Source organism: Sphingopyxis sp. JAI128 (assembly GCF_014207235.1).
Classification (GTDB): Bacteria; Pseudomonadota; Alphaproteobacteria; order Sphingomonadales; family Sphingomonadaceae; genus Sphingopyxis.
This window is the reverse complement of record NZ_JACHDA010000003.1, coordinates 506947-560877: the sequence shown is the minus strand read 5'-3', so window position 1 is coordinate 560877 and position 53931 is coordinate 506947. Positions and strand designations below refer to the sequence as shown.

Here is a 53931-nt window from a genome sequence, read left to right as displayed (position 1 = left end):
CAGGACGCCTGGAATAGCTATGTCGATGCGCAGCGCCCCGACTTCCGACCCCTAGTCAGTGTCGCAGCGCGATGATAACGCTTAGTCCATGGCGGTAACCAAGGCGGCGTCGCTGGCCGGCGATCTGGTCCAGCGCTTCGAGGAGCAGATCGAAACGGGCGAAATGCCCGTCGGATCGCGCTTCCCGACGGAAAAAGAAATCACCGAGACGTTCGGCGTCAGCCGCACCGTCGTGCGAGAGGCCTATTCGCGGCTTGCGGCGCGCGGCCTGCTCGTGTCGCGGCGCGGTTCGGGTGCCTATGTTCCCGACGGCGCCCAATATCGCGCCTTCCAGGTCACCGCCGAGGAAGTCGGCGAAATCGACGATGTGCTGAAGCTGCTAGAAATGCGCATGGGGTTCGAGGCCGAAATGGCCGACCTTGCGGCACGGCGGCGGACCGAGGCCGACCTTGCCCAATTGCGGCGCACGCTTGCCGCGATGGAGGAAAGCCGCGACGTCGATGCGTCGGTCGCTGCCGATGCGGCTTTTCATGCCGCGATCGCCAGTGCGACGGGCAATCCCTATTTTCTGCGCTTCACCCAATTTCTCGGCGTGCGGCTCGTGCCGTCGCGCCGGCTTTACCTTCAGGGCGACGACCCGGTCCGGCACCAGCGCTACGCGCACACGATCAATCGCGACCATGAGGCGATCTATGCCGCGATCGAGGCGGGTGATCCCGCCGCCGCGCGTCGCGCGTCGCGCCGTCACATCGAAAAATCAATCCTGCGCTATCGCACGCTCAAGGAAAGCGGCGACGATGTGCCCACCGGCTAAAGCCTTAGGGAGCTAAGTGTCCCTCGAATCGACGCGCCTCCCTAAAAATTTTTGCCGACTGGCAAGCATCGGCACAAAATGGTCTACAGCTTTATTCTGCAAAGATTTTTCCAGGTTCCGAAGGCGGTCCCTGTTCGCGAATCACCAGGTCCGCTGCTTGATTTCGACTCGTGATGCTCTATTCCAACGGCGTGCAAGGCGACCCCGACAATTACATGAGCCTGCTGTCGGCGGCGCAGATCGAAACGCTGCGGCATGTTTACGAGCACAAAAATTCCAAGCAGATCGCACGCCTGATGAATGTTTCCCCGCACACGGTGGATGAGCGCGTGCGACGAGTTCTAAAAAAACTCAATGTTTCCAACAGAATAGAAGCAGCCCGAATTTTGGCAATTAACGGTGTCTTCGAACATGTTACCCCTTATCAGCCTTTGACATATCAACTGATCGACCTAGGCGACCTGACCCCCGCGGACGATGTCGAGCCGGGGCGTAGTTCGTTTCGGCGACTTTTCGATATCGGTTCGCCATTCCCTACCGCGTCCCAGCCGGCCAACCGGCATGGGTTGATGGAAAGGATAATCTGGCCGATCCTGATCGCGTTTGCGACGATTTTGGCTTTTTCCGCCCTCTATTCGATCCTTGTCGGACTCGGTCGTGTGATGACCTGAATGTTCGAACCGAATGCTGCGGGGGGGAAACCGGTAGCATTCTTTTTCAAGGAAAAAGAAGATGCTGAATCAACGACTTTCTGCGGCAAAAAAAATCGCCTCCGACCTTCATCTGGCCGAAGACGCTATCGACGAGGCGATGATCCGTATCGCCCAGCTCGCTGCGACGCTGCCGACTGCCCGCCGCGAGACGAATATGTCCGCCATCGTCGGTCAGGACGCGATGGCAAAGGTCGCGCATGCGCTGGCGGCGGCGGGCGAAGTCCGCCAGCTTCTCACCGACGCGCATCTTGCGCTGACCGTCACCCAAAAGGAAGTTGGCCTCGGTACGCGGATGTTCGGTGCGGGCGTCAAGCCGGCGGCAAAGCTCGACGCAGGCAGCAACGACCATTCGGACGCCGCCGTCGCCGCCTTGCCGTTCGCGCAGGCTTCTTGATCGTCAGGAAAGGTTGACAGCCACATGTGGTCCGTGGCGATCTATTATTTCGTACTGCTCATCACGGTGGCCGTCGCGATTAAGCGCGGCGGCCCCCTGGAGCGGTGGGCGGCCTACACCGCTCTGATCGCCTCGATCCTCACCAGCGCCGTAAATCCTTTTCCGACCTGGACCGATATTGAACTGAATATCTTCGTCATCGACTTGCTGGTCCTGCTGAGCTTCTGGTTCATAGCCCTGAAGACACACAGTTTCTGGCCGTACTGGATTACCGGATGGCAGCTTATCGCCATTTTCGGCCATATCCAGAAATATATGTTCTCGGAGATTCTGGCGCGGCCCTATTCGCTCCTTTCAGTCTATATATCCTATCCGATCTTGTTGCTGATCATCTATGCGTCGGGATCGTCCAGCCGTCAGAAGGATATTGCGGCCTAGTGCGTGGCTCCCTTGGGGGCATCGTCACATGCAGCAATTTTCGAACCAAGAAATTGCCGAACTGAAATCCCGCGTGGACCAGATCCACGACCTGCTCGCCAGCCGCGGTGAGGCTGTACCGCAGGTCGCGCCACGCCCCGCCTCGGCGGGGCAGGGCGACGCATCGTCCAAGTCGGCGTTGCTCGATCAGGTGTCGTTTAGTATCCAGATACGGCGAATGCGTCGCAGCCATTTTGGCAGCGCCGAGCTGTCGGGGCCGGTGTGGGACATGATGCTCGACCTGATGCTGGCGAACACCCACGGCCGTTCGCTCAGCGCGAGCGACCTTGCGACTGGGGCTGCAGTCCCCCTATCGTCGGGACTTCGCATGATTACCGCGCTCGAACGGCTCGGCCTTGCTCAGCGGTCGATCGACGAACGCGACCGCCGCCGCACGATCGTCCGGCTCACCGAGAATGGGATCGAACGCATGGCAAGCTATTTCGAAAAGGTCGACGCCGCCTGGCAAAACAATCGGCCGCTGGCTGCTTGATCGCCGAGCGGCCTGATCGACAGCCAGACCTCACCACTTATTCGGTCATGTTCCGTATCATCCGGTCGATTTTCGCCATCGCTTCGCGCTTGATCTGACAGATACGCGCAGCGCTGACATCGAGCGTCAGTCCGATTTCGTGCAAGTTCAGCTCTTCGAAAAAATAGAGCTGTAACACCATCTGCTCGCGTTCCGAGAGGTGCGCGACGCACTGGCGTAGCGCTCCTATCAGATCATCCTGTTCGCATTTCTCGCTGGCGTCGATGCTTTCGTCCGCCGCCAGAAAGGCTCCGACGTCGGTCAGCTCGTCGAGGGACGTCGACCGGCCGTGCGTCGCGTTGCGTTCCAGCGCGAAATATTCTTCGGGCTGCATGTCCAGTGCTTCGGCCATTTCGGCCGCGGTCGGCGCGCGCAGAAGCTGCTGTTCGAGCGCTCCGCGCGTCGCTGCCAGGCGTTTCGCAGCAACCATCGCCGACCGGCCGACATCGGCTTCGCGGCGGAGCTGATCGATCATCGCGCCGCGGATGCGCGTCGTGGCATAGGTCGCAAAGGCGAACCCGCGCTCTTCATAATGACGGCTGGCCTCGATCAGAGCAATCAGCCCGGTCTGGATCAGGTCGTCGAGTTCGCTCGTCCGCGACACGCGGGAGAAGACCTGCCAGGCGATCTTGCGAACCAGCGGCGAATATTCCTCGACCAGCGCCTCGACGCTTTCGCCATAGCGATGCGGACGCGGCGCGCGGCCGGCGACCCCGGCGAATTGCTCTGCGGGCTCAATTCTCATGCGGTTGGTCCTCCATATGGGCCTCTGGCCCGTTCGCGAGGCGCGGCATTTCGGCGCCGATCGTCGCGACAATCTCGGTTTGCTTGGTGGCCGGAATTTCGAGGTAGGAAATCACGGCGACGTCGGGGAAGGTCGCCCGCACGAGCCGCGACAGCGCCGAACGGCAGATCGGTGAGGCAACCAGCGCAAAGCTGCGCGTCTGCAGAAGCAGCGGTTCGACCGCCTGACCGACCTGCTCGATAATCTTCATTGCCATGCCGTGTTCGAACGGCCAATCGGCGCCGGGGTTGGCGCGCACCGACTGGTTCAACAGCATCTCGATTTCGGGGCTGAAGGTGACGACGGGCAGTGGCATCCGGCTGGGCACGATCGTCTGAACAATCAGCGCCCCGATACGCTGGCGTACTGCTTCGATCAGGTCGATCTCGCCGAGTTGCTGGCTCGACAGCGCGACCATCGCCTCGGCGATCTTGCGGAAATCGCGCAAGGGTACGCGCTCGATAAGCAGCGATTTGCACAGGCTGGCGACGCGCGGCAACGCATAGCCCTGCGGGCTGAGATTCTGGGCGAGCTGCGGGTAATGCGTCTTGAGATTGTCGAGCAGCGCCTGCGCGTCGTCGATGCCGAACAGTTCGGCGGCAGAGGCGACGACGCTGTTGTTGAGGTGCGTCGCGACGACCGTGGCGGGATCTACGACGGTATAACCAGCCGCGATCGCGTCATTCTGCGTGGCTTTCGGAATCCACAGCGCGTCAAGACCGAAGGTCGGATCCTTGCATGCGCGGCCCGTTACCTTGGTGACCAGGTCACCCGAATCGAGCGCGAGCATTTCATTCGGAAAGACCTCGTCCTCGCCGACGATCACCCCGGCGACCGAAATGCGATAGACGTTGCCGGGCAGCGATAGGTCGTCGGTGACCTTCACCGGCGGTACCACGAAGCCGAGTTCCTTCGACAATTGACGACGGATACCCGTGATCCGCGTCATGAGCGGCGAGCCCTTGCGTTCGTCCACGAGGGCGACGAGCGCATAGCCGATTTCGAGCTGGCACGCGCTCGCATCGCTGACGTCCGACCACTGGATCAGCGACGGGTCGGGGGCGGGAGCAGCCGGTTCGGGCTTGGCGGCGACGGCGGCGGCGGCGCGGCGAAGCTGCCAGCCGATGGTAAAGGACAACGCGGCGGCGGGCAGGATCAGCATCTGCGGCATGGCTGGGACCAGGCCGAGAACGAACAGGATGCCGCTGACCGCCAGCCAGATCGCGGGCGACGAAAATTGGCTGCCGATCTGGCCGCTGAGGTCGAACGGCGAAGACACGCGGGTGACGATCGCGGCGGCGGCGATCGAGAGGAGCAGCGCGGGGATCTGCGCGACGAGCGCATCGCCGATCGCGAGCGTGACATAGGTGCTACCGGCCTCGGAGAAGCTCAGCCCATGGCTGAAGATGCCGAGGATCAGCCCGCCGACGATGTTGACGAACAGGATCAGCAGCCCGGCGACCGCGTCGCCCTTTACGAATTTCGAGGCACCGTCCATCGAACCGTAGAAATCGGCCTCGGTCCCGACTTCGACGCGGCGCGCCTTGGCTTCTTCGGGGGTCAGCAATCCGGCGTTGAGGTCGGCGTCGATCGCCATCTGCTTGCCCGGGAGCGCGTCGAGCGTGAAGCGCGCCGACACCTCGGACACGCGGCCCGCGCCCTTGGTGATGACGATCAGGTTGATGATCATAAGCACGAAAAACACGAACAGGCCGACGATATAGTCGCCGCCAATCAGCACTTGGCCGAACGCTTCGATCACATGGCCCGCCGATGCCGTACCTTCGTGTCCGTGGACGAGTACGACGCGCGTCGAAGCGACGTTCAGCGCGAGGCGGAACAAGGTGGCGAGCAACAGCACGGTCGGAAAGGCGGAGAAATCAAGCGGCTTCGACGCCTGCAGCGCCACCATCAGGATCAAGAGGCTGATCATGATGTTTGCGACGAAGCTGATGTCGAGGATCAGCGGCGATACAGGGATCACCATCAGCCCGACGAGGATCAGCATTCCTGCGGGCAGCGCCGAAGCGCCGGCAATGCGGCCGAGGTTGCCGATATGGAAGCCCCCGGTCATGCGGCGCCGCCGGAGAGCGAGGCAAGCCGACGATAGGCATCGGCGGCAAAGCCCATCGAGAGCTTTTTCGGCATAGGCTGGATATCCATCATCTGAAGCGGCGGACGACCTCCGCCGGCGCCCGCCAACCCGCTCGAACTGCTCGCCTGTGCGTGCCAGCCCGACGGGGCGAAGGGCTTCATGTTTTCGATCGTGCCGCCGTCCTCGAGTTTCAGACGGAAGCGTTCGCGAATCTCGGCAAGGCTGCGCATGCTGCCGTTGGCCGCATAGAAGACCGAGCGGTTGGCGGCCGCCGCCTCGGGCATCATCGTCGCGCCGGGCTGGTCGGGATTGGCCTCGAGCGCGGCCAGGAACTTGGCGGCACCGCCGCTCCCGAGGAAATGCGCGAGATAGAGATCGACCGGCTCGGCGCTGCGGCCGATCCGGCTTTCGAGATAGGCGCGGTTGTCGCCGGTCAGCGCCGCTGCCATGTTCGACGAGGCCGCGGGGTCGTCGCGCAGGTCGAAAATCTGCTGGCGAAGCGTGGGGTCGGCGACCGATAGCCGGCCCGATGCGTCGCGGCCGATCGCGTTGGCGGCCCAGGCGAGGCCGTGATCGGCGCCGTGCCGGTCGAGCGTCGCCAGCCAGGTCTGTTTGGTAAATTGATACAGCCCGCGCGCCGACGAGGTCGGGGCCTTGGCGGTTGGATTATAGCCGCTCTCGACGCGCGCAACATCGACCAGATAGTCGAAGTCGATCCCCGTTCGCACCGACGCCTTTTGCACCGCATCCATCACGGGTGCAGCAATGTGGGTCGAACCCCGGGGGGTGTAGATTGCGTTCATGGTTATGGTTCCGCTAGTTCAGCAGACCAGAAGCAATCATCATGCCACTTGCAGTTTATGGGACTAAATTACTCTTTTATCAGTAACTTATTGCCGCTCCGCGGCGATGTGTGCCGCGGATATCATGGTTTCTGTCAATCCTCTGACGCGTCCAGTCCTTGAGGATATTGACGCGGATCGCGGCGGCTTCGAGCTGTCCGAGCGTCTTGCCGATCAGTAGCTGCGCACGATGTTCGCTGCCCGCGGGAATCCCTGCGCCGCGAAACAGGATCACCGCGGTAGCCAGTTCCTCGGTCGCCGCGATGATGGCATCGGCGTCATGGCCGTCGAGCGCGTCGACGAGCGCGTCGAGCCGCGATTGCACTTCGTCGAGCATCATTCGGCGCCGCGGCCGTGGAAGTCGAGCATGGCGCTCGCGATGATCGCGGGGTGGACGCTATAATTGCCGCTAGCGATTGCCGAACGCAGCGACGCGACGCGGGCGACGTCGATCGGCGGCGGCTCACTGGCCAAGCTGCCCGTCAGGCGGGTAAGGCGAGCGGCTGGCACGCTGTCCTGCGCCGTATGCACCGGCGCGGCCGCGCGTGCGGCGGGGCTGCCGGCCGCGCCGCGGAGCGGATTCGCGCGGACGATGCCGCCGATTGGGCCGATCTTGCTGTCACCCGACATAATGCCTCCATCCGGCGCCGTCAGAAACGTGGCGACGCGGTTCACGAAGGCTTTAACGGACGCAAGCTGGTGCGATTAAGGCGGATCGCCGCAATAAGGAAAAAGAATGGCCTGGCGCCGCCGGAAAGCCGAGAGCACGAGGCCAATGGTGGGTAAGGTGCAGGAAAAAGCGGAGGTCGAGCCGAGCGATCAGTCGGCGATGCGGGCGCGACCCGCGCCGGTCACGACGGCGCTCAGCATCGATTTCGCGTCGCTGCCACGAAGCGCGATTGTCTCGCCGACGCGGCCATCCTCGTTCGCTACCGCCGAATAGCTGATCGCGAAGCTTTCGGTTTCGATCGTCACGCGAACATTGTCGCCGCGGCGGATCACCGGTGCGCTCGCGGCCGGACGGGCAAAGTTGGCCGCCGTGGGCACGGCGCCGGCCGGGCCGGTCATCGGCACTCGCAACCGCCAGCCGAGCGAGTCGCAGCGGACGGCGAGCGTATGCGCGTCGACGGCGGTTACCGACGCCTGTTCGGGGCAACGCGCCAGCTTGATGCGCCGGTCGATCGGGGTGGCATTGCGGCCGAGGGCGTTGGCAACCATGGCGGTCAGAACATCGATCGTCTGCCAATCCTCATTTGCCTGATGGGCGGGCGCCGGAACGGCGAGGCATGCGCCGATCGCGGCGAGGCTTGTGAGAAATTTGCGCGACAAGGTTCCATCTCCTTAGGTCCAAATGGTTGCCCGCAGGAAAGCAGGAAGCGTGCCAGTCGCGGATTGGCGCGCAGTTCAGGCGCGCTGAACGGATCCTTGTCGGTTTTTTGACGAGCGTCTTCGTATATCGCCTGTGGTGACAGTTAATATACTGAAAATAATGGAGAAATAGTGATTGGCACGCCCATTGCATATTACCTTTGTGTTTCCGCGTATCCGTGGCCGCTCGGTCCGGATCCCGGCGAAAGGCCCCGCCGCCGGATGGGGCAAGGGAAGGAATGAGACGATGGCATCCGAGAAGCTCTTTGGCCTGCACGCAACGGCGCTCCAGCTGCGCAGCCAGCGGATGATGATGCTCGCCTCGAATATAGCGAACGCCGCGACGCCGAATTACAAGGCGCGCGATCTCGACTTCGCCAGGGCGCTCGATCTTGCGCAGCAGGGCGCCTCCACCGAAGGCGCGATTTCGTATCGCGTGCCGGTGCAGGCGTCGCTCGACGGTAACACCGTTGAAATGGCGACCGAGCAGACCGCCTATGCCGAAAATGCGCTCGCCTATCGTTCGAGCCTCGCGTTCCTCAACGGCCGCGTCAACACGTTGACGCGCGCGCTGAAGGGCGAATGACGATGAACGGCAATTTCTCCGTCTTCGACATCAGCGGTCGCGCTATGTCGGCTCAACTCGTCCGCCTGAACGCGACTGCGTCGAATCTTGCCAACGCGGGAACGACTGCTGGCAGCGAGGCCGGCGCATACCGTTCGCTCAAACCCGTCTTTCGCACCCTGATGGACGGCCAGGGCCGCGCGACCGTGGCGGTCGATCAGGTGACGACATCGAAAATGGCGCCGTCGAAGCGCCACGATCCGTCGAACCCGCTCGCCGATGCCGACGGCAACGTCTGGGAGGCCGCAGTCGATAGCGCCGCCGAGATGGTCGAGATGGTCGAGACCGCGCGCCAGTATCAGAACAATGTCCAGGTCCTCGAAACCGCGAAGAGCCTGATCAACGAAACCCTGAGGATGGGACAGTAAGATGAGCGTCAACAGCATCACCAATAACAATCCCGTGATCCACCCCAAGGGCACCAGCCAGCAGATGGACCAGAGCGACTTTCTGCGCCTGATGACCGCGCAGCTGTCGCAGCAGGATCCGTTCAACCCGGTCGATAACCAGCAGATGGTGGCGCAGATGGCGCAATTTTCAAGCCTCGCCGGGATCAGCGAGACCAACACGGTACTTTCACAGATTTCGGAGCAGCTCGCGGCGCAGACCCAGCTACTTCAGGACATCAAGGCCGCACAGCCTTCGACCCCCACCACGCAGGAAGGATAAACCCATGTCATTTTACACTTCGCTTTCGGGCCTCAAGGGCGCGCAGACCGACATGTCGGTCATTTCGAACAATATCGCCAACGCGGGCGCGATCGGCTTCAAGCGCAGCAAGGCGCAGTTCGGCGATATCTTCGCCTCGTCGCCGACGCAGTCGACCAAGATGATCGCGGGGCAGGGCACGCGCCTCAACGGCATCACCCAGCAGTTCACGCAAGGGTCGTACGAAGCGAGCGAAAAGACGCTCGACATGGCGATCGTCGGCGAAGGCATGTTCATCGTGAAGGGCAATCCGCCGACCGAGGCGATCACCTATACGCGCAACGGCTCGTTCGAGCCGACGCCGGACGGCTTTGTCATCGACACGACAGGCGCGAAATTGCAGCTGCTCCCCGTCGATGCCGACGGCAATGTGACGAACAATACGCTCGCCGGCGCCTTCGACATGCAGCTTCCCACGGGCGCCCCGTCGGACCCGACCTCGTCGCTGGTCAATGTGTCGATCGGCCTCGACGGGCTCGTCACCGCGACCTTTGCCAATGGAGAAGATCAGATGCTCGGCAAGGTCGCGATGGCGACCTTCCCGACGATGTCGGGCTTACGTCCGACCGGCGATGCGCACTGGCAGTCGACGGGCGAAAGCGGCCCGCCGACGATCGACGGCCCGACGAGCGGTTCAATGGGCGCGGTCCGCTCGGGCGCGCTCGAACGCTCGAACGTCGATATCACCGAGGAACTGGTAATGCTGATGTCTGCTCAGCGCAATTTCCAGGCCAATGCCAAGGCGATCGAGGGCGCGTCGCAGCTAACCCAGACAATTATCGGCATGCGCTGACGCGGCCTTGACCGCCGCTTACGGGGAGATTTCCTGTGGACCGTCTGATCTATACCAGTCTTGCCGCGATGCGAGGCAGCATGTCGCGGCAGACGGCGATCGCCAACAATCTGGCGAACGCCCAGACGCCGGGCTTTCGCGCCGACATCGCTAACGCGCAGTCTTTGTGGCTCGACAGCGGCGGGCTCGACGCGCGCGCGATGGCATCGGAGGAAGTGCTCGGCGCCGACATGCGCGCCGGTACGGTCACCCAGACAGGCCGCGACCTCGACATCGCGATGCAGGGCGATGCCTTGCTCGTCGTGCAGGCGAAGGACGGTGAAGAGGCCTATACGCGGCGCGGCGATTTGCAGCTTTCGCCGAGCGGCCTCCTCACCACCGGCGACGGCAATCCCGTGCAGGGAACGCAGGGCCCGGTCACGATCCCGCCCGCCGACGCGATCAGCATCGACCAGGAAGGCCGCGTGTGGATCGTGCCGCAGGGCGGCGATCCCGAAAATCCGCAGGAGGTTGACCGGCTCCGCCTCGCGACCCCGACGGGGTCGGACATTGCCAAGGGGCTCGACGGCCTGTTCCGCGTGAAGGGCGGCGGCATATTGCCCGACGATCCTGAAGCGCGGCTGCTTACCCGGTCGATCGAAGGATCGAACGTCACCGCAACCGCCGCGCTCGTCGAGATGATCGAAGCGAGCCGCAGCTGGGATACGCAACTCAAGCTGGTCAGCGACGTGCGCGACATGGACAGCGCGACCGCCAACCTGATGCAGCTCCCCCGTTAAGGAGAATATGACATGAGTATCGGTGCCTTGCACGTCGCGCGGACCGGTCTGGATGCACAAGGCTTCCGGATGCAGGTGATCGCGAACAACCTCGCCAACGTCAATACCACGGGCTTCAAGCGTGACCGCGCGAGCTTCGAAACGCTGAGCTATCAGATGATGACGCAGGCGGGGGCGCCCTCGACTGCGGAAAACCGCTACGCTACCGGGCTCAACCTCGGCACTGGCGTCGCTCTCAACGGCACCGCGCGTATCGACACGCAGGGCACATTCCAGACGACGGGCAACGGGCTCGACGTCGCGATCGACGGCGCCGGCTATTTTCAGGTCGAAATGCCCGACGGGCGTATCGGCTATACCCGCGCGGGCAATTTCGGCCGCTCGCCCGACGGCACGATCGTGACCCCGGACGGCAAGCCGCTGACCCCCGCGATCCAGATTCCCGAAGACGCAAGCAATGTGACGATCGGGCTCGACGGCACCATCTCGGCGACCGCCTCCGACGGCTCCGCGCTCGAACTCGGCCGCATCGAGATTGCGCGCTTCGCGAACCCCGCGGGGCTGCAGGCGATCGGCGGCAACATGCTCGTCGAGACGCAGGCATCGGGTGCTCCGCTAGTCGGCGGCGCTGGCGAGGAAGGTCGCGGTACGCTTCGCGGCGGGATGCTCGAGGGATCGAACGTCAATGTCGTCGAGGAACTCGTCGACATGATTGAGACGCAGCGGGCTTATGAGGTCAATTCGAAGATGATCTCCGCGACCGACGAGATGATGAAAAATGCGTCGCAGACTCTCTAAGCTGGCGCTGCTGGTTTTCGCGCTTGCGCCTGTCGTGGCGCACGCGAAGGACAAGCTGCCCGCCGACGCCTTTTCGGTGTCGATGCCGATGCCGCCGGCGCCGCCGCCGGCGAACGGTTCGATCTTTCAGGGCGCCTATGTGCCGCTGACCTCGGGCGGGCGCGCGGGACAGATCGGCGACATCATCACGATCCAGCTGGTCGAACGCACCGCGGCGACCAAAAGCAACGCCGCCGGCACCCAGCGCGACGGCAGCGTCGGCCTGACGCCGCCGGCCACCGGTCCGCTGTCGCTGTTCAATCCCAGCGATATCGCGATGGGGGGCGGCCAGCAATTCGCCGGCAAGGGCAATGCGTCGCAGTCGAATGCGCTGTCGGGCGAGGTCAGCGTGACCGTCGCCGCCGTTTATCCCAATGGCACGATGCTGGTGAAGGGCGAGAAATTCCTGACGCTCAATCGCGGCGACGAGCATGTCCAGATCTCCGGCATCGTCCGCGCGATCGACATCAGCCCCGATAACCGCATCCTGTCGACCCGCGTCGCCAACGCGCACATTCGCTACGTCGGCAAGGGCGAGATCGCCCGCGCGAGCCGGCAAGGCTGGTTGCAGCGCTTCTTCTCGATCATCAGCCCCTTTTAAACCGAGGAATTTTCCGTGACCCAGCGGCCGACCCTGTTCACCCTGTTTGCGCTCCTGATTGCGAGCTTTGCCCTGGCGGCGCCGGCGCAGGCCGAACGTATCAAGGACATGGGCCAGTTCCAGGGCCTGCGCGCCAACCAGCTCACCGGTTACGGCATCGTCGTCGGCCTCGCGGGGACCGGCGACGACAGCCTCGATTATTCGACGCTCGGCATGAAGGGCGCGGTGTCGCGCTTTGGCCTGACGCTGCCGCCCGGCGTGAACCCGGCGCTCAAAAATGCCGCGGCGGTGATGATCACCGCCGAGCTGCCGCCTTTTGCCAAGCCCGGCCAGCGTCTTGACGTCACCGTGTCGGCGATGGGCAAGGCGAAATCCTTGCGCGGCGGCACGCTCGTGCTCGCGCCGCTTTATGGTGCGGACGGCCAGATTTATGCGATGGTGCAGGGGAATCTGGTCATCGGCGGGCTCGGCGTCGATGCCGCCGACGGGTCGAAGCTGACCGTCAATGTCCCGTCGAGCGGCCGGATCGCCGGCGGCGCGACGGTCGAACGCTCGGTCGATACCGGCTTTGCATCGGCGAGCTACCTGACCTTCAATCTCCATCAGTTCGACGCGACCAATGCGAAGCGCGTCACCGACGCGATCAACGCGGCGATCCCGGGCACCGCGTCGATGATCGACGGCGCCAGCATCGCGATCCGCGCGGCGGGCAATGGCGACGAGCGCATGCGGCTGATGTCGCAGATCGAAAATCTGGGCGTCCAGCGCGCCGAGCCGCCGGCCAAGGTCATCGTCAACGCGCGCACGGGCACCGTCGTCATCAACGGCGCGGTCCGCGTCGGCACGGCGGCGGTCACGCAAGGCAAGCTGAGCGTGTCGATCAAGGAATCGCCCACGGTCGTCCAGCCCGCGCCCTTCAGCCGCGGCCAGACCGCCATCGAACCGTCGAGCGATATCAGCGTCGATGAGGAATATCGCCCGGCGATGCTGGTCAAACCGACCGCTTCGCTTTCCGAACTCGTCGATGCGATCAATCGCATGGGCGTTCCTCCCGGCGACCTTGTCGCCATCCTCGAGGCGCTGAGCCAGGCCGGCGCGCTCACTGCGGAACTGGTGATCATATGACGAGTCCCATTTCTTCGATCGGTGCCTCCCCGACGCCCGCGGCCGCCGGCGGCGGCGACGGCGGGCTGCGCAAGGCCGCCGAGGCGTTCGAGGCCGTGATCCTGCGCCAGCTGATGGCGTCGATGCGGCAGGCGAAGCTTGGCGACGACATTTTCGGGTCGAGCGCGACGGACAATTTTCGCGAGATGGCCGACGCGCGGACCGCCGACAGCCTTGCCGCGATGCGCCAGTTCGGCATCGCCGACCTTGTCGAACGGCAGTTTCGCGGGCGCATCGGCGGAGGCGTGCAATGAGCGACCTGCTCGGTATCGGCTATAGCGGGCTCAAGGCCTATTCGCGCGCGCTGTCGACGATCGGCGACAATATCGCCAACGCCCAGACGCCGGGCTATGCCCGGCGGCGGCTCGAGATGATGGAAGCCGTCGGCGGCGGCAACTCGATTTTCTATCGCGGCAACACCAATCCCGGCGGCGTCGATATCCGCGGCCTCGACCGGTCGGTCGATGCGTGGCTGATCGAGGATTCGCGCATCACATCGGGCGATTCGGGGCGCGCGGCGACGAAGCTCAGCTGGCTCGACAAGGTCGAAGGCGCCTTGAGCGACGAGACGAACGGCATCAAGACGGGCCTCACCAACCTTTATACGACCGCCGACCAGCTGACCGCCGATCCGTCGAACCGGACGCTACGCGCGCAGTTCCTCCAGTCGGCCGACGATATCGCCTCGGGCTTCCGCACCGCGGCGAACCAGCTCGCCAAGATGGGCGAGGGGATCGAAGGCGCCGCCGCGAGCGAAGTCGATAGGTTCAACACCGACCTGGGCGCACTCGAACAGATCAACATCGGGCTGCGCAAGGCGCGACCGGGATCGACCAACGAGGCGAGCCTGCTCGACGAGCGCGACCGGCTGCTCGACAAATTATCGTCGCAGGCGGGCGTCAGCGCGAGTTTCGACAGCAATGGCGCGGTGACGCTGCGCGCCGCCGGATCGGGCGACCTGCTCGTCGGCGGCGGCGTGGTGAACCCGATTTCGGTGACCGCTGCCGCCGACGGACGCCTCGCGTTCAGCATTGGCGGATCGCCGCTCGCCATCTCGACCGGCTCGCTCGGGGGGCTGGCGGAAGGCGCCAACCATGTCGCCGACCAGCGCGTCGCGCTCGACACGATGGCGACCGATTTTGCGGCTCAGCTCAACGCGGCGCACCAGGCCGGGAGCGATGCCAATGGCAATCCGGGCCAGCCGCTTTTCACAGGCACCAGCGCCGCGACCCTGACCGCGACGGCGCTGACGCCCGATCAGGTCGCGGTCGCCGACGCGTCGGGCAGCAACGGCAATATGCTGGCGTTCGGCACGATGCGCGGGGCGAACGACCCCGAGGCGCGCTGGTCGGGCCACATGGCCTCGCAGGCGCAGACGGTGGCGTCGGCGCGCGCGCAGGACGCCGCCGCGGCGACGCGAGCCGACGCTTCGGCGGCCGCGCGCGACGGGGTCAGCCAAGTCGATCTCGACACCGAGGCGGCCGAATTGCTGCGATTCCAGCAAGCCTATTCGGCCGCTGCGCGCACGATCCAGGTCGCACGCGAAACGATGCAGACGCTGCTTAGCTCGCTCTAGGGAAAGGGCCGGATCATGATCAACGCTGTGGGCAACCGGATGACGCGCGAAATTGCGCGCCAACAGAAACTCGCCGACGCGCTCGAGCGGACGCAAATCCAGATCTCGGGCGGCAAGAAACTTCTCCGCATGTCCGACGATCCGGTCGCGGCGCGGCGCATCGCGACGATCGGCACCGCGCAGGCGAGCATGACCGCCTGGTCGGCGAACGTCAATTCGGCCTCGGCGCTGGTGTCGCAGGCCGATGGCGTGATGAAGTCGGCGAGCGACCTGATGGCGCGCGCGCGCGAGCTGACGCTTGCCGCAGCCAGCGATACCGCGAACCCGGCCGACCGCGCGACCATCGCCGCCGAACTGGGGACGATCGCCGACCAGCTCGACGCGCTGGCGGCCACCCGCGATTCGAACGGCGAGCCTGTATTCGCCGCGGGCCCCGCGCGCGTGATGCGCTTCGATTCGGACCTCAGCTTTGCGCCCGTCCCGTCGGCGGCCGATGTGTTCGTCGTCGGCGGCAACAGCCTGTCGACCGGCATTCGCGACGCAGCGGCGGCGGTTGCTGCGAACGACAAGGCCGGGATGAACGCATCGCTCGGCGAGCTCGATACCGCGATCAACCACGTCGCCGACGAACATGCCAAGATCGGCCTGGCGGGCGGCCGGCTCGACCGCATCGGCGACGGCCTTGCGGCGCGCGGGATCACGCTCAAGGACGAGCGCTCGGTGGTCGAAGATACCAATCTCGAAGAGGCGATCGCCCAGCTGCACGCGCAGGATCTGACGCTGCAGGCGGCGCAGGCGGCCTTTGCCAAGATCAACCGGCAGACCTTGTTCGATATTTTGAACTGACGGTCCTCAATCTTGCGGCGCCGCTGCCGTTAATCATCATGACGTCCCTGAGTTTGCGGGGGCCGGTGTCGACAGCCGGGTCCCCAATGGAGTTTCGCGCACATGTTTCCCGCTATCGGCATCGTCGTTCTGATCCTGCTGGTCTTCGGGGGCTTCGCGCTGACCGGGGGCAACCTTGGCCCTGTGATGCACGCGCTGCCGCACGAGATGCTGATCATCGGCGGCGCGGCGATCGGGTCGCTGATCATCGGCAATTCGGGCGCCGACCTGAAGGCGCTCGCCGGCGGGCTCGGCAAGGTGTTCAAGGGGCCGCAGTACAAGAAGCAGGATTATCTCGACTGCATCCTGCTCGTCTCGACGCTGATGAAGATGATGCGCACCGAGGGGCCCGTCGCGGTCGAACCGCATATCGAGGATCCGAAAAGCTCGCCGATATTCCAGCAATATCCTAGGCTGCTCAAGGACGACACGCTCGTCCACCTGATCTGCGACACGCTGCGCCTCGTCGTCGTGTCGTCGGGCACGCTCGACCCGCACGCGGTCGAAGACGTCATGGACAATGCCCTGAAAAACCACCGCCACCATTCGCTGAAACCCGCCGAGGGGCTCCAGAGCCTTGCCGACGCGCTCCCGGCGCTCGGGATCGTCGCGGCGGTGCTCGGCGTCGTCAAGACGATGGGTTCGATCGACAAGCCGCCCGAGATCCTCGGCGCGATGATCGGTTCGGCGCTCGTCGGCACCTTCCTCGGCGTGTTGCTCGCTTACGGCCTTGTCGGGCCGTTCGCGACGCGCGCCAAGACGGTGATCGAAAGCGACGCCGCCATCTATCATACGGTGAAGCAGCTGATCGTCGCCTCGCTCCACGGCCACCCGCAGCCGCTGGTGATCGAGGCCGCGCGCTCGGGTGTCGACCATCATAACCAGCCGAGCTTCGCCGAAGTATTTGATGGTATGCGAGGTCGCTGATGGCTGCGCGTCCCAACACGCCGCCGCGCCCGATCATCGTCAAGAAGATCGTCGAGGAAGCGCATGGCGGTCATCACGGCGGCGCGTGGAAGGTCGCCTATGCCGACTTCGTCACCGCGATGATGGCCTTCTTCCTCCTGATGTGGCTGCTTGGCGCCACGACCGAGAAGCAGCGCAAGGCGCTCGCCGACTATTTCGCGCCGACGATCGTGCAGACGAAAACCGACAGTGCAGGCTCGACGGGATTGTTCGGCGGCGATTCGCTGGTTGCGGCCGACCGCTACCCCCATGGTGCAGCGCAGACGGGCACGCGGGCCATGACGATCCCGCGCGATGCCGTGGGCGGGCCGCGCGAGGCGTCGGGCCGCGAACGCGATGCCGAGTCCAGGAAATTCCGTCTGCTCGCCCAGTCGCTGAAGGACCGCATCAACAGCCAGAGCGAACTCAAGCGGCTCGCGGAGAATCTGCGCTTCACCGAAACGCTGGAGGGGCTGCGCATCGACGTCGTCGACGATGCCGATTTCTCGATGTTCGTCATCGGTACCAGCCAGCTGACGCCTGCCGGCGCGCGCCTGTTCGGCGAAGTTGCGAAGCCGATTGCCGAAGTGAACAACCAGGTGATGATCCGCGGCCACACCGACGCGGCGCCCTGGTCGGCGAAATCGGGGACGAACAATTGGCGGCTGTCGGTCGACCGGGCCGAGGTGACGCGTCATTATCTTGAGTATCGCGGCGTCGCGTCGGGCCGCTTTGCGCGCATCGAGGGCGTCGCCGATCGCGAGCCCTATGTGCCGTCCGACCGATTCGATCCGCGCAACCGCCGCATCTCGATCACGCTGGGTTGGCGGAGCGCTCCCGACAATTAGTGCCAATTTGGCAGCATATCGGATGGTTGGTAACGGAGTTGCGTCCCTAATAGTTCCACTTTGGCAATAACTATTTGTTTTGAAGGGGTTACGGGGATTGGGATAATCTTTTGTTTACCAGTTTCGTCAATTTCCGGGTTCATCGAAAAGGCGCCGAACGGGGGGCGCGGTGGAGACCGAAATGACTGTGGGGCAGAATGAAAACGCGGCGCTCGAAGCGCTGATCATCGGCAGCAGCGACGCCGCGGTGCGGTTACGCGACATGATCCGCCGCGTGGCGCGGTCGAACGCTTCGGTGATGCTCTGCGGCCCGTCGGGCTCGGGCAAGGAACTGGTGGCGCGCGCAATCCACGACGAGGGCGCCCGCGCGGGCAAGGCCTTTTCGGCGATCAATTGCGGCGCGATCCCCGGCGAACTCATCGAATCCGAATTGTTCGGGCATGAAAAGGGCAGCTTCACCGGCGCCCATGCCCGCCGCATCGGTCATTTCGAAGCGAGCGAGGGCGGCACGATCTTCCTCGACGAAATCGGCGACATGCGTTTCGACATGCAGGTCAAGCTGCTCCGCGTGCTCGAGGACCGGACGATCGTCCGTGTCGGCAGTAGCGACGTAAAGGCGGTCGACGTCCGCGTCATTTCGGCCACGCACCAGGATCTGGGCGCCGCGATCGCCGACGGCAAATTCCGCGAAGACCTGTTCTTCCGGCTCGGCGTGGTTGTGCTGCAGGTCCCCAGCCTCGCCAGCCGCGTCGAGGATATCCCCGCGCTGATCCGTCACTTTCAGCGCAAGATGCCGGGCGAGACCAAATGCCGTTTCGACGATGCGGCGATGGCTCTGCTCATGCAGCATGGTTGGCCGGGCAATATTCGCGAACTCCGGAATTTCGTGGAGCGCGCCAGCGTTCTCCATGGCGGCGAAACGCTCGGCATCGACGAGGTCGCCATGCTTTTGAACCCCACCGCAGCGCTGGCGCCGCGGCGGGCTGTCCCCAGCAGCCCCGTCGCGGTGCCGGCCAGCGCGGACGATTTCGCCGCCGCTCCGGTCGCATCGGCCGCCCCGCACGGCAAGACGCCGGCGCCGGGCCGCCCGATCGACCTCAAGCGCGAGATCGAAACGATCGAACTCGAACAGATTCACGTCGCGCTCGACCTCGCCGACGGCATTATTTCGGAAGCCGCGCGCCTGCTGACGCTGAAGCGCACGACGCTGATCGAAAAGATGCGCAAATATGGCGTTCAACAGCAGGCCGCCTGACGGCCGCGCATAGCGTTTTCAGCGAGAGCTGGAAAAAGGGGGCTCTGGTCCGCCCCCGCACCGCCCGGCCGCCCGTCCCCACCCAGGGCGGCCGGGTACCCCATCAGATCGGTCCGGTTGACGGGAAAGCGGGGCTGGCATCGTCAGCCCCGCCCGTTCAGGCGAAGGCGCCGACGCTTTCGATAAATTTGATCACCGAAATCGGCTTCGACACATATGCTTCGGCGCCCGCGGCGCGGATCTGTTCCTCGTCGCCCTTCCCGGCGTAGGCGGTGACCGCCATGATCGGCACCGCGCGCAAGCCGAGGTCGTTTTTCATCTGGCCGATCAGTTCGAGCCCCGACACATGCGGCAGCTGGATGTCCATGATGATCAGGTCGGGCGTGATCTCGCGCGCCTTCGCCAGCGCGTCGCGCCCGTCGCGCACGGGATGGGCGCTATAGCCATGGGCGTTCAACAGGTCGCAGAACAGACGCAGGTTGAGTTCATTATCCTCGACGACCAGGATGGTCTTGCCCATGTGCGTTCCGTTCCCCACCTTGCGTACGCGGCCCGTTTAGGCGAATCGGCCGCACGACACAATTGTATCGCGACGAAGGACTCTCGCTTGCTTGAGGATGATGCTGCGCTGGCGCTTCACGCGCTCGGCTGGATTTTGAGCGACGAACCGCGCGCCGAGCGGTTGCTGGGGCTCACCGGGCTCGCGCCCGACGAATTGCGCGCGTCGCTTGGCGAGCGGGCGACGCTCGCGGCGATCCTCGCTTTCCTCACCGCCCACGAAAACGACCTTGTCGCCTGCGCCGACGCGTTGCAGGTGCCGCCCGCAAATATTGCCGCCGCCGCCCAGAGACTCGAAGGAACGCATGCATGAACCGCCCGCTCGTCATCACCGATTGCGACGAGGTGCTGATGCACATGGTCGTGCCCTTCGCCGAATGGGTCGACGCCGAACATGGCGTGATCTTTCGCATCGAGGACGCCAGTTTCGCCAACGCCCTGAAGCGCAAGGAATGCGGCACACCGTTGGAGGCGGCCGAGGTCTGGCCATTGCTCGACGGTTTTTTCCGCACCGAAATGACGCGGCAATATCCGATCATGGGTGCCTTGACGGCGATGGCGGCGATCGGCGCGGAAGCCGACATCGTCGTCCTGACCAACGTCGGCCCCGAACATCAGCAAGCGCGGATCGACCAGCTCGCGCTCCATGACTTCCACGCGCCGGTCATCGGCAGCCGCGGCGGCAAGGGTGAGCCGGTGCGCCGCCTGATCGACGAATATCGGCCGTCGGTCGCCGTCTTTATCGACGATCTGGCAGGCCATCACCAGTCGGTCGCGCAAGCCGCGCCCGATGTGTGGCGGCTGCACCTTGTCGGCGAGCCGGCGATCGCCGGCAAGATTGCGCCGGCGAAACATGCCCATGCGCGAATCGACGATTGGAAAGCGGCGCAGCGCTGGATATTGGCGCGCCTTGCCGAAAATATTCCCGCCCCGGCCCCCGAGCCGGCCTAGAAAAGGATTTCCCCATGGATATCGCCGCCAAGATCGCCGAACTCGGCCTTGACCTGCCCAAGCCCGCCGCGCCGGTCGCGGCCTATGTGCCCGTCGTCGAGCAGGGGGGGATGCTGTATGTGAGTGGCCAGCTGCCCTTTCGCGACGGGCAGGTCGTCACCGGCCGTCTCGGCGACGATATGGACGTTGCGGGCGGACAGGATGCGGCGCAGCGCGTCGCGCTGATGCTCGTCGCGCAGATCGGGCAGGCGCTGGGCGGCGACTGGTCGCGCGTCGAACGCGTCGTCAAACTGGGCGTGTTCGTCAACAGCGATCCCGGCTTCACCGATCAGGCAAAGGTCGCCAACGGGGCGTCGGAATTGTTCGAAACGCTGTTCGGCGAGGCCGGACGCCACGCGCGCGCGGCGGTCGGGGTCGCGGTGCTGCCGCTTGGCGCCGCTGTCGAGGCCGACGCGATCGTCGCGGTGCGCCCGGCTTAAGCCATGGCCGAGGCGGACCCGCCGGCACGCACGATATCGCTCGGTCGCGGCGTCGCTGCGATCGACGCGGCGGCCTGGGACAGGCTGCACGACGGCGGCAACCCGTTCGTGGGTCACGCCTTCCTGTCGTTGCTCGAAGATTCGGGCAGCGTCGGGCCGGGCACCGGCTGGCAGGCGGCGCCACTGATGATCGAGGATGCGGACGGGACGCTTGTCGCCGCCGCGCCCGCCTATCTCAAGTCGCACAGCCAGGGCGAATATGTCTTCGACCACGCCTGGGCCGATGCCTGGGCGCGCGCGGGCGGCGATTATTATCCGAAGCTTCAGATCGCCGTGCCCTTCACCCCGGTGCCGGGGCCGCGCCTGCTGGCGAAGGGCCGGGACGATGCGCTGTTGCTGTTGCGCGCCGCCGAAGCGGTGGTCCGTCAGAACCAGCTGTCGTCGGCGCATGCGACCTTCGTCGCGCCCGACCAGATGCCGCTGTTCGAGGAAGCGGGCTGGCTCGTCCGCCGCGACATCCAGTTTCATTTCGCGAACAAGGGTTATCGCAGTTTCGACGATTTCCTCGCGACGCTGAACTCGCAAAAGCGCAAGCAGTTGCGCAAGGAACGGCGGCGTGCGGTCGAGGGCCTGCGAGTCGAGGAACTAACGGGAGAGGCGATCCGGCCCGACCATTGGGATGCGATGTGGCTCTTTTATCAGGATACCGGCGCGCGCAAATGGGGGCATCCCTATCTGACGCGCGAAGCGTTCGACCTGATGGGCACGGCGATGGCCGATCGGATCATCCTGCTCATCGCCTATGATGGCGACGAGCGGCCGGTCGCGGGCGCGCTGCACTTCCTTGGCGCCGACACGCTCTACGGCCGCTATTGGGGCTGCCTCGCCGAAATCCCCTACCTGCATTTCGAGCTTTGCTATTATCGCGCGATCGACATCGCGATCGAACGCGGCCTGACGCGCGTCGAGGCGGGCGCGCAGGGCGGGCACAAGCTCGCGCGCGGTTACGGCCCCGTCGCGACCTGGTCGGCACATTTCATCGCCGACCCGGGCTTTCGCCGCGCGGTGGCCGATTACCTTCAGCAGGAACGGCAGGCCGAAGACGTCGAAATGGAGTGGCTCGAAGGGCATATGCCCTTCAAGCGGAAGGGCTGAGCCGCCCTTAAATTCCCATTTTTGTCGAGCCCCGCGGCTGCCCTTGGCGGGCGCCCGGGATAAACGTCCGCCCTTGGTGGAAGTCGAGACAGGTCAAACACCGGGCGTCCCAAGAGTGTCTCGACTACGCTCGACACCGACGGGACGAAGGCGCTGTATCAGGCGGCGAACCGCCTAGCGGCCGGACGGCGGGCCGTCTCGTCGAGCCAGGCGCGCGCCTGGCGCTGCGCTTCGGCGATTTCGTCGCGGGTCATTTCGTCGGACAGGTCGGCGCGGCATTGCTGGCCTTCCTTGTTGCCGCCGAGCGCCGCGAGATTGAACCATTTATGCGCCTGGATCAGGTCGACATCGACACCGCCGGTGCCGGTAGAAAATGCGATACCCAGATCGAAATAGGCATTGGCGTCGCCGCGCGCCGCATCGAGCAAACGGCTTTCGATCAGATATTGGGCAGACTTCAGACTGTTAGCCATGATAACCCCCTTTGCCTCCACCCCACATGGAGACCTCGGGACCCAAGTTTGCGGCTTATGGTCAACAAAGCGTTAACGATGATCCGATTTTTTGTGGATTTCGACCGGAACCCTCGGAAATCGTGGGTTTCTGGCGTTAACGCCCGACCGGGTAATTATCGATCAGCCGCGTTTTCCCGATCCGCGCCGCCGCCAGCAGGCGCGCGGGAGCGCGAAAATCGGCCAGCCTTTCGAGGCTGTCGGCGTCGGCGAGCGCGACATAATCGACGCTGTCGAAGCCGCCTTTGACGATCGCCCCTTCGGCCGTCGCCAGCGCGTCGCCGACATCGCCGCCCGCCGCGATCGCTTTTGCCGCCGCCTTCAAGGCGTCGGGAAAGGCGGTTGCCGCGCGGCGCTGTTGGGTCGACAGATAGGCGTTGCGCGACGAGAGCGCGAGGCCATCGCTATCGCGCGCGATCGGCGCGCCCAAGATGTCGATCGCGAAATCGAGATCGCGCGCCATCCGGCGAATGATCGCGAGCTGCTGCCAATCCTTTTCGCCAAAGATCGCTATATCGGGGCGGACCTGGTTGAACAGTTTCGCGACGACGGTCGCGACGCCGTCGAAATGACCGGGCCGCGCCGCGCCGCAATAATCGGCGCCGAGTTCGGCGACCTCGATATGCGTGCTGTGGCCGCCGGGATACATGGTCCCGACATCGGGCGCCCAGACCAGGCTGACCGCCTCCTGCGCGAGCAGCGCCGCGTCGCGCGCCTCGTCGCGCGGATAGGCGGCGAAATCCTCGTTGGGGCCGAATTGCGTCGGATTGACGAAAATCGACACGATCACCTGGTCGGCGACGCGCTTCGCCATGCGGACGAGCGAGAGGTGGCCGTCGTGCAGCGCCCCCATCGTCGGCACCAGTGCGACGCTTTTGCCCCCCTGCTTCAGTGCCGTAACGGCACGGTGCAGCATCGCGATGTCACGGATGATTTGCACGCCCGGTCGCCCTCCGATATTGGCGCGACTATATCATTTCGCGCGCCGGTCGCCCATGCCGCGCCAACAGGAAAATCGCAACGCTCATGACGACGCCCGCACCGCACCGCATCATCTTTGCCAATGAAAAGGGGGGGACGGGGAAATCGACCTGTGCTGTGCACTTCGCTGTGGCTCTGGCGAGCCAGGGATGGCGCGTTGCGGGGATCGATCTCGACCCGCGCCAGCGCACCTTTCACCGCTATCTCGAAAATCGCGAACAGACTGCGAAGCGCCGCGAGATCGCGCTGCCGACGCCGCGCTTCGAAGTGTTCGAAGGATCGACGATCGACGAACTCGACGCACAGGTCGCGCGGCTGGCCGAGGATGCCGATTATCTGATCGCCGACACGCCGGGCCGCGACGATGTCTTTGCGCGCCACCTCGCGACCAGCGCCGACACGCTGGTGACGCCGATCAACGACAGCTTCATCGATTTCGACCTGATCGGACAGGTCGACCCCGAAACCTTCCAGGTCGTCCGCCCCAGCTTCTATTCCGAACTCATCTGGGACACGCGCAAGTCGCGCGCCAAGACCGACGGCCGGACGATCGACTGGATCATCCTGCGCAACCGCCTCCAGCATGTCGACGCGCACAATATGCGCCGCGTCGGCGAAGCGCTGACCCAATTGTCGCGCCGCGTCGGCTTTCGCGTCATCCCGGGGCTCGGCGAGCGTGTCATCTATCGCGAACTTTTCCCGGCCGGCCTTACACTGCTCGACAAGGCGCATCTCGGCGGCATGGGCATCGGTCATGTTGTCGCGCGGCAGGAACTTCGCGAGGCGATGGGCGGGCTGAACCTGCCGGCGCGCGAGCGCCTCCACCCCGACGGCGACCTGTTCGCGGCTGCCTGACCTCGCTCTCTCCCCCAAGAGGATCAACAATGACGCATGATTTCCACCCGACGGTGCTTCGCGAATATGACATTCGCGGTATCGTCGGCGATACGCTGTCCGACGCCGATGCCTATGCCATCGGCCGCAGCTTCGCGACGATGATCCGCAGGGCCGGCGGCAAGTGCGTAGCGGTCGGCTATGATGGCCGCCTGTCGTCGCCGATGCTGGCCGGGGCGCTGATCCGCGGGATCAACGAGGCGGGGATCGACGCGCTGAACGTCGGGCTCGGACCGACGCCGATGCTCTATTACGCGGCGTCAACGGAGCCAGTGGATGGCGGCATACAGATAACCGGCAGCCACAACCCCCCCGACTATAATGGTTTCAAGATGGTGTTTCAGGGGCGTCCCTTCTTCGGCGCCGATATCCTGGCGATCGGCGAAATGGCCGCCGCCGGGGACTGGGATGCCGGAGAGGGCGCCGCCGAAAGCATCGACATCGTCGATGCTTATGTCGATCGCCTCGTCGATGGTTTCGCCGGCGGCGCGTTCCGCATCGGCTGGGACGCCGGCAACGGTGCCGCCGGAAGCGTCATCGAGAAACTGACCGCGCGCCTTCCCGGCGAGCATCATCTTCTTTTTACCGACATCGACGGCCATTTCCCGAACCACCATCCCGATCCCACCGACGAGAAGAACCTTGCCGATCTTCGCAAGCTGGTCGCCGAGAAGAGCCTCGATTTCGGCGTCGCTTTCGATGGAGACGGGGACCGGATCGGCGCGATCGACGGGCAGGGCCGGGTGATCTGGGGCGACCAGCTGCTGCAAATCTATGCTGCCGCGGTGTTGAAGGACATGCCCGGCGCGACGGTGATCGCCGATGTGAAGGCGAGCCAGGCGCTGTTCGACCGCGTCGCCGAGCTTGGCGGGAAGCCCTTGATGTGGAAGACCGGACACAGCCTGATCAAGGCGAAGATGAAGGAAACCGCGAGTCCGCTCGCGGGCGAGATGAGCGGGCATATCTTTTTCGCCGACCGTTATTACGGCTATGACGACGCGCCCTATGCCGCGGTGCGGTTGATCGAGGCGGCGACGAAGCTGGGGCAGAGCGTCACCGAACTGCGCGGCGGCATGGCGCCGATGGTCAACACGCCCGAACTGCGCTTCCAGGTCGAGGAGAGCCGCAAATTCGCCATTGTGGATGAGGTCCTGGAGCGGCTCGCCGCGTCGGGGGCCAAGGTCGACCGCACCGATGGCGCGCGCGTGCTGACCGACGACGGCTGGTGGCTGCTTCGCGCATCGAACACGCAGGACGTGCTTGTCGCGCGCGCCGAGGCGAAGGACGAGGCGGCGCTGGCGCGGCTGCTCGCCGCGATCGACGAACAGCTCGTGCTGTCGGGGATCGTGCGCGGCGAGAGCGTGGGGCATTAACAGGTCCTCCTCTTCGGAAGAGGGGTGGAAAGCGCCCTGCAAAAATCTTGCCAGATTGACGTTCGCTGCGTCGCTGGGGTAACGCCGCCCGACGGCTAGAAACGGAACCGACCGACCCATGACCGACGACGAATCCATCGCTGGCACGCTGGCCGAGGGCGACCATGGCGTCGCCGAGCATCGCGCGCACGTCCGCGAGGACGCCGCCGCGGGCAACGGGCTTGCGGTGATCTCGATCGCCAAAAGCTATGACAAGCGCGTCGTGTTGTCGGACGTGTCGCTGTCGGTCGGCAAGGGCGAGGTCGTCGGTCTGCTCGGCCCGAACGGGGCGGGCAAGACGACCTGTTTCTATTCGATCATGGGACTGGTGAAGCCCGACGCGGGGCGCATCATGCTCGACGGCGCCGATATCACCGCGCTGCCGATGTACCGCCGCGCGATCCTCGGGCTCGGTTATCTGCCGCAGGAAACCTCGATCTTTCGGGGCATGACCGTCGAACAGAATATCGGCGCGGTGCTCGAACTGAGCGAGCCCGACAAGGTCGCGCGCGAGCGGCGGATGGAAGAATTGCTCGACGAATTCGGGCTCACGCGCCTCCGCGATTCGGCGGCGATGGCCCTGTCGGGCGGCGAACGGCGCCGCGCCGAAATCGCGCGCGCGCTCGCGGCCAATCCCTCGATCATGCTGCTCGACGAGCCGTTCGCCGGCATCGATCCGCTGTCGATCAGCGACATCCGCGACCTCGTCGCCGATTTGAAGACGCGCGGCATCGGCGTGCTCATCACCGACCATAATGTGCGCGAGACACTCGACCTCGTCGACCGCGCCTGCATCATCTACGACGGCAAGGTGCTGCTTGCCGGCTCCCCGGCCGAACTCGTCGCCGATCCCGAGGTGCGCCGCCTCTACCTCGGCGAGGGTTTCTCCCTGTGATCGACTAGCCGCCGATGGCGCTCGGTCCGCGTCTCGATCTCCGCCAGTCGCAATCGCTGGTGATGACGCCGCAGCTCCAGCAGGCGATCAAGTTGCTGGCGCTGTCGAACCTCGAACTCGAAACCTATCTGGCAGAGGCGCTCGAAGGCAATCCGTTGCTCGATACGGCGTCGGTCGACAGCGAGGGCAGCGGCGTCAACGAACCCGCGGGCGACGCGCCCGCCGCCGAAGCCGCGTCGCTCGATGCCGATCAGGCGCTGTCCGCCGAGGGCGGGAGTGCGAACGACCTCGACGTCGACCTCGCCGCCGACAGTTTTCATCACGACAGCGCGAGCGACAATATCGGCCTGTCGGGCGGCGGCGAGGATATCGATTTCGACAGCTTCGCCGACCATGAAGGCACGCTGCACGACCATCTGCTCGCGCAGGTCGGCGAACGCTTCGGCGGGATCGAGGCGATCGTCGCGGGGCAGCTCGTCGCGCTGATCGACGAGACGGGCTATCTGCGCGCCGACCTTGCCGAACTCGCCGCACAACTCGGCGTGCCGCTGGCGCTGATCGAAACGGTGCTGGGCGTCGTCCAGACCTTCGACCCGTCGGGCGTGGGCGCGCGCGACCTCGCCGAATGTATCGCGATCCAGGCGCGCGAGGCCGACCGCTACGACCCCGCGATGGCCACGATGATCGCGCATCTCGATCTCGTCGCAAAGGGGGCTTTCCCGCAATTGAAGCGCATCTGCGGCGTCGACGACGAGGATCTCGCCGACATGATTCGCGAACTGCGCGGTTACGACCCAAAGCCGGGGCTGAAATATGGCGGCGAGGGGGCGCCGGCGGTGGTCCCAGACCTTTATATCCGCCAGACGGCAAAGGGCTGGGCGGTCGAGATCAACAACGGCACGCTGCCGCGGCTGCTCGTCAATCGCCGCTATTATACCGAACTGGCCGAGGGGGCGGCGGCGAAGAGCAGGGCGTGGCTGTCCGAACAGCTCGCCGGCGCCAACTGGCTCGTGCGCGCGCTCGACCAGCGCCAGCGCACGATCGTCAAGGTCGCGAGCGAGATCGTGAAGCAGCAGGAGGGGTTTTTCCTGAACGGCGTCGCGCATATGCGACCGCTGACGCTGCGGCAGGTCGCCGAAGCGATCGGCATGCACGAATCGACCGTCAGCCGCGTCACGAGCAACAAATATCTCAGCTGCGCGCGCGGATTGTTCGAACTCAAATATTTCTTCTCGTCGGGGATTTCGGCAACCCAGGGCGACGGCGCCGTGTCGGCCGAGGCGGTGAAGAGCCGGATCAGGGCGATGATCGAGAGCGAGGACGCCAAGGCGATCCTGTCGGACGAGACCATCGCGCAGAAGCTGTCGGCCGAAGGCCACGACATCGCGCGGCGCACAGTGGTCAAATATCGCGAGGCGATGGGCTATGGCTCGTCGGTGCAAAGGCGGCGGCAAAAGGCGCTGGCTGGGTAGATCGGCCCTCGTCATGCCGGACCTGATGCGGGGTCCACGACATGGCCGGGGCGATGGATGCCGGATCAAGTCCGGCATGACGAAATTTGGGGAGTGAACCGGTTGACTTTTCGCCCGCTTCCCCATAGTTGCGCCGCTTCGCGTTACCACGCCCAGATTTACGGAACAGACCCATGAAGATTCGCAACAGCCTGAAGTCGCTGAAGGACCGCCACCGGGATAATCGCGTTATCCGCCGCCGTGGCCGCACCTATGTGATCAACAAGACCAACCGCCGCTTCAAGGCGCGCCAGGGCTGATGGCCCTGTCGGGGCGCTTGCCGCCCCGCGCGCACAATGAAGTCAGCGTAACGCCGTCGGATGCTTCCGGCGGCGCTTTCGCGTGTCTGGAGTAGCCATGATTCGCCGGAGCGTGATCTTCGACGTCGGCCGCGTCCTCTTCGACTGGGACCTGCGCCATCTGTTCGTCAAGCTAATCGACGACAAGGATCGGCTCGAATGGTTCGTAACCCACGTCGTCACCCCCGAATGGCATTTTCAGCACGATGCCGGGCGCCCGCTCGCCGACATGCTGCCCGAACTCAAGGCCGCATTTCCGGGCCATGACGATCTGATCGACGCCTATGCGGCCCGGTTCAACGAGACGATCCCGGGGCCGATGCCGGGCAGCCTCGAACTGGTCGAGCGCCTCGATGCCGCAGGCGTGCCGCTGTTTGCGATCACCAATTTCGGACATGAATTCTGGGAAGCCTTCCGCCCGACCCAGCCCATCTTCGACCGCTTCCGCGATATTATCGTGTCGGGCACCGAAAAGCTGATGAAGCCCGATCCCGCGATCTACCTCCTTGCGATCGAGCGATTCGGTATCGATCCCGCGGGCGCGATCTTCATCGACGATGTGGCAGCGAATGTCGCGGGGGCCGAATCGGTCGGGATTGCCGCGCACCGGTTCATCGATACGCCGACGCTCGAGCGCGAGCTGGTGGCGCGGGGATATCTGGTGGATTGACCCGGATGAATGGTCGCGCCCTCGACTTCGAGCTCGACGGCGCTCGGTTATATCCGGGCGCTATGGCCGACATTATCGGTGAGTTGCGTGCACTTTTTGACGACCAGCCCCGGCATAGCGCGGGGATTCGTCTGCACGGCATCGAGGCTCTTCGGCCACTACTCGGGATCGAGGGACAGATAGGCACCGTCGCGGCGTCGATTATTGGCCCGAACAGCCGCGCGGTTCGCGCAATTCTGTTCGACAAGACCGCCGAGACCAACTGGTCGCTCGGCTGGCATCAGGATCGTACGATTTGCGTTCGCGAGCGGGTCGATATGGCAGGCTATGGACCGTGGACGGTCAAAAGCGGCATGCAGCATGTCGCGCCGCCCTTCGACCTCCTTTCGCGCATGGTAACGCTGCGCGTCCATCTCGACGATGTGTCTGAGAACAATGCCCCGCTGATGATCGTACCGGGATCGCACAAGCTCGGTCGCATCCCGGAGGTGGAGATCGACGCGGTGGTATCACGGCTCGGGCAGCAGCTATGCCTCGCCGAAACTGGCGACATATGGGCCTATGCGACCCCGATCGTCCACGGGTCGAAAGCTGCAACCCGTCCGGAACGCCGGCGCGTACTGCAGATCGATTTTTCGGGCGATGACCTGCCGGGCGACCTCGATTGGCTCGGCGTCTGACGCCGAGCTGACGTCCCTATTTCTCCACCCCCAGCTGCGTCAGCACAAAGGCGAATTCCTCGGCATCTTCGCGCAGCGCGCCCCAGCGGCCCGACTTGCCGGCGTGGCCCGCGCCCATGTTGGTGCGTAGCAGCAAGGTCGCATCGTTGGTGCGCGTCGCGCGCAGCTTCGCGACCCATTTGGCGGGCTCCCAATAGGTCACGCGCGGATCGTTGAGGCCTGCCGACACCAGCATGGGCGGATAGGCCTTCGCCGTCACATTGTCGTAGGGGCTGTAGCTCAGCATATAGTCGAACGCGGCCTTGTCGGTGATCGGATTGCCCCATTCGGGCCATTCGCCGGGGGTCAGCGGCAGCGTCTCGTCGACCATCGTGTTGATCACGTCGACGAAGGGGACGCCCGCAAGCACCGCGCCCCACAGCTCGGGCGCCTGATTATAGACCGCGCCCATCACCTGCCCGCCCGCCGAGCGGCCCTCGATCGAAATCTTGCCCGCGCTCGTATATTTCGCGGCAATCAGCCCCTTGGCGACGTCGATGAAATCGTTGAACGTATTCTTGCGCTCGGTCGTCTTGCCCGCGAGATACCAGGCGCGGCCGAGGTCGTCGCCGCCGCGGACATGTGCGATCGCATAGATCATGCCGCGATCGACGAGGCTCAAACGCGTCGTCGAAAAGCCCGGCGAGACACGGTAGCCGTAGGAACCATAGACATAGAGGTGCATCGCCGCGCTGCCGTCGCGCGGCGTGCCCTTTTTGTAGACGAGCGACACCGGGACCAGCGTGCCGTCGCGCGACGGCATGTGAACCAGTTCGGTTGCATAATCGTCATGATTATAACCGGAAGGAATCTCCTGGACCTTCAGCGTCTCGAGCTTGCCGTTCGCGAGGTCGTAATCGAACACCGTGTCGGGGGTGACCATCGATTCATAGTCGAGCCGCAGCTTGTCCTGATGATATTCGGGATTGTCGCCGAGCCCGGCGACATAAGTCGCCTCCGGGAATTTGATCCGGCCTGGGGTGAGCGGCGCGTCATATGCGCGGATATCGACCTGATCGACGCCCTTCTCGCGCGATTCGAGCACGAAATAGTCGCGAAAGATCGACAGGTCGGTGAGATAATTGTCGTCCGACCCGGGGATCAGCGTCGTCCACGTCCCCGGCGCCTTGATGTCGGCGGTTGCGACGCGGAAATTGGGATGCTCGTCGTTGGTGTGGATGTAGAGCGTGCCCTCGCGCTCGTCGACACTGTACTCGCGGCCCTTCTGGCGCGCCGAAACGAGCTGCATCGGCGCTTCGGGGTTGTCGGCGGGGAGCAGGTAAACCTCGCTCGTCTCGTTATCGCCCGTCGCGATCACGATATAATTGTCGGCAGCGGTCTTGCCGATCCCGACGCCGAAACCGATGTCGGGCTCCTTATAGAGCAATTTGTCTTGGCCGACCGGGGTGCCGAGCTTGTGCAGCCGGACATTGTCGGTGCGCCAATTCTCGTTCGCGAGGCCATAGAGGATCGCGTCGCCCGCCGACGTCCAGACGAGCGACGACAGGGTACCGGGAATCGTGTCGGGGAGCAGTTCGCCGGTTTCGAGGTTGCGGATGCGTGCCTCGAACCGTTCCGATCCATTATCGTCGAACGAATAGGCCATCAGCTTGCCGTCCGGGCTGACCGACACTTCGGCGAGGCGGAAATATTCCTTGCCCGCCGCCATCGCGACTTCGTCGAGGATCAGGACGGGCTCGCCGCCCGCGGCGGGCCGCCGATACCATTTCTTATACTCGGCGCCCTCTTCGAACTCGACCCAATAGACCCAGTCGCCGTCCTTCTGCGGCACCGACGAATCGGCTTCCTTGATCCGGCCCTTCATCTCCTGAAACAACGTTTCGACGAGCGCGGCGTGCGGCTTCATCGCGGCGTCGAAATAGGCATTTTCGGCTTTGACGTAATCGAGCACATCCTTGTCGTCGATCACCGGATAGCTCTCATCCTTCAGCCAGTGATACGGATCGGACAGCGTCTTGCCGTGCAGCGTCATCTCGTGCGGGCGCTTTTCCGCGACGGGCGCGGCGGGCAGGGCGGGGGTCGGGCTGGTCAATGCGGCGTCTTTCTCTTTGGCGAAAAGCGGGGGGGCAAGCAGGGGCGGCGATGCGACAAGCGGGGTGGCAATTGCTGCCAGAAACATCCAAATAGCGCGCATCACAAATCCCCCGCGGTGTCGCCCCCTGTGGGCGGGATCGGCCGATGTAGGAATAAGGAACGTCTGATGTCCAGCGCCATCCATGCAGAACGCCTTGCGCGCGTGCGCGCCGAACTCTCACGCCGCGGTCTCGACGGCTTTGTCGTGCCGATCAGCGACGAGCATATGAGCGAATATGTCGGCGACTATGCGCAGCGCATGGCCTGGCTGACCGGCTTCGGCGGCTCGGCGGGAACCGCCGCGGTGCTTCCCGAAAAGGCCGCAGTGTTCGTCGACGGGCGCTACACGGTGCAGGTGCGCGACCAGGTCGACGGAACTTTGTTCGACTATGTCGGCGTGCCGCAGTCGAGCGTCGCCGAATGGCTCGGCGTCAATGTGAGCGCGGGGCAGAAGGTCGGTTACGACCCGTGGCTGCACAGCATCGACTGGGCGCGGGGCCTCGCAAAGGCGCTGGCGGCGAAGGGGGCGGCCCTCGTCGCGGTGACGCCGAACCCGCTCGACGCGGCATGGGACGACCAGCCCGCGCCGAGCGATGCGGTCGTGACCGTCCACGACGCCGCGCTCGCGGGGCAAGGTGCGGTCGAAAAGCGCGAGATCATCGCCGACTGGCTGAAGGCGAACGGCCTCGACACCACGGTAATGACGGCGCTCGATTCGATCGCCTGGACCTTCAACATTCGCGGCACCGACGTCAGCCACACGCCGGTCGGGCTTTCCTTCGCGCTGCTCCACGCCGATGCGACCGCCGATCTGTTCATTGCGCCCGAAAAGCTGACCGACGCAGTGCGCGCGCATCTTGGCAACAGCGTACGGATCCACGATCGCACGGCGTTCGAAGCGGCGCTCGCGGACCTTGCGGGCAAGAAGGTGGCGGTCGATCCCGACCGCGCCGTCGCGGCGATCTTTACCGTGCTCGAAGCCGCCGGTGCGAAGATCGCCCGCCACCGCGATCCGGCGGTTCTGCCCAAGGCGATCAAGAACGACGCCGAATTGAGCGGCACGCGCGCGGCGCATGTCCGCGATGGCGCCGCGGTGTCGCGCTTCCTCAAATGGATGGAAGAGGTGGCGCCCGAGGGCGGGCTCGACGAACTGGGCGCTGCGGCGAAGCTGCGCGAGTTTCGCGAGGAGAGCGGGGTGCTGAGGGACCTGTCGTTCGACACGATTTCGGCCGCCGGTCCGAATGGCGCGCTGCCGCATTACAAGGTCGATGAGACGACCAACCGCGCCATCGAGACCGGTACGCTCTACCTCGTCGATTCGGGCGGCCAATATGCCGACGGCACGACCGACATCACGCGCACGATCGCGATCGGCACGCCGACCGCCGAAATGCGCCGCCGCTTCACGCAGGTGCTGAAAGGCCATATTGCGCTTGCGACCGCACGCTTCCCCAAGGGGACGCGCGGCAGCCAACTCGATATCCTGGCACGGCAATATCTGTGGGCCGACGGGGTCGATTATGCGCATGGCACCGGACACGGCGTCGGATCCTATCTGGCGGTGCACGAAGGGCCGCAGCGCATCGCCAAGCCCGCGGGAGGGCAGGCGGGAACCGAGGAGCCGCTGCACGCCGGCATGATCCTGTCGAACGAGCCTGGCTATTACAAAGCGGGCGCTTTCGGCATCCGCATCGAAAATCTGGTTGTCGTCACGCCGGTCCGCATCGCGGGCGCCGAAGAGGATATGCTGGGGTTCGAGACGATAACCTTTGCGCCGATCGCGCAAAACCTTGTCGATGTGTCGCTGTTGTCGGCGGCCGAGGCCGACTGGCTCGACGCCTATCATGCCGCGGTGCTGGAACAACTCGGCGCGGGAATGGCGGGCGAGGAGCGCGACTGGCTGGAAGCGGCCTGCGCACCGCTCGACCGCGCGCCTGCTGCGCTGGCCGCCTGAGCGCGCGCGCATGACCGAGCATCGCAGCGACGTCCCACTCACCGATTTCCGCGTGCAGGAGCGCGTTCGGGTGCGCTTCAACGAGATCGACGGCCAGAATATCGTCTTCAACGCCAATTATCTGGTCTATGCCGACATCGGCGTCACCGAATATTTCCGGTCATTGGGCGAGGGGCAGCCGGGACCCTATTTTCACCAATATGGTACAGACATTCGCGAGACGCATTGCGAAATCGACTATCATGCGCCCGCGCGTCTCGACGAGCTGATCACGATCGCGGCGCGAATCAGCCGTTTCGGCCGGACGAGCTTTACGGTCCATTGCGGCGTTTTCCGTGGAAATGAGCGGCTGACAGACATCGAGATCAGCTATGCGCATCTTGATACCGACAGCGGAAAGCCGACGCCGCTGCCGGGCAGTTTCATCGCCGAAGTACGGCGATTCGAAACCCGGACCCCGACGCAGGACTGAGCGGTTTCCGCTTTACGCCCAAGAAAAGGAACCGAATCCGCCCTCTCAACCAAAAAAGTCGAAAAAAAAGGGCCACCCGAGGGTGGCCCGTGAAAGTTTTGGGAGAGGATGCCTAAAAGGCAAGTGTGATATTGCACTGCACAATGAATGTTGCAACTGCGAAAAGAGCATCCGCACTTGCATTTTTTGCAATCGATAACGTTCCCAGCGATCGTCCGGCGCAATCGACCGATGTTCGCGGCCCCTCGCAAAATGGCGCGACATCGCCTAAACTGCCGCGATGAGGATGTTTCAAAAACCCGACATCGGCGGCGGCGTGTCCGATTTCTGGGCCTATATCCGCGAACCCCGGCCCCATCGATGGGCGATTTGGGGCGTCGCGCTGGCGCTGACCTGGCTCGTTTTCAATGGGGTCGAGCAATATCTGATCCCCTATGAAAAGCCGAAGGCCCAGATCATCTATTTCGAAAACTGGACCGCGAACCGCAGCGCCGCCGAGATTCGCGCCGACTGGGTCGCGCGCGCCAAGGAAACGACGCTGCAGAACGCAAAGAAGCGCGCCGAATATCAGCGCTTCGCCGACAGCCTTGGCATCGAATATGATTCGAGCGAAGCCGACAAGGTAACGCGCGAAACGCTGGGCGAGGAAGCGGCGGCGGCGGCGAAGAAAAAGCCCGAGCCGGTGCCGATCCGCTCGACGCTCGCCGAACGCGCCGCGCGCGGCGCGCAGCCCAAAACCGCCGACTGATCGCGGTGAAACGTTTGCCGACCGATGCCGACTGGATGGCGGCGGCGATCGCCCTGTCGCGGCGCGGCCGGCCGGCATCGGCGCCCAATCCCAATGTCGGTTGCCTGATCGTCAAGGACGGCAAGGTCGTTGGACGCGGCTGGACGCAGGCAGGCGGGCGTCCGCATGCCGAGGCGGCGGCGCTCGTCGCAGCGGGGGGCGCGGCATGCGGCGCGACCGCCTATGTCACGCTGGAACCCTGTGCGCACGCCAGCTCGCGCGGCCCGGCGTGCAGCGACCTGCTGATCGCCGCGGGCGTCGCGCGCGTCGTCATCGCCGCGCAGGACCCTGACCCGCGCACCGACGGCAGGGGCATCGCGAAATTGCAGGCGGCGGGGATCGAGGTGCTGTTCGATGTCCTGCCCGCCGAAGCGCGCGCCGCGATGGCGCCGTGGTGGACGCGGCAAGGCGAAGGCCGGCCGTTCGTCACGCTCAAGCTCGCGACCTCGCTCGACGGCTGCATCGCGCGCGCCGACGGGACGAGCCGCTGGATCACCGGCGAACGCGCGCGTGCGCACGGCCATCTCGAACGCGCGCGGCATCAGGCGATCCTCGTTGGGCGCGGAACGCTCGACGCCGACGCGCCACAACTCGACGTGCGCCTGCCGGGGCTCGAAGATCGCAGCCCGCAGAAATTACTTCTCACTCGCGGCACCGCCCCTAATGGCTGGACCGCCGTGGCGTCGCCCGACGCGGTGGACGATGTCGATTCGCTGCTCGTCGAGGGCGGCGCGGGTGCGGCGGCGGCCTTCCTCGCCGCCGACCGCGTCGACCGCCTGCTGCTTTATCGGGCGCCGATCCTGATCGGCGATGGCAAATCCGCGCTCGGCGATATCGGCCTCGCCGATCTGGCCGATGCGCACGGGCGCTGGCGGCTCGACGACAGCCGCATGCTTGGCAGCGACCGGCTCGACGTCTACGAGCGCATCAGGATCATTTGAGGACGCTTTATGTTCACCGGCATCATCACCGACATCGGCACCATCCGCAGCCGCGAGGATCGCGGCGACGCGCGGCTCGTCATCGGCACCGCCTACGACGTGGGGACGGTCGATCTCGGGGCTTCGATTGCCTGCTCGGGCGCATGCCTGACCGTCGTCGACAAGGGGGCCGACGGCGACGGCCACTGGTTCGCGATCGACGCGAGCGGCGAGACGATTGCGCGCACCGCGCCGGGAATGTGGGAGGCGGGCCGCCGCCTCAACCTCGAACGCGCGCTGAAGATCGGCGACGAGCTGGGGGGGCATATCGTCACGGGCCATGTCGACGATATCGGCCGCATCGTGTCGGTCGAGCCCGTCGGCGACAGCGTCACCGTCACCGTTGCGGCGCCCGCGTCGCTTGCGCCGCATATCGCGCCCAAGGGGTCGATCACCGTCGATGGGGTGTCGCTGACGGTCAATGAAGTGACCGATCTGCCGGACGGCGAGGCGCATTTCACGCTTAACATCATCCCGCACACGCAGGAGATGACGACGCTGGACGAAGCCGCGGCGGGGCGGCCGGTCAATCTGGAGATCGATATCCTCGCGCGTTACCTAGCACGGATGCAGGCGCGCCGCGCCTAGAGCTGCTACCGACCTTCGATCCAGTTAGCCGCCAGCTCGGGATCGGCGGCGAGCATCGAGCGGCGCATCGCGAGCCGCCCGATCCGCAGCAGTTCGGCTTTTCGTCGCGCGGGGGCGAGGTTGCAGTTTGCGGCTTCGCGTACGACTGCCGCACCATAGCGGTCGGCGATGATCAATCCCGAGCTTTCGGGGCGATAGTCCTCGGTTTCGAGGATCGCCGGGTCGAGACCGGAGGCGAGCGCCCAATAGAATCGGTCGCACCAGTCACAATAGTCGGGCCATTTGCCGTCGCCGTGCAGGTCGGCGCGGCTGACCTTGATCTCGACGATAGTGATATTTCCCTTGGCATCGATGGCGGTGAGGTCGGTGCGCCGCCCGTTGGGCAGCGTGACCTCCGGAATCGCGACCAGTCCCTGCTGTGCGAACAGCCGGCACACGCCGCGCGCGACATCGGCGGCGGTCAGCAGCTCGCTCATCGCTCAGCCGATCCTCAGAAGGGGACGTCGTCGTCCAGGTCGTCGTCGAACGGCGGGCGTCCGCCGGCCGCGCTGCCGCCGCCGCCCTGATTCCAGCCGCCGCCCGATCCGCCGCCGCCGGGGGAGCCGCCGCCCTGATCCCAGCCGCCGCCGCTCGACGAACCGCCGCCCCAGTCGCCGCCGCCGCGCGATCCGCCGCCGCCGCCGGGCGCGCCGTCGAGCATGGTCAGCGTGCCGCCCATGCCCGCGATCACCACCTCGGTCGTGTAGCGGTCGTTGCCGTCGCGGTCCTGCCACTTGCGGGTGCGAAGGCTGCCTTCGATATATACTTTCGAGCCTTTTTTGAGGTAACGTTCGACGACGCCGACCAGCCCTTCGCCGTTGATCACGACATTATGCCATTCGGTGCGCTCCTTGCGCTCGCCGGTCATCCGGTCCTTCCACTGTTCGCTGGTGGCGATGCGGATATTGGCGATCTTGCCGCCATTCTGGAACGATTTGATTTCCGGATCGGCGCCGAGGTTGCCGATCAAAATTACCTTGTTGACGCTGCCAGCCATCGCCGCTCCGCTCCGCTAGAAAGTTGGGAGGATCAGCCTAGGCCAAAGGCGACGGCTGTCCAGTAAGTGATTCCAGCAGCGGCATAGGCGAGCAGGAACAAATAGCCAACCATGAAGAGGGGCCATTTCCATCCATTGGTCTCGCGGCGGGTGATCGCGATCGTCGAGATGCACTGCGGCGCAAAGACGAACCAGGCCAGGAAGGCGAGCGCGGTCGCGAGACTCCACTTGCCTTGCAGCCGTTCGCCCAGCGTCTCGGCCATCGCTTCCTCGTCGCCATCGGCGTCAATCGCATTCGCGGTCGCCATCGCCGACACCGCGACCTCGCGCGCCGCCATCGCGGGGATCAGCGCGAGCGCAATGTCGTGGTTGAACCCGACCGGCGCGACGACGACTTCGAGCCCGCTCGCGATACGGCCCGCGACGCTATATTCGACCTGGCTTTCACCCTCGGGCGCTTGTGGAAAGGTGAGCAGCAGCCACAGGACGACGGTGGTCATCGCGATGATCGTGCCCGCGCGGCGCAGGAAGATCCACGCGCGCTGCCAGAGGCCGAGCGCGATGTCGCGCAGTTGCGGCATCTGGTAGCGCGGCATTTCCATCATGAAGCCCGCGCCCGCGCCCTTGGCGACCGTGCGGCGGAGAGCAAAGGCGACGACGAGTGCGCCGACGATGCCCGCGAGATAGAGGCCGAAAAGCACGAGCCCCTGTAGCCCGATGCCGGTGCCGCCGACGCCGCGGTTGGGGATGAAGGCCGCGATGATCAACGCATAGACCGGAAGCCGCGCCGAACAGGTCATCAGCGGCGCAATCAATATCGTCGTCAGCCGGTCCTTTTCGTCGGGGATTGCGCGCGTCGCCATGATGCCGGGGACCGCGCAGGCAAAGCTCGACAGGAGCGGGATGAAGCCGCGCCCCGACAGGCCGACCTTGCCCATCAGCCCGTCCATCAGGAAGGCGGCGCGTGTCATATAGCCCGACGCCTCGAGGAGCAGGATGAAGAGGAAGAGGATCAGGATCTGCGGCAGGAAGACGACGACCGCGCCGACGCCCGCGAGCAGGCCTTCGACGACGAGGTCGCGCAGGAAATTCTGCGGGATGTTGTCGACGACCCATGCCTGCATCGTCCCGACAAGGCTTTCGAGCGCGTCGGCGGGCGGCGCGGCCCAGGCATAGACCGCCTGGAACATCACGAACATCAGCGCGAGCAGGATGACCATGCCGAGGACCGGATGGAGCACGATATTGTCGACGCGCTGCGTCCAGCGGCGTACCGGCGTTTCGCTGACGATCGCGGCCTTCGCGATTGCGCGGGCGCGCTGGTGGAGCGCGGCGTCGTTGGCCGGCGGTGGCACCGCGCCGCGCGGCTGGTGCGACCGGATCGCGCCGTCGACCGCAGCAAGCAGCTCGGCGAGCCCGCGCCTCCGCACCGCGACGGTCGACACGACCGGCACGCCGAGCTCGCGCGACAGCCGCTCGGCATCGAGCGTCAACCCGTCGCGCGCGGCAAGGTCGACCATGTTGAGCGCGACGACGGTCGGCAGGCCGAGCGCGAGCAGTTCGAGCGCGAAGCAGAGATGGTTGTCGAGGTTCGCGGCGTCGAGCACGACGATCAGCGCGTCGGGGCGCGCCTCGCCTTCCTGCTTGCCGAGGATGACGTCGCGCGTCACCGCCTCGTCGAGGCTCGCGGGCGTCAGGCTGTAGGTGCCGGGCAGGTCGATCAGCGACAGCGGGCGCCCGTCGACGAAGCTCGCATGCCCCGCCTTCCGCTCGACGGTGACGCCGGGATAGTTCGCAATTTTCTGTCGCGCGCCGGTCAACGCGTTGAACAGGCTCGACTTGCCAGCATTGGGATTGCCGACGAGCGCGATCGAGGGGATGGCGCCGGTCATGCCACACCCGCCTGGTCGACGATGTCCTCGACGGTGATCGCGGCGGCCTGCCGCGCGCGGATGATCACCTTCATGCGTCCTACGGTGAGCGCGAGCGGGTCGCGCGAAAAGATGCTGCCGCGGTGGTGTGGCGTGACCTCGCACCCTTCGATCAGGCCGAATTCGCGGAGGCGCCGCCCCTCGTCATCGGACATCGCGGTCCAGTCGATACTTGCGATCCGTACCATCACGCCCAGCGGCGACTTGTCGAGAAAAGCAGTCATTTGCGAGCGATTATCAATAACAATCGACTCGCGCCAGCCCCTATCTTGGGTAATCAGCGCCCCGGATAGCGCAAGCGACCGATAAAGCGCGCGAGGCTTGGCCGTTCGCCGCTGCGCGCCGCGCGGCGATGCTTCCAGCTTTCGAAGCGCATCACCTGGCCGATCCGGCGCGCGAGGAAGGCGCGCGTGTCGGCGTGACCCTCGCTCTCGTCGTTCAGGAACACCGCCATCGTCGAGGCATAGACGGCGCCGAGAATCGCGCGTTTGCTGTAATGATTATAATCGGTCGCCGTATCGCCCGCGAGGCGCCACATATGGTCGGCGGCGCGCCAACCGAGCTTCGCGGCGTGCGGTGCGTTGGTCGGCAATGCGAGCAGCGCGAGCGCCCGGCGGAGCGATTCGCGGTGCGGGGCAAGCAGCTCGAGGCGCGTTTCGACGAGCGTTGTGATGCGGTCGCGGATCTTGAGCGCCGCAAGTTTTTCGGCGGGCCAGCGCGCGTCCATCGCCGCGTCGATATCGGCGAACCAGGCATCGACCATGTCGCGTCCGCCGCCGGGAAAGGCGAGCCGCGCAACATCGGGATCGACGCCGACGCGCGCCGCGCCGTCCGCCAGCGCGGCATCGCCGAACCCGTCGAAGGCGGCCGATGCGGCAATCAGCGGCGCGAGCGCTGCGCGAATCTCGTCGAGGGTGGGGTCGGCGGGAAGGGTCGAAGCCATGACGTTCAGATAGGCGCCGCGCGGCGGCTCGGCAACCTTATCAGCACCAGCGCCGCGCCGACCATCATGCCGCCGAAAATATCGACCGTGCCCAGCCGTTCGTCGAACATCAGCCAGCCGGCCAGCGCGGCGATCGCGGGCTGAACCAACAACGTCAGTCCGAGGACGAGCGGCGGGAAGCGCGGCAGCGACCAGATCATCAGCCCCTGGCCGACGACCTGACTGGTCAGCGCCAGCAGGATGAGGGGCGTCCAGTCGCGCGGCACGATCGTTTCGCCCAGCGCCAGCGCGGTGCCCAGCAGGACGGGGACGCAAACGACCGAGGCGACACCGAGCGCGGTCCACGGCGCGAGCGTACCGCGAACGCGCTGCATCAGGATGACGTAACAGGTGTAGAACAGGCCCGCGAGCAAGCTCAAAAGATCGCCGAGCAGATAGTCGGGCGACAGGTCATAGCTTTGCCCCATGAGCAGCGCGGACCCGGCGAAGGCAAGCAGCACGGCGACCGCCTGCCAGCCACGCGGCAGGGTGCGCGTCAGGAATATGCCCCACAGGACGAGCAGCAGGCTGGCGCAATTGCCGAACAGGGTGGCGTTGGCGACCTTGGTATGGAGGATGCCGATGTGCCAGGCCGAGAGGTCGAGCGCGAAAAAAATGCCCGCGACCGCAGCGACGAGCACCGCCGGGCGCGGCGGCGTGCGCCGGTCGCTTTCGCGCCATGCGAACAGCAGGATCAGCGGCAGCGCGATCGTCATACGCCAGAATGCCGACGCGGTCGGCCCCGTGTCGGCGAGGCGGACGAGCATCGCGCCGAGCGACAGCGCGACATTGCCGCCAAGCAGCGCGGCGAACGCCCAGCGGCCCGCCCCCTTGCCGGCGCGTTCGTCAATCCTGTCCATCTTCGCTGTCATTTAGATTTTCTTTTGCTACGTACCATTGTGCCGGCACCGCTGCGTCCATAGCTTCGCGGGCCATAGCGACGACCATCGGGGTCGCCCATGAAAAAGTGAAACGTGGAGGAAACATGGCCGTATCACTGTTCGATCCGATCAAATTGGGCGCGATCGACGCGTCGAACCGCATCATCATGGCGCCGCTGACGCGCGGCCGCGCCGGACCGGGCTTCGTCCCGAACGAACTCGCGCGCGACTATTATCGCCAGCGCGCCTCGGCGGGGCTGATCATCTCCGAAGCCACCGGCATTTCGCAGGAGGGCCTTGGCTGGCCGAACGCGCCGGGGCTGTGGACCGACGCGCAGGTCGAAGGCTGGAAACCGGTGACCGACGCCGTGCACGAAGCCGGCGGGCGGATCGTCGCCCAGCTCTGGCACATGGGCCGACTGGTCCATTCGGTGTTCAACGACGGCAAGCAGCCGGTGTCGGCGTCGGCGACGAAGGGCACCGGGCGCGCGCATACGCCGGTCGGGCGGCTCGACCTCGAAGAGGCGCGCCCGCTGCGCCTCGACGAAATTCCGCGCGTGATCGGCGATTATGTCAAGGCCGCCGAAAATGCGAAAAAGGCCGGGTTCGACGGGGTGCAGCTGCACGGCGCGAACGGCTATCTGATCGATCAGTTCCTGCGCGACGGATCGAACCTGCGCGACGACGATTATGGCGGTCCGGTCGAGAACCGCATCCGCCTGCTGCGCGAGGTGACCGAGGCGCTGATCGGCGTGTGGGGCAAGGACCGCGTCGCGGTGCGCCTGTCGCCCAATGGCGAGACGCAGGGCGTCGACGACAGCGCGCCCGAAAAGCTGTTCCCGGTCGCCGCCGCAGCGCTCGATGCGCTTGGCATCGCTTTCCTCGAGCTGCGCGAACCCGGTCCCGACGGCACCTTCGGCAAGACCGATGTGCCCAAGCAGTCGCCGGCGATCCGGCAGGCGTTCAAGGGCCCGCTGATCCTCAACAGCGACTATGACGTCGCGCTTGCCGAGGCAGCGCTGGAAAGCGGCGCGGCCGACGCGATCGCCTTCGGACGGCCCTTCATCGGCAACCCCGACCTGGTCGAACGTATCCGCAGCGGCGCCGAATGGGCCGCCGACAATCCGCAGACCTGGTATTCGCCGGGCCCCGTGGGCTACACCGATTATCCGGTGCTGGTGAACGCCTGACCCGGACGAGCCGCTCCCGGTTGTGCGGGGGCGGCGTCTAGCCCTTCTGGGTGATCGCCTTGTCGATCAGGCCGGCGCCGATCGGACCCAGGATATTGCCCCCGAAGCGGAACAGCAGGAATGCCGCGACAAGAAGCAGGATCGGGGCGATGAAAAGCGCTACGATCGCGGCGATCAGCGCGACGAAGAACAGCGTCATGAAACCGCCGGTCAATTCGCGCTGACCCTGCGAACCCAGTTCGATCGTGCGCGGGCCCTTCGCATCCCACCATTTGCTCGTGACGATCGTCTTGCGAGTGTCCGCGGTCGGCGGCGGGCGCGTGGGGTTTCTCGCCGGTCGATGCGCCGTGCCTCTCGGTTTCTGGCCCCACGGCTGCTTGCGGGTCATGTCGGCCAAGGCTGCCGCCATCCGTTCGTTCGGCAAGCGTGCCGGCTGGCGCTGGGGCTCCGGCGGGGCGATCACGGCCGGTGCGAATTCGGCCGCAGCCTGGCGCGATGCGGGCAGGATCCGCTCATTCCCTATCCGCCGGTCATGCTCGGCCATGCGCTCGGCCGCACTCGGCGGCGTCTGACCGGTGTCGGCGTCGATCACCACCAGCCGCCCGCCGCGTTCGACGACGGAAAAACGGCTGGGGGGTGGGCGATCAACCAATGCCGAATTGTTCCTTCAGAGCCAGCATCGCGAGCGCGGCCTTTGCTGCCTCGCCGCCCTTATCCTTGCGCGTCTTGTCGGCGCGCGCAAGCGCCTGTTCTTCATTCTCGACCGTCAATATGCCGTTGCCGATGGCGAGGCCGTCGAGCGTCAGCGCCATGATGCCGCGCGCGCTTTCGTTCGACACCACCTCGAAATGATAGGTTTCGCCGCGGATCACGACGCCGAGCGCGACATAGGCGTCAAAGCGCCCGGCATCGGCGGCCAGCGAAATCGCGGCGGGTATTTCGAGCGCGCCGGGGACGGTAACCGTCTCGTGGCTGTGCCCCTCGGCATCGAGCGCGCTGCGCACGCCGTCGAGCAGCATGTCGTTGAGGTGCGAATAGAAACGGGCTTCGACGATCAGGACATGCGCCATCAGGCTTCTCCGGGAATGGGGCGTTCGCCGACGATCGACAGGCCATAGCCTTCGAGGCCGACGATATTGCTGTGGGTGGGGGTGAGCAATTCCATCGCATGCACACCAAGGTCGGCAAGGATTTGCGCGCCGATCCCGTAAGTGCGCAGGTCCATGCCGCCCGAGGCGGGCGGAATCGCGTCGGCATCGGCCGATCCGGGCAGCGGGCGCATCAGCATCACGATCACGCCCGAACCCGCTTCGCCGATCGCGTCCATCGACCGCTGCAGGCGGCGCTTCTTCGGCCCGGGCCGGCCCATGATATCGTCGAAGATCGATACCGGATGCATTCGGACCAATGTTACGCCTTCGGGATCGACCGGCCCTTTTTGCAGCACCAGATTGACGCTGCCGTCGATCTTGTTGCGATAGGATTTGAGCCGCCAGTCGCCGCCATAATCCGATTCAAACGGTTCGTCGGCGACGCATTCGACCAGCCGGTCGGTGCGGTTGCGATAGGCGATGAGGTCGGCGATGGTGCCAATCTTCAGCCCGTGGCGCCGCGCAAAGGGGATCAGGTCGTCGAGCCGTGCCATCGTGCCATCGTCGTTCATGATCTCGCAGATCACGCCTGAAGGGTTGAGCCCGGCGAGGCGCGCAATATCGACCGACGCCTCGGTATGGCCCGCGCGCACGAGGACGCCGCCGTCGCGCGCGATCAGCGGGAAGATATGGCCGGGCGTGACGATATCGTCGCGGCCCTTGCCTGCGTCGATAGCCACGGCAACGGTACGCGCGCGATCCCCCGCCGAAATGCCCGTGGTCACGCCTTCGCGCGCCTCGATCGACGTCGTGAAGGCGGTTTCGTGGCGCGTGCCGTTGTTGCGGCTCATCAGTTCGAGCCCGAGCGTGTCGACGCGCGATTTGGTGAGGGTCAGGCAGACGAGGCCGCGGCCGTGCGTCGCCATGAAATTGATCGCGTCGGGGGTTGCCATCTGCGCCGGAATGACGAGATCGCCTTCATTCTCGCGATCCTCGTCGTCGACGAGGATGAACATGCGCCCGTTGCGCGCCTCGGCGATGATCTCTTCCGGCGTCGCCATCGGCGAGATGTCGCTGCCGGTGGCGAGCCAGTTTTCCAGCTTGCGCAGCGTTTCGGCGGTGGGGTTCCAGCCGGGCGATTCGAGGTCGCGCAGGCTGTTGGCATGCAGCCCCGCGGCGCGGGCAAGGCCCGAACGCGACATGGAACCGTCGTCGACGATAGCGCGGATGCGCTCGATGAGCTGTGTAGACATGATTTGCATGTCTCACATCATAATGTGATTGTCAATTCAGTTATCACATTGAACTGGTCAATTAGGCCCGATCTGCGGCCCGAAGTCGCGGATCGGCGCGTCGGGTTTGGTGTCGAGGATCGCCGTAATCTGTCCGGTCCGGTCGTCGCGCTTGGCATAATCACGCGCCGACATGCCGGCGACATGGTCGGTCTTGTCGGGGTCGGCGCGGTTGCGCACCAGAAACCGCACCATTGCGGCGTTCTTGGCCTGGACCGCCAGTATGAGCGCGGTTTCGCCGCGCCGGTTGGTCTGGTCCACCGGCGCCTTGCGCTCGATCATTTCCTGCGCGCCGTCGGTGAAGTTGAGCAGCGCCGCGTGCATCAGCGGGGTCATGCCCTGCCGGTCGCCGATCGAGGGATCGGCATCCTTGCTCAGCAGAAAGCGCAGCCAGGTGATGTCGCGCCGCTTGGTCACGATCGCGAGCGCGGTTTCGCCGGTGTCGGGATGGCGCGTGTTGACGAAGGAGGGGTCGTCCTTCAGCGCCTCGGTCGCCTTGGTTCCGTCGCGGTTGTCGACCGCCTGGAGGAAGGCGTAGCCGCCGCGGAATTGCGCGGCGGCCGGGCCATGGAGCATTCCCGCCGCGGCCAAGGCGGCGAGAAGGAAGGAGGCGAGACGAAACTCCGCGCGTCGAAACATGATAGGGCGACCCTTGAGGCGATTTGTCCATCGCGCACGCGACGACAAGAGTTGATTTTCGGCGGCCAGCCGACCAAGGCTGGCTGCATGATGAATATCGCAGATATCGGACAAAAGCTTGTCCGCGCAAGCCTGATCCTGCTTTTTGGCGCCGCGCTCGCGGCGTGCAACGCGCCGGGCGATGCGCCTTCGGCAAAGCCGCCGCTCGACGGTGCGCGCATCGGCGGCCCCTTCACCCTGACCGATCAGAATGGCAAGACGGTTCGCGACACGGATTTTGCGGGCCGCTATCGCCTTGTCTATTTCGGCTACAGCTTTTGCCCCGATATCTGTCCGGTCGACCTGCAAAAGCTGATGCGCGGGCTGTCGATGTTCGAAAAGGCCGATGGCGCGCGCGGCGCGAAGGTGCAGCCGCTGTTCGTCACTATCGACCCCGAACGCGACACACCCGAAGCGCTGAAACCCTTTGTCGCGCGTTACCATCCGCGGCTGCTCGGCCTCACCGGGACGCCCGAACAGATCGCCAGCGTCGCAAAGGCCTATGTCGTCACCTATAACAAGGTGCCGGGTTCGGCCCCAGACCGTTACCTGATGGCGCACAGCCAGCTGGCCTTTCTGATGGATCCGGACGGCAAGCCCGTCGCGCTGCTGCCGCTCGACGACCCTTCGTCTGACGTGGACGAAGGCGCGCCCGACAAGGTTGCGGCCGAGCTGGCGAAGTGGGTGAAATGATGGTCCGCGAGGCGCAACCCTTCTGGGAAGCGCCGCTGGCCAGCCTCGACGCCGGGCAATGGGAGGCTTTGTGCGACGGTTGCGGCAAATGCTGCCTGCACAAGCTCGAGGACGAGGATAGCGGCCGCATCTATCCGACCAACGTCGCGTGCCGCCTGCTCGACCTCTCGACCGCGCGCTGTAGCGATTACAAGCATCGCCGCCGTCATGTTCCCGATTGCCTGACGCTGACCAAGGCGAAGGTCGACGACCTTGAATGGCTGCCGCAAACCTGCGCCTATCGCCTGCGTGCCGGGGGCGAGGCGCTGCCCGCCTGGCATTATCTGGTCTGCGGCGACCGCGATGCCGTGCACCGCGCGGGCGAATCGATCGTCGGCTGGACGGTCGGCGAGGATGTGGCCGGGCCGCTGGAAAATCATCTTGTCGAACGCATCGTCTGACTTTGCGTCCGACGGACCGCACATCCGTGTGGGTGACGACGCCTGGCCGGTGCGTGTCGTGCGGCACGCGCAGTCGCGCCGCTATCGGCTCGTCTTCGACGGCGCGCGCGGCGAATTGCGGCTGATCGTCCCGCGGCGCGCCAGCGAGCGCGCGGCGCTCAAATGGGCGGACGAGCAGCAGGCGTGGCTGGCCGAACAGGTCGGCAAGGCGGTGTTGCCCGTCATCGTCGGCCCCGGCGCGGCGATCCCGTTCCGCGGCGTCGAGCGCCGTGTACAATGGACGGCCACTTTGCCGCGCGCGATACGGCTCGACGCGAACATATTGCATCTCGGCGGCCCGGCCGAGACAGTGGGGCGGCGCATCGAACGCTGGCTGAAGGCCGAGGCGCTCGACCTGATGGCGCGCGAAAGCCACGAAATTGCGGGGGCGGCAGGTCTGTCGGTCGGCCGTGTTCGCGTCGGCGACCCGCGCAGCCGCTGGGGCAGCTGCACGTCGGAAGGCGACCTGCGCTATAGCTGGCGGCTGGTGATGGCGCCCGATCATGTCCGCCGCGCGACGGTCGCGCACGAGGTCGCGCATCTTCGGCACATGGACCATGGCGCGGCGTTTCACGCGCTGGTCGACCGGCTGCACGACGGCGATGTCGCCGCGGCGCGCGGCTGGCTGCGGCGCGAAGGCCGGAGCCTCCACCGCTATCGCTTTACGGCCTAATATGCATCGCCAGGCTGGTTGCGCGCCGGGGATGTCCTGGCCGACGGCGGCGCGATCTTGGGCGGGGCGGGCGCCTTGGGCGCGGCGCCGTTCTTCGGTGCGCTGACGCTGTCGGCCGGGGCCCGGCGTCCCGTCTGCTCCTCGATCCACTGCTGGTTCAGGATCGGACCTTCGTCGGCGGGCGGCGGCACATCGCCGTCGTCCGGCACCGACGGGGCAGCGGGCAGCTCGATCGGCATGCCGTTCTCGTCGACGAAACCCTCTTCGCCCGGCTCGCCCAGATAGGCCTCGCCCTCGTCCTCGAGCTGCCATTCGGGCAGCACGACCTCGGTGTCGAATTGTTCGACCGGACGCCGGGCGACCGCGACGCGCATATAGTCGGCAAAGGCCCTCGCCGGCGCGCGGCCCCCCTGAAGCCCGCCGACGGCCTTCGCATCGTCGCGGCCCATCCACACGCCGGTGGTGATGCCGCTCGAAAAGCCCAGGAACCAGCCGTCCTTGTTGCTCGACGTTGTGCCGGTCTTGCCCGCGACGGGGCGGCCGATCTGCGCCGCCCTGCCGGTCCCGGTATTGACGGCGGTCTGGAGCAGGTCGGTGATCCCGGCGGCGACCCAAGTGTCGACCAGGACCTGCCCGCGTTCGGCGGGGCGCTGGTACAGCAGGCGCCCGTCGGCGGTCGTCACCTTGGTGATGCCGTAGGGCTGCACCGAAACGCCCTTGCGTGACACGGCGGCAAAGGCGGCGGTCATGTCGATCACGCGCACTTCGGCGCTGCCGAGCACCATCGACGGGTGCGTGTTGATCGGAGTGGTGATGCCGAAGCGGCGCGCCATATTGGCGACCGAGGAAAAGCCGACTTCGTCGCCGAGCTTTGCCGCCACCGTGTTGACCGAATAGGCAAAGGCGCTGCGCAGGTCCATTGTTCCCGCGAAGCGTCCCGACGAGTTGCGCGGGCTCCAGCCGTTGATCGTCACGGGTTCGTCGACGACCGGATCGTCGACCTTATACCCCGCCTCCAGCGCCGCCATATAGACGAACAGCTTCCACGCCGATCCCGGCTGGCGCAGCGCCTGCGTTGCGCGGTTATAGTTGGAGGCGACATAGTCGGTGCCGCCGACCATCGCGCGCACGGCACCGTCGCGGTCGAGCGAGACAAGCGCGCCCTGCACGCCGCGCGGGGTATTCGCCTGGATCGCCGCGGTCGCGGCGCGCTGCATGCCGAGATCGATGGTGGTATAGACGTCGAGCGCCTCGCTGCCCTCGTCGATCAGCATGTCGAGTTGTGGCAGCGCCCAGTCGCTGAAATAGCGCGCGCTGTTCTGCCCCGTTTCCTTCGCGAGCTGAACGTTGGCGGGCTCGGCGGCATCGGCCTGTGCCTGCGTGATGACGCCGGCATCGACCATGACGCTCAGCACCACACCGGCGCGGCCCAATGCGGCCTGCGCGTCGGCGGTCGGCGAATAGCGCGACGGCGCCTTGACCAATCCGGCCACCACCGCCGCTTCGGACAGCGACATTTCGGTCGCGCTATGCCCGAAAAAGCTGTTCGATGCAGCGTCGATGCCATAGCTGCCGCCGCCGAAATAGACCTTGTTCAGATAGAGTTCGAGGATCTCGTCCTTGGAGAATTTCCATTCGAGCGCGAGCGACAAGATCATTTCGCGCATCTTGCGAGCCCAAGTATAGCTGTTCGACAGGAAGATGTTGCGGGCGAGCTGCTGCGTGATCGTCGATGCGCCCTGCATGCGGCGCCCGGTGCCGTAATTCTGGGCCGCGAAAACCGCAGCGCGCGCCATCCCCACGGGATCGACGCCGGGGTGGTAGCGAAAGCGCCGGTCCTCGACCGCGACCATAGCATCCTGCATCACCTGCGGTGTTTCGCGCAGCGTCAGCCAGCGGCCGTAATTGGGGCCCAGCGACAGGAAGACGGTGCCGTCGGCGGCGCGGACGCGGATCGTCTGCCCCGCCGGCGATTTCTTGAGTTCCTCGAAACTCGGCATGCGCTGCACCGCGATGCCGACCGCCACGCCGAGCGCGACGAGGGCGACGACCGCAAGGCCGAGACCCCAGCGGAAAATGCGGCGCAGCCACACGCGCCAGCGCGGCGGGTCGCCGCCGGGCGTGCCGCTGCGCTTGCTGGACGATGACGATTTATTCGACGAAGCCTGCTGTCGTTCGCGGCGCAAAGCCAGTATTCCTTCCCTCGCGTCGCCCCTGATGCGTCAGTGGCGAAGGCCGTGTCAGCCTTCGCCGGTTGACGCCTCATCCGGCGAGCGGTCCGCGAAGTCAAGCGCCGCGCTGTTGATGCAATAACGCAGACCTTCGGGTCCGGGGCCGTCGGGAAAAACATGGCCGAGATGGCCTTCGCATTTGGCGCAGCGCACTTCGGTGCGGATCATGCCGTGGCTCATGTCGTGGTGTTCGGTCACGGCATGGTCGCCGGCGGGCGCGGTATAGCTCGGCCAGCCCGATCCGCTGTCATATTTGGTGCGACTGTCGAACAGGGGTTCGCCGCAGCCGGCGCAGCGATAGACGCCATCGCCCTTGTGGTCGGTATATTTGCCGGTGAAGGCGCGCTCGGTGCCGCCTTCGCGCAGCACATGATGCGCCATCGGGTCGAGCTCTTTGCGGGTGACGGGATCGGTCATGATAGATCTCCTTCGAGGGCGGGCCGCCGGGGCGGGCGCCGGTCATTGTCCGTAATATCGGTCGGTGGGCGCGCTGCCGCAAGGGGCGGAGGGAATCAGCCGCCGCGGATGCGCGTCGTTCGAGAGACTATTCGCACCAACGACGGAAAAAGTGACGCCGCCGCCGTCATCGCGCCCGCGCCGTGCCGGTTTTCGCCGAGCCGCCATACGAGGTTCGCGAGCGCGAAGGGGCGCGTCATGCGCGCCGCGAGCCTGCGCTGAAAGCCCGGTGACGCCGAGCCGCCGCCGTCGCGCCACGCCACCACGGCAGCGTCTGCGCTCGCGACGGCGAGCCCCATGCCCTCGCCAGCGAGGCTCGGGATGACCCCCGCCTGGTCGCCCAGCCGGAACAGGCCGGGCGCCGTCTCGGCCGTCCGCCAGCCATAGGGAACGTGGCCGATCGCATCGACGCCGCGCGATCCGTCCGCGTGCGCAAGGCGGTCGCCCAGATGCGGCAGGGCGTCGCCCAGCGCGCGGAGCAGCGCAGCCGGATCGCCGCCGGCTTCGTCGAGCCGCGATTTGTGGACCGCTAGGCATAAATTGCCGCTGCCGCCCTCTTGCTGCACGAGCCCCGCATAGCCCCGGTCGAACAGGTGCAGTTCGACTGCGTCGCCGACGAGCCGGTCGAGCGCCGGGTGGGGCGGCAAGCGTAGCCGCAGGCCCATAACAGGGTCGGTCCGCTGCCATTTGTCGGGTTCGCGTGGAAAGCCGCGAAAGCCATGCTTGCCCGCGGCGAGGAATATCGCGGGTGCCCGCAATATCGCGCCGTCGCGCGTCTGCACCGCGCCATTTTCGAGCATAGTTGCGTGGACGCCTCGTTCGAGGCCGGCCCCGGCGGCCATCGCCGCTGCCTGCAACGCGCCGTCGAGCGTTCGTCGCGACACGCCCATCGCTTCGCCCGGCAGCGGCGTTTCGCTTTGCCGCAGTCCCGCGAACAGCCGTACGCGCCGGACCGTCTGCCCGCTGAGCGCAGCGCGGTGGATCCCTAGCGCATCGAGCCGCGACAGCGTCTGCCAGCTCAGGAAACCGCCGCACAGCGCGTCGTCCGTTTCGCGCGCGCGTTCGAGCAGCAGCGCGCTTGCCCCCGCGCGGGTCAGCCCGATCGCTGCCGCCGACCCGGCCGGCCCGGCGCCGACCACGATCGCGTCGTTCACCGGATGCGCTCGACGCAAAGCCGGTAGGGAAAACTGCGAAAGATGCGGCAGCCGGGCGCCGCTTCGGGCAGTACTTCGTCCAGCATCGTCCGCCATTCGCTGCGGCGGAAGCTGCGCCCGACCGACAATTGCCCGTCGCGCCGGACGATCGGATCGACCCACGCCAATGCCGCGAGCAGCGGATAGCCGGCAAAGGGCAGACGTTGGCGGTGCAGGTCGTTGACCAGCCAAGCTCGCGCCGCCTCGCGCTCCATGAAGTGCAGGAACTCGCTACGCTGCGCGGGCGTCATATGATGGGTGACGAGGCTGGACAGGATGATGTCCCAGCCCTGTCCCGCGAGCGCGCGATAATCGCCGGTGATCAGCCGCGCCCGCCCGCCGAGCCGCACCGCTGCCACCGCCTCGCTCTTGCGATTGAGGTCGACGCCGACCAGATCGAGCGCGATTCCCCGCTTATCCCCCCAGCGTGCGATCCGCGCGAGCATGTCGCCCGCGCCAAACCCGACGTCGAGGATGCGCCAAGGCCGTTCGCCTACACCGCGCTTGCGCACCCGGTCGAGGAAGCCAAGCGTCGGGCGCGGCGCCATCGTCAGCCCGTTGATCCGCGAGAGATCGGCGAGCACCTTCGCATAGCGTTCGGGGGCTAGATCAGCGGCGTCCATCTCCTCTTCGCGTGCGATCGGGACACGCAGGCTGGCGAAGGGATTCATGCCCGGAACCGGATCGCTTCGGCGGCGAGGCCGGGGCCGAAGGCGATCGCGATCCCGTCGCCGCGCGCGCCGCGCGCCATCATTTCGGCGAGCACGAACAGGATCGTCGCCGACGACATGTTGCCGAAACGCGCGAGCACCGACCGGCTGTCGGCCAGCGCCCGCGGATCGGCGGCCAGCGCATGTTCGACCGCATCGAGTACCGACCGCCCCCCGGCGTGGACGGCGAGCAGCGGCGGCGCCTGCGTATCGCCGAACAACGCCTGTTGCACCCCGGACACGCCGAGCGCTTCGCGCAGCCGTCGGGGCACCTCGCCCGACAGCGTCATTTCGAAACCCTTGTCGCCGATGTCCCAGCGGATCAGCTCGGCGCTGTCGTCCAGCGCGAGGCTCCGCCCCTCGCCGAGTTCGAGCCCGTGCGGCGCGGCCGATACGATCCCCGCCGCCGCGCCGTCGCTGAACTGGAGCATCGCGAGCAGGGGCTCGGGCGCGTCGGCGAGGCTGAGGTGCAAGGTCGACAATTCGACGCTCACGACCAGCACGACCGCGCGGGGTTCGGAGCGCACGATATGCCGCGCGCTGCGCAAAGCAGTGACCCCGGCATAGCAACCCATGAAGCCGATCAGCACGCGCTCGACGGTGGCCGAAAGGCCGAGCCGCCGCGCGATGATCTGGTCGATCCCCGGCGCGACGAACCCGGTGCAGCTCGCGACGACAAGATGCGTGATGCGCGCCGGATCGAACGCGTCGCCAAGCGCGGTGATCGCCTGCATCGCCAGCTCGGGCGCGTGGCGCGCATAGGCGGCCATGCGCGCCGAGGTCGGTGGCAGGCCGGCGACGTCGTAAAAGCCGCCGGACGCCACGGGCGAGCCCCCGTCCGCAGTCGGGGGCAGAACCGAAAAGCGACGCTCGATTCCCGATCGCGCCGCCATGCGGGTGAAGATCGCGCGCATCCGTTCGTCGGCAATGCGCGGCGTTGCCCAGTCGATAAAGGCCTGATGGACGTCGTGGCCCGGCACCGCGGTGGCGAGGGCGTTCAATCGGGGGGCCGGCGGGGTGTCCATCGCGCACATGTGACCGAAAAGCCGGGCACTGGCCAGCGATTAGCGCGCGCGCCGATTTACGCGGGCTTAACCATGGCCGGGTTAGCGAAGGAGTGGTGAAACTGCGTCTTGCCCTTGGGGTCATGCTGGCCTGTGCCGGTGCGCCGGTTGCGGCCGCCCAGTGCCTGCTCTGCGGGCAGGGCAAGGATGGCGCGGTCGCGGCGCGCAGGGCCGAGGTGCCGCTGCGCGTCGACGTCGAAACCCAGCTCGACATGGGCCGCGTGGCGGTCGGCGCGATGGGCGGCGAGGTCGAGATCGATCCGATGTCGGGCGCGCGCCGGGTTCGCGGCGATGTCGTCGATCTGGGCGGTTTCGCGCTGGCCGGCGTCGTCACGGTGCGGGGCGAGCCGGGCGCGGACGTGCGGGTGATCCTGCCCGCGACGGTCGATCTTGAGGGCGGTTACG

Annotated in this window: 66 protein-coding genes (2 of these 66 cut by a window edge); 41 read left to right on the top strand and 25 right to left on the bottom strand. The window is 65.7% G+C overall.

What is annotated here, in order from left to right; translation table 11 throughout:
* From HDC35_RS10120 to HDC35_RS10095, 6 genes are all read left to right on the top strand, one after another.
* Positions 1–75: the 3' portion of a DUF4861 family protein gene (locus HDC35_RS10120; RefSeq protein ID WP_184646243.1), read on the top strand. Its footprint begins 837 nt before the window's first position; the window shows 75 of its 912 coding nt (coding positions 838–912); its start codon lies off the left edge, out of view; it ends in the stop codon at positions 73–75.
* 13 nt (positions 76–88) lie between these two features.
* Complete coding sequence (locus tag HDC35_RS10115) at positions 89–814, top strand: FadR/GntR family transcriptional regulator (protein WP_184646241.1); 726 nt, start codon at positions 89–91, stop codon at positions 812–814.
* A gap of 173 nt (positions 815–987) precedes the next feature.
* Complete coding sequence (locus tag HDC35_RS10110) at positions 988–1485, top strand: response regulator transcription factor (RefSeq protein WP_221438221.1); 498 nt, start codon at positions 988–990, stop codon at positions 1483–1485.
* 61 nt (positions 1486–1546) lie between these two features.
* Positions 1547–1921, top strand: a complete 375-nt coding sequence (locus HDC35_RS10105; RefSeq protein ID WP_184646238.1) for a hypothetical protein — start codon at positions 1547–1549, stop codon at positions 1919–1921.
* Between the two features lie 24 nt (positions 1922–1945).
* Positions 1946–2359 (top strand): hypothetical protein, encoded by a 414-nt coding sequence (locus tag HDC35_RS10100; protein ID WP_184646235.1) that lies wholly within the window; start codon positions 1946–1948, stop codon positions 2357–2359.
* A gap of 28 nt (positions 2360–2387) precedes the next feature.
* On the top strand, positions 2388–2891 hold the full coding sequence (locus tag HDC35_RS10095; RefSeq protein ID WP_184646233.1) for a MarR family winged helix-turn-helix transcriptional regulator: 504 nt from the start codon (positions 2388–2390) through the stop codon (positions 2889–2891).
* A gap of 37 nt (positions 2892–2928) precedes the next feature.
* On the opposite strand, the gene HDC35_RS10090 is transcribed toward HDC35_RS10095, so the two are convergent.
* From HDC35_RS10090 to HDC35_RS10065, 6 genes are all read right to left on the bottom strand, one after another.
* A complete protein-coding gene (locus HDC35_RS10090) occupies positions 2929–3675 on the bottom strand; it encodes a sigma-70 family RNA polymerase sigma factor (RefSeq protein ID WP_184646231.1) in 747 nt (248 codons plus the stop codon).
* Complete coding sequence (gene flhA / locus HDC35_RS10085; protein ID WP_184646229.1) at positions 3665–5788, bottom strand: flagellar biosynthesis protein FlhA; 2124 nt, start codon at positions 5786–5788, stop codon at positions 3665–3667. The genes HDC35_RS10090 and flhA overlap by 11 nt, the downstream gene beginning before the upstream one ends.
* Positions 5785–6612 (bottom strand): transglycosylase SLT domain-containing protein, encoded by an 828-nt coding sequence (locus HDC35_RS10080; protein ID WP_184646226.1) that lies wholly within the window; start codon positions 6610–6612, stop codon positions 5785–5787. Before HDC35_RS10080 ends, flhA begins: the two co-directional genes overlap by 4 nt.
* A gap of 79 nt (positions 6613–6691) precedes the next feature.
* The gene (locus tag HDC35_RS10075) at positions 6692–6991 is read right to left on the bottom strand and encodes a hypothetical protein (protein ID WP_260397646.1); all 300 of its coding nucleotides are present in this window, start codon (positions 6989–6991) and stop codon (positions 6692–6694) included.
* The gene (gene flgM, locus HDC35_RS10070) at positions 6988–7281 is read right to left on the bottom strand and encodes a flagellar biosynthesis anti-sigma factor FlgM (RefSeq protein WP_184646224.1); all 294 of its coding nucleotides are present in this window, start codon (positions 7279–7281) and stop codon (positions 6988–6990) included. Before flgM ends, HDC35_RS10075 begins: the two co-directional genes overlap by 4 nt.
* 189 nt (positions 7282–7470) lie before the next feature.
* Positions 7471–7980 carry a flagella basal body P-ring formation protein FlgA gene (locus tag HDC35_RS10065; protein WP_184646221.1) on the bottom strand — a complete coding sequence of 170 codons (510 nt, stop codon included), beginning with the start codon at positions 7978–7980 and terminating at the stop codon, positions 7471–7473.
* A 286-nt stretch (positions 7981–8266) separates the two neighbouring features.
* On the opposite strand from HDC35_RS10065, the gene HDC35_RS10060 reads away from it, so the two are divergent.
* From HDC35_RS10060 to HDC35_RS09995, 14 genes are all read left to right on the top strand, one after another.
* Positions 8267–8605, top strand: coding sequence for a flagellar basal body protein (locus tag HDC35_RS10060; RefSeq protein WP_184646219.1), 339 nt, complete (start codon positions 8267–8269; stop codon positions 8603–8605).
* A complete protein-coding gene (gene flgC / locus HDC35_RS10055; RefSeq protein WP_184646217.1) occupies positions 8602–9012 on the top strand; it encodes a flagellar basal body rod protein FlgC in 411 nt (136 codons plus the stop codon). Before HDC35_RS10060 ends, flgC begins: the two co-directional genes overlap by 4 nt.
* 1 nt (position 9013) lies before the next feature.
* The gene (locus HDC35_RS10050) at positions 9014–9313 is read left to right on the top strand and encodes a flagellar hook assembly protein FlgD (RefSeq protein ID WP_184646215.1); all 300 of its coding nucleotides are present in this window, start codon (positions 9014–9016) and stop codon (positions 9311–9313) included.
* Positions 9314–9317: 4 nt separating this feature from the next.
* On the top strand, positions 9318–10145 hold the full coding sequence (locus tag HDC35_RS10045) for a flagellar hook-basal body complex protein (protein WP_184646213.1): 828 nt from the start codon (positions 9318–9320) through the stop codon (positions 10143–10145).
* Between the two features lie 35 nt (positions 10146–10180).
* Positions 10181–10924: a flagellar basal-body rod protein FlgF gene (gene flgF / locus HDC35_RS10040; protein WP_184646210.1), complete on the top strand. Its 744-nt coding sequence runs from the start codon at positions 10181–10183 to the stop codon at positions 10922–10924.
* 12 nt (positions 10925–10936) lie between these two features.
* A complete protein-coding gene (gene flgG / locus HDC35_RS10035) occupies positions 10937–11722 on the top strand; it encodes a flagellar basal-body rod protein FlgG (protein WP_184646208.1) in 786 nt (261 codons plus the stop codon).
* Positions 11703–12362 (top strand): flagellar basal body L-ring protein FlgH, encoded by a 660-nt coding sequence (locus tag HDC35_RS10030; RefSeq protein WP_184646206.1) that lies wholly within the window; start codon positions 11703–11705, stop codon positions 12360–12362. The genes flgG and HDC35_RS10030 overlap by 20 nt, the downstream gene beginning before the upstream one ends.
* A gap of 15 nt (positions 12363–12377) precedes the next feature.
* A complete protein-coding gene (locus HDC35_RS10025; protein WP_409437943.1) occupies positions 12378–13487 on the top strand; it encodes a flagellar basal body P-ring protein FlgI in 1110 nt (369 codons plus the stop codon).
* A complete protein-coding gene (locus tag HDC35_RS10020) occupies positions 13484–13780 on the top strand; it encodes a rod-binding protein (protein WP_184646204.1) in 297 nt (98 codons plus the stop codon). The genes HDC35_RS10025 and HDC35_RS10020 overlap by 4 nt, the downstream gene beginning before the upstream one ends.
* Entirely contained in the window at positions 13777–15102 is a 1326-nt protein-coding gene (gene flgK, locus HDC35_RS10015) for a flagellar hook-associated protein FlgK (RefSeq protein ID WP_184646202.1), read from the top strand. Before HDC35_RS10020 ends, flgK begins: the two co-directional genes overlap by 4 nt.
* A 15-nt stretch (positions 15103–15117) precedes the next feature.
* A complete protein-coding gene (locus HDC35_RS10010; RefSeq protein ID WP_184646200.1) occupies positions 15118–15948 on the top strand; it encodes a flagellin in 831 nt (276 codons plus the stop codon).
* A 102-nt stretch (positions 15949–16050) separates the two neighbouring features.
* Positions 16051–16914: a flagellar motor stator protein MotA gene (motA, locus tag HDC35_RS10005; protein ID WP_184646198.1), complete on the top strand. Its 864-nt coding sequence runs from the start codon at positions 16051–16053 to the stop codon at positions 16912–16914.
* On the top strand, positions 16914–17780 hold the full coding sequence (locus HDC35_RS10000; protein WP_184646196.1) for a flagellar motor protein MotB: 867 nt from the start codon (positions 16914–16916) through the stop codon (positions 17778–17780). The genes motA and HDC35_RS10000 overlap by 1 nt, the downstream gene beginning before the upstream one ends.
* Before the next feature lie 181 nt (positions 17781–17961).
* On the top strand, positions 17962–19035 hold the full coding sequence (locus HDC35_RS09995) for a sigma-54-dependent Fis family transcriptional regulator (RefSeq protein WP_184646194.1): 1074 nt from the start codon (positions 17962–17964) through the stop codon (positions 19033–19035).
* A gap of 157 nt (positions 19036–19192) precedes the next feature.
* Here HDC35_RS09995 and HDC35_RS09990 read toward each other — a convergent pair whose 3' ends face one another.
* Positions 19193–19555, bottom strand: coding sequence for a response regulator (locus tag HDC35_RS09990; protein WP_058802627.1), 363 nt, complete (start codon positions 19553–19555; stop codon positions 19193–19195).
* Between the two features lie 87 nt (positions 19556–19642).
* On the opposite strand from HDC35_RS09990, the gene HDC35_RS09985 reads away from it, so the two are divergent.
* From HDC35_RS09985 to HDC35_RS09970, 4 genes are read left to right on the top strand one after another with little or no spacing between them, the layout of a single operon-like run.
* Positions 19643–19906 carry a DUF3572 family protein gene (locus HDC35_RS09985; RefSeq protein ID WP_184646192.1) on the top strand — a complete coding sequence of 88 codons (264 nt, stop codon included), beginning with the start codon at positions 19643–19645 and terminating at the stop codon, positions 19904–19906.
* The gene (locus tag HDC35_RS09980) at positions 19903–20544 is read left to right on the top strand and encodes an HAD family hydrolase (RefSeq protein WP_184646190.1); all 642 of its coding nucleotides are present in this window, start codon (positions 19903–19905) and stop codon (positions 20542–20544) included. Before HDC35_RS09985 ends, HDC35_RS09980 begins: the two co-directional genes overlap by 4 nt.
* A gap of 14 nt (positions 20545–20558) precedes the next feature.
* Positions 20559–21023, top strand: a complete 465-nt coding sequence (locus tag HDC35_RS09975) for a RidA family protein (RefSeq protein ID WP_058802625.1) — start codon at positions 20559–20561, stop codon at positions 21021–21023.
* Between the two features lie 3 nt (positions 21024–21026).
* On the top strand, positions 21027–22178 hold the full coding sequence (locus HDC35_RS09970) for a GNAT family N-acetyltransferase (RefSeq protein WP_184646188.1): 1152 nt from the start codon (positions 21027–21029) through the stop codon (positions 22176–22178).
* 158 nt (positions 22179–22336) lie between these two features.
* On the opposite strand, the gene HDC35_RS09965 is transcribed toward HDC35_RS09970, so the two are convergent.
* Both HDC35_RS09965 and panC read right to left on the bottom strand, forming a co-directional pair.
* On the bottom strand, positions 22337–22651 hold the full coding sequence (locus tag HDC35_RS09965; RefSeq protein ID WP_058802694.1) for a sel1 repeat family protein: 315 nt from the start codon (positions 22649–22651) through the stop codon (positions 22337–22339).
* 136 nt (positions 22652–22787) lie between these two features.
* Positions 22788–23630 carry a pantoate--beta-alanine ligase gene (panC, locus tag HDC35_RS09960; RefSeq protein WP_184646186.1) on the bottom strand — a complete coding sequence of 281 codons (843 nt, stop codon included), beginning with the start codon at positions 23628–23630 and terminating at the stop codon, positions 22788–22790.
* Positions 23631–23716: 86 nt separating this feature from the next.
* Between panC and HDC35_RS09955 the strand changes: the two genes are divergently transcribed.
* The 7 genes from HDC35_RS09955 (at position 23717) to HDC35_RS09925 (ending at position 30032) form a co-directional block, all read left to right on the top strand.
* Entirely contained in the window at positions 23717–24526 is an 810-nt protein-coding gene (locus HDC35_RS09955; protein WP_184646184.1) for a division plane positioning ATPase MipZ, read from the top strand.
* 29 nt (positions 24527–24555) lie between these two features.
* Complete coding sequence (gene pgmG / locus HDC35_RS09950; RefSeq protein ID WP_184646182.1) at positions 24556–25938, top strand: phosphoglucomutase/phosphomannomutase PgmG; 1383 nt, start codon at positions 24556–24558, stop codon at positions 25936–25938.
* 118 nt (positions 25939–26056) lie between these two features.
* Positions 26057–26872: an LPS export ABC transporter ATP-binding protein gene (gene lptB, locus HDC35_RS09945; protein ID WP_184646180.1), complete on the top strand. Its 816-nt coding sequence runs from the start codon at positions 26057–26059 to the stop codon at positions 26870–26872.
* A 14-nt stretch (positions 26873–26886) separates the two neighbouring features.
* Positions 26887–28344, top strand: a complete 1458-nt coding sequence (gene rpoN, locus HDC35_RS09940; RefSeq protein ID WP_184646178.1) for an RNA polymerase factor sigma-54 — start codon at positions 26887–26889, stop codon at positions 28342–28344.
* Between the two features lie 173 nt (positions 28345–28517).
* A complete protein-coding gene (ykgO, locus tag HDC35_RS09935) occupies positions 28518–28643 on the top strand; it encodes a type B 50S ribosomal protein L36 (RefSeq protein WP_003046794.1) in 126 nt (41 codons plus the stop codon).
* Between the two features lie 97 nt (positions 28644–28740).
* Entirely contained in the window at positions 28741–29352 is a 612-nt protein-coding gene (locus tag HDC35_RS09930; protein ID WP_184646176.1) for an HAD family phosphatase, read from the top strand.
* A 62-nt stretch (positions 29353–29414) separates the two neighbouring features.
* Complete coding sequence (locus tag HDC35_RS09925; protein WP_260397645.1) at positions 29415–30032, top strand: phytanoyl-CoA dioxygenase family protein; 618 nt, start codon at positions 29415–29417, stop codon at positions 30030–30032.
* A gap of 16 nt (positions 30033–30048) precedes the next feature.
* Here the strand turns inward: HDC35_RS09925 and HDC35_RS09920 are convergent, their stop codons facing one another.
* The gene (locus HDC35_RS09920) at positions 30049–32211 is read right to left on the bottom strand and encodes a S9 family peptidase (protein WP_184646561.1); all 2163 of its coding nucleotides are present in this window, start codon (positions 32209–32211) and stop codon (positions 30049–30051) included.
* Positions 32212–32292: 81 nt separating this feature from the next.
* On the opposite strand from HDC35_RS09920, the gene HDC35_RS09915 reads away from it, so the two are divergent.
* The 5 genes from HDC35_RS09915 to HDC35_RS09895 all read left to right on the top strand — a co-directional run bounded on the left by HDC35_RS09915 (position 32293) and on the right by HDC35_RS09895 (position 36946).
* Positions 32293–34119 (top strand): aminopeptidase P family protein, encoded by a 1827-nt coding sequence (locus tag HDC35_RS09915; RefSeq protein WP_184646172.1) that lies wholly within the window; start codon positions 32293–32295, stop codon positions 34117–34119.
* Between the two features lie 10 nt (positions 34120–34129).
* On the top strand, positions 34130–34591 hold the full coding sequence (locus HDC35_RS09910; RefSeq protein WP_184646170.1) for a thioesterase family protein: 462 nt from the start codon (positions 34130–34132) through the stop codon (positions 34589–34591).
* Positions 34592–34871: 280 nt separating this feature from the next.
* The gene (locus tag HDC35_RS09905) at positions 34872–35339 is read left to right on the top strand and encodes a hypothetical protein (RefSeq protein WP_184646168.1); all 468 of its coding nucleotides are present in this window, start codon (positions 34872–34874) and stop codon (positions 35337–35339) included.
* A 35-nt stretch (positions 35340–35374) separates the two neighbouring features.
* Positions 35375–36319 (top strand): bifunctional diaminohydroxyphosphoribosylaminopyrimidine deaminase/5-amino-6-(5-phosphoribosylamino)uracil reductase RibD, encoded by a 945-nt coding sequence (gene ribD, locus HDC35_RS09900; protein ID WP_184646559.1) that lies wholly within the window; start codon positions 35375–35377, stop codon positions 36317–36319.
* A gap of 9 nt (positions 36320–36328) precedes the next feature.
* A complete protein-coding gene (locus tag HDC35_RS09895) occupies positions 36329–36946 on the top strand; it encodes a riboflavin synthase (protein ID WP_184646166.1) in 618 nt (205 codons plus the stop codon).
* A gap of 5 nt (positions 36947–36951) precedes the next feature.
* On the opposite strand, the gene HDC35_RS09890 is transcribed toward HDC35_RS09895, so the two are convergent.
* The 6 genes from HDC35_RS09890 to HDC35_RS09865 are packed head-to-tail and all read right to left on the bottom strand — an operon-like array spanning position 36952 to position 41767.
* Positions 36952–37422, bottom strand: a complete 471-nt coding sequence (locus HDC35_RS09890; protein ID WP_184646164.1) for an MmcB family DNA repair protein — start codon at positions 37420–37422, stop codon at positions 36952–36954.
* Between the two features lie 14 nt (positions 37423–37436).
* Complete coding sequence (ssb, locus tag HDC35_RS09885; protein WP_184646161.1) at positions 37437–37982, bottom strand: single-stranded DNA-binding protein; 546 nt, start codon at positions 37980–37982, stop codon at positions 37437–37439.
* A 32-nt stretch (positions 37983–38014) separates the two neighbouring features.
* Positions 38015–39874, bottom strand: coding sequence for a ferrous iron transporter B (locus HDC35_RS09880; RefSeq protein WP_184646160.1), 1860 nt, complete (start codon positions 39872–39874; stop codon positions 38015–38017).
* Entirely contained in the window at positions 39871–40137 is a 267-nt protein-coding gene (locus HDC35_RS09875; RefSeq protein ID WP_184646157.1) for a FeoA family protein, read from the bottom strand. Before HDC35_RS09875 ends, HDC35_RS09880 begins: the two co-directional genes overlap by 4 nt.
* 53 nt (positions 40138–40190) lie before the next feature.
* Positions 40191–40856 (bottom strand): COQ9 family protein, encoded by a 666-nt coding sequence (locus HDC35_RS09870; protein WP_184646154.1) that lies wholly within the window; start codon positions 40854–40856, stop codon positions 40191–40193.
* Between the two features lie 5 nt (positions 40857–40861).
* Positions 40862–41767 (bottom strand): DMT family transporter, encoded by a 906-nt coding sequence (locus HDC35_RS09865; RefSeq protein WP_260397644.1) that lies wholly within the window; start codon positions 41765–41767, stop codon positions 40862–40864.
* A 113-nt stretch (positions 41768–41880) separates the two neighbouring features.
* Here HDC35_RS09865 and HDC35_RS09860 point away from each other — a divergent pair, with 113 nt between their 5' ends.
* A complete protein-coding gene (locus HDC35_RS09860; RefSeq protein WP_184646152.1) occupies positions 41881–42966 on the top strand; it encodes an alkene reductase in 1086 nt (361 codons plus the stop codon).
* A 37-nt stretch (positions 42967–43003) separates the two neighbouring features.
* Here HDC35_RS09860 and HDC35_RS09855 read toward each other — a convergent pair whose 3' ends face one another.
* Genes HDC35_RS09855 through HDC35_RS09840 form a run of 4 tightly spaced genes read right to left on the bottom strand, consistent with a single transcriptional unit; the run spans position 43004 to position 45988 of the window.
* Complete coding sequence (locus HDC35_RS09855; RefSeq protein WP_184646150.1) at positions 43004–43618, bottom strand: hypothetical protein; 615 nt, start codon at positions 43616–43618, stop codon at positions 43004–43006.
* Positions 43611–44036: a 6,7-dimethyl-8-ribityllumazine synthase gene (gene ribH, locus HDC35_RS09850; RefSeq protein ID WP_184646148.1), complete on the bottom strand. Its 426-nt coding sequence runs from the start codon at positions 44034–44036 to the stop codon at positions 43611–43613. Before ribH ends, HDC35_RS09855 begins: the two co-directional genes overlap by 8 nt.
* Positions 44036–45310 carry a 3,4-dihydroxy-2-butanone-4-phosphate synthase gene (gene ribB / locus HDC35_RS09845; protein WP_184646146.1) on the bottom strand — a complete coding sequence of 425 codons (1275 nt, stop codon included), beginning with the start codon at positions 45308–45310 and terminating at the stop codon, positions 44036–44038. The genes ribH and ribB overlap by 1 nt, the downstream gene beginning before the upstream one ends.
* A 57-nt stretch (positions 45311–45367) precedes the next feature.
* Positions 45368–45988 (bottom strand): ankyrin repeat domain-containing protein, encoded by a 621-nt coding sequence (locus tag HDC35_RS09840; protein WP_184646144.1) that lies wholly within the window; start codon positions 45986–45988, stop codon positions 45368–45370.
* Positions 45989–46075: 87 nt separating this feature from the next.
* Between HDC35_RS09840 and HDC35_RS09835 the strand changes: the two genes are divergently transcribed.
* The 3 genes from HDC35_RS09835 to HDC35_RS09825 are packed head-to-tail and all read left to right on the top strand — an operon-like array spanning position 46076 to position 47872.
* Positions 46076–46720 (top strand): SCO family protein, encoded by a 645-nt coding sequence (locus tag HDC35_RS09835; protein WP_184646142.1) that lies wholly within the window; start codon positions 46076–46078, stop codon positions 46718–46720.
* Positions 46717–47160, top strand: coding sequence for a YcgN family cysteine cluster protein (locus HDC35_RS09830; protein ID WP_260397643.1), 444 nt, complete (start codon positions 46717–46719; stop codon positions 47158–47160). The genes HDC35_RS09835 and HDC35_RS09830 overlap by 4 nt, the downstream gene beginning before the upstream one ends.
* On the top strand, positions 47141–47872 hold the full coding sequence (locus tag HDC35_RS09825) for a M48 family metallopeptidase (protein ID WP_260397642.1): 732 nt from the start codon (positions 47141–47143) through the stop codon (positions 47870–47872). Before HDC35_RS09830 ends, HDC35_RS09825 begins: the two co-directional genes overlap by 20 nt.
* Here HDC35_RS09825 and HDC35_RS09820 read toward each other — a convergent pair.
* The 5 genes from HDC35_RS09820 to HDC35_RS09800 all read right to left on the bottom strand — a co-directional run bounded on the left by HDC35_RS09820 (position 47869) and on the right by HDC35_RS09800 (position 53487).
* Positions 47869–50058, bottom strand: coding sequence for a PBP1A family penicillin-binding protein (locus HDC35_RS09820; RefSeq protein ID WP_184646138.1), 2190 nt, complete (start codon positions 50056–50058; stop codon positions 47869–47871). The genes HDC35_RS09825 and HDC35_RS09820 overlap by 4 nt on opposite strands.
* Before the next feature lie 54 nt (positions 50059–50112).
* Positions 50113–50520, bottom strand: a complete 408-nt coding sequence (gene msrB / locus HDC35_RS09815) for a peptide-methionine (R)-S-oxide reductase MsrB (protein ID WP_184646136.1) — start codon at positions 50518–50520, stop codon at positions 50113–50115.
* 95 nt (positions 50521–50615) lie between these two features.
* The gene (locus HDC35_RS09810; protein WP_311770749.1) at positions 50616–51713 is read right to left on the bottom strand and encodes an FAD-dependent monooxygenase; all 1098 of its coding nucleotides are present in this window, start codon (positions 51711–51713) and stop codon (positions 50616–50618) included.
* Positions 51710–52423, bottom strand: coding sequence for a methyltransferase domain-containing protein (locus HDC35_RS09805; RefSeq protein ID WP_260397641.1), 714 nt, complete (start codon positions 52421–52423; stop codon positions 51710–51712). Before HDC35_RS09805 ends, HDC35_RS09810 begins: the two co-directional genes overlap by 4 nt.
* Positions 52420–53487, bottom strand: coding sequence for a type III polyketide synthase (locus HDC35_RS09800; RefSeq protein WP_409437942.1), 1068 nt, complete (start codon positions 53485–53487; stop codon positions 52420–52422). Before HDC35_RS09800 ends, HDC35_RS09805 begins: the two co-directional genes overlap by 4 nt.
* Before the next feature lie 95 nt (positions 53488–53582).
* Here HDC35_RS09800 and HDC35_RS09795 point away from each other — a divergent pair, with 95 nt between their 5' ends.
* Positions 53583–53931: the 5' portion of a DUF4402 domain-containing protein gene (locus HDC35_RS09795; RefSeq protein ID WP_311770748.1), read on the top strand. The gene runs 164 nt beyond the window's last position; the window shows 349 of its 513 coding nt (coding positions 1–349); the start codon lies at positions 53583–53585; its stop codon lies off the right edge, out of view.

Coding starts and splice junctions, on each gene's coding strand:
- flgM (WP_184646224.1), bottom strand. CDS start 7,281: ATGTCGGGTGACAGCAAGATCGGCCCAATCGGCGGCATCGTCCGCGCG.
- HDC35_RS09920 (WP_184646561.1), bottom strand. CDS start 32,211: ATGTTTCTGGCAGCAATTGCCACCCCGCTTGTCGCATCGCCGCCCCTG.
- HDC35_RS09890 (WP_184646164.1), bottom strand. CDS start 37,422: ATGAGCGAGCTGCTGACCGCCGCCGATGTCGCGCGCGGCGTGTGCCGG.
- HDC35_RS10110 (WP_221438221.1), top strand. CDS start 988: ATGCTCTATTCCAACGGCGTGCAAGGCGACCCCGACAATTACATGAGC.
- flgK (WP_184646202.1), top strand. CDS start 13,777: ATGAGCGACCTGCTCGGTATCGGCTATAGCGGGCTCAAGGCCTATTCG.
- HDC35_RS09895 (WP_184646166.1), top strand. CDS start 36,329: ATGTTCACCGGCATCATCACCGACATCGGCACCATCCGCAGCCGCGAG.
- HDC35_RS10060 (WP_184646219.1), top strand. CDS start 8,267: ATGGCATCCGAGAAGCTCTTTGGCCTGCACGCAACGGCGCTCCAGCTG.
- lptB (WP_184646180.1), top strand. CDS start 26,057: ATGACCGACGACGAATCCATCGCTGGCACGCTGGCCGAGGGCGACCAT.
- HDC35_RS09975 (WP_058802625.1), top strand. CDS start 20,559: ATGGATATCGCCGCCAAGATCGCCGAACTCGGCCTTGACCTGCCCAAG.
- HDC35_RS10000 (WP_184646196.1), top strand. CDS start 16,914: ATGGCTGCGCGTCCCAACACGCCGCCGCGCCCGATCATCGTCAAGAAG.
- HDC35_RS10030 (WP_184646206.1), top strand. CDS start 11,703: ATGCGTCGCAGACTCTCTAAGCTGGCGCTGCTGGTTTTCGCGCTTGCG.
- rpoN (WP_184646178.1), top strand. CDS start 26,887: ATGGCGCTCGGTCCGCGTCTCGATCTCCGCCAGTCGCAATCGCTGGTG.
- HDC35_RS09875 (WP_184646157.1), bottom strand. CDS start 40,137: ATGACTGCTTTTCTCGACAAGTCGCCGCTGGGCGTGATGGTACGGATC.
- msrB (WP_184646136.1), bottom strand. CDS start 50,520: ATGACCGATCCCGTCACCCGCAAAGAGCTCGACCCGATGGCGCATCAT.
- HDC35_RS09880 (WP_184646160.1), bottom strand. CDS start 39,874: ATGACCGGCGCCATCCCCTCGATCGCGCTCGTCGGCAATCCCAATGCT.
- HDC35_RS10080 (WP_184646226.1), bottom strand. CDS start 6,612: ATGAACGCAATCTACACCCCCCGGGGTTCGACCCACATTGCTGCACCC.
- ribB (WP_184646146.1), bottom strand. CDS start 45,310: ATGTCTACACAGCTCATCGAGCGCATCCGCGCTATCGTCGACGACGGT.
- HDC35_RS10045 (WP_184646213.1), top strand. CDS start 9,318: ATGTCATTTTACACTTCGCTTTCGGGCCTCAAGGGCGCGCAGACCGAC.
- HDC35_RS09930 (WP_184646176.1), top strand. CDS start 28,741: ATGATTCGCCGGAGCGTGATCTTCGACGTCGGCCGCGTCCTCTTCGAC.
- HDC35_RS09925 (WP_260397645.1), top strand. CDS start 29,415: ATGGCCGACATTATCGGTGAGTTGCGTGCACTTTTTGACGACCAGCCC.
- ssb (WP_184646161.1), bottom strand. CDS start 37,982: ATGGCTGGCAGCGTCAACAAGGTAATTTTGATCGGCAACCTCGGCGCC.
- motA (WP_184646198.1), top strand. CDS start 16,051: ATGTTTCCCGCTATCGGCATCGTCGTTCTGATCCTGCTGGTCTTCGGG.
- HDC35_RS09905 (WP_184646168.1), top strand. CDS start 34,872: ATGAGGATGTTTCAAAAACCCGACATCGGCGGCGGCGTGTCCGATTTC.
- ribH (WP_184646148.1), bottom strand. CDS start 44,036: ATGGCGCATGTCCTGATCGTCGAAGCCCGTTTCTATTCGCACCTCAAC.
- HDC35_RS09990 (WP_058802627.1), bottom strand. CDS start 19,555: ATGGGCAAGACCATCCTGGTCGTCGAGGATAATGAACTCAACCTGCGT.
- HDC35_RS09915 (WP_184646172.1), top strand. CDS start 32,293: ATGTCCAGCGCCATCCATGCAGAACGCCTTGCGCGCGTGCGCGCCGAA.
- HDC35_RS09860 (WP_184646152.1), top strand. CDS start 41,881: ATGGCCGTATCACTGTTCGATCCGATCAAATTGGGCGCGATCGACGCG.
- flhA (WP_184646229.1), bottom strand. CDS start 5,788: ATGACCGGGGGCTTCCATATCGGCAACCTCGGCCGCATTGCCGGCGCT.
- HDC35_RS09980 (WP_184646190.1), top strand. CDS start 19,903: ATGAACCGCCCGCTCGTCATCACCGATTGCGACGAGGTGCTGATGCAC.
- ribD (WP_184646559.1), top strand. CDS start 35,375: ATGGCGGCGGCGATCGCCCTGTCGCGGCGCGGCCGGCCGGCATCGGCG.
- HDC35_RS09955 (WP_184646184.1), top strand. CDS start 23,717: ATGACGACGCCCGCACCGCACCGCATCATCTTTGCCAATGAAAAGGGG.
- HDC35_RS10050 (WP_184646215.1), top strand. CDS start 9,014: ATGAGCGTCAACAGCATCACCAATAACAATCCCGTGATCCACCCCAAG.
- HDC35_RS09870 (WP_184646154.1), bottom strand. CDS start 40,856: ATGGCTTCGACCCTTCCCGCCGACCCCACCCTCGACGAGATTCGCGCA.
- HDC35_RS09970 (WP_184646188.1), top strand. CDS start 21,027: ATGGCCGAGGCGGACCCGCCGGCACGCACGATATCGCTCGGTCGCGGC.
- HDC35_RS09835 (WP_184646142.1), top strand. CDS start 46,076: ATGATGAATATCGCAGATATCGGACAAAAGCTTGTCCGCGCAAGCCTG.
- HDC35_RS09995 (WP_184646194.1), top strand. CDS start 17,962: ATGACTGTGGGGCAGAATGAAAACGCGGCGCTCGAAGCGCTGATCATC.
- HDC35_RS09805 (WP_260397641.1), bottom strand. CDS start 52,423: ATGAATCCCTTCGCCAGCCTGCGTGTCCCGATCGCACGCGAAGAGGAG.
- HDC35_RS10090 (WP_184646231.1), bottom strand. CDS start 3,675: ATGAGAATTGAGCCCGCAGAGCAATTCGCCGGGGTCGCCGGCCGCGCG.
- HDC35_RS09800 (WP_409437942.1), bottom strand. CDS start 53,487: ATGGACACCCCGCCGGCCCCCCGATTGAACGCCCTCGCCACCGCGGTG.
- HDC35_RS10100 (WP_184646235.1), top strand. CDS start 1,946: ATGTGGTCCGTGGCGATCTATTATTTCGTACTGCTCATCACGGTGGCC.
- HDC35_RS10075 (WP_260397646.1), bottom strand. CDS start 6,991: ATGATGCTCGACGAAGTGCAATCGCGGCTCGACGCGCTCGTCGACGCG.
- ykgO (WP_003046794.1), top strand. CDS start 28,518: ATGAAGATTCGCAACAGCCTGAAGTCGCTGAAGGACCGCCACCGGGAT.
- HDC35_RS10115 (WP_184646241.1), top strand. CDS start 89: ATGGCGGTAACCAAGGCGGCGTCGCTGGCCGGCGATCTGGTCCAGCGC.
- HDC35_RS10095 (WP_184646233.1), top strand. CDS start 2,388: ATGCAGCAATTTTCGAACCAAGAAATTGCCGAACTGAAATCCCGCGTG.
- HDC35_RS09840 (WP_184646144.1), bottom strand. CDS start 45,988: ATGTTTCGACGCGCGGAGTTTCGTCTCGCCTCCTTCCTTCTCGCCGCC.
- pgmG (WP_184646182.1), top strand. CDS start 24,556: ATGACGCATGATTTCCACCCGACGGTGCTTCGCGAATATGACATTCGC.
- HDC35_RS09830 (WP_260397643.1), top strand. CDS start 46,717: ATGATGGTCCGCGAGGCGCAACCCTTCTGGGAAGCGCCGCTGGCCAGC.
- flgC (WP_184646217.1), top strand. CDS start 8,602: ATGACGATGAACGGCAATTTCTCCGTCTTCGACATCAGCGGTCGCGCT.
- HDC35_RS10020 (WP_184646204.1), top strand. CDS start 13,484: ATGACGAGTCCCATTTCTTCGATCGGTGCCTCCCCGACGCCCGCGGCC.
- HDC35_RS10105 (WP_184646238.1), top strand. CDS start 1,547: ATGCTGAATCAACGACTTTCTGCGGCAAAAAAAATCGCCTCCGACCTT.
- HDC35_RS09965 (WP_058802694.1), bottom strand. CDS start 22,651: ATGGCTAACAGTCTGAAGTCTGCCCAATATCTGATCGAAAGCCGTTTG.
- HDC35_RS09910 (WP_184646170.1), top strand. CDS start 34,130: ATGACCGAGCATCGCAGCGACGTCCCACTCACCGATTTCCGCGTGCAG.
- HDC35_RS09865 (WP_260397644.1), bottom strand. CDS start 41,767: ATGACAGCGAAGATGGACAGGATTGACGAACGCGCCGGCAAGGGGGCG.
- HDC35_RS10010 (WP_184646200.1), top strand. CDS start 15,118: ATGATCAACGCTGTGGGCAACCGGATGACGCGCGAAATTGCGCGCCAA.
- flgG (WP_184646208.1), top strand. CDS start 10,937: ATGAGTATCGGTGCCTTGCACGTCGCGCGGACCGGTCTGGATGCACAA.